Below are 57,671 nucleotides of genomic sequence, written 5' to 3' on the forward strand. Positions count from 1 at the left end.
CACGAACGTCGATATTACGGCAGAAAGAGCACCTGATCAGGCATTCTCCACGAAGAGCCGATGACGGGAATCGAACCCGCGCTGTCTGCTTGGGAAGCAGAAGTTCTACCATTGAACTACATCGGCGCGCGGCATCCGTTGGATGCAGCGTTGACCATCGTAGCAAGCGCCGCAGCCACTTCCGCTACCGGGAGCTACCCGCCACGCGCCGACCACGGGTCGCTAGGCTGACTGCGTGCTGCTCTCCGATCGCGACATCCGCGCCGAACTCGATCGCGAACGCATCCGGCTCGAGCCCTACGAGCCTGGGATGATCCAGCCGTCGTCGATCGACGTGCGCCTCGACCGCTACTTCCGGCTGTTCGACAACCACAAGTACCCGTTCATCGACCCCGCCGAGGACCAGCCCGAGCTCACGCACCTCATCGACGTGCGCCCCGACGAGCCGTTCATCCTGCATCCGGGCGAGTTCGTGCTCGCGTCGACGTTCGAAGCCGTCACCCTGCCCGACGACGTCGCCGCCCGCCTCGAGGGCAAGAGTTCGCTCGGCCGCCTCGGCCTCCTCACGCACTCCACCGCGGGCTTCATAGACCCCGGCTTCACCGGACACGTCACGCTCGAACTGTCGAACGTCGCAACGCTGCCCATCAAGCTCTGGCCGGGCATGAAGATCGGCCAGATGTGCTTCTTCCGCCTCTCGTCGCCGAGCGAGCGGCCGTACGGCTCGGCCGAGTACGCGAGCCGCTACCAGGGCCAGCGCGGGCCCACGGCGTCGCGCTCGTTCCAGAACTTCCACCGCACGGATGTCGGCGTGACCGAGGCCGGCTCGGCGGGGCGCTGAGTAGGAAGCGAGCGGATGCCCCGTGCCCGACATCGTTCTCGCCCACGACTACCTTGTGCAGATAGGCGGGGCAGAGCGCGTCGTCGCCGAATGGACGGCGGGATTCGGCGCACGCCGCATCGTGACCCTCGCGTACCGGCCCGAATCGACGTTCGACGCGTTCCGTGGGCTCGACGTGCACGCCACGATTCCCCGCTTTCTCGCTGGCCAAGTCGAGCGGATGCTTCCGCTGCTCCCGTCGATTGCGGCTCGGACCACGGTGTCCGGAGGCGATGTCGCACTCGCGTCGAGCAGTGGCTGGGCCCACCGATTCCGCTTCGAGATCCCGCACGTCGTCTACGTGCACAGCCCCGCCCGGTGGCTCTACGCCGCGGACGACTACCGGATGCGGCTCAGCGCATTCCGACGCGTGGCACTCGCGTTCAGCACGCCGCTGCTTCGCCGCGGCGATGCCGCGGCCATGGGGCGGGCGCGTGCCATCATCGCGAATTCCTCCGTCACTCAGCAGCGGATCCGAGCCGCGTACGGTCTCGACTCGATAGTGGTGCATCCGCCCGTCGAACCGGTGTCAGCGGATGCTGTGGCGCCGGCCCGCGAGCTTCCCGACGCGTTCGCCGTGGTGGTCGGCCGCGACCGTGGCTACAAGAACGTGCCGATCGCGGTCGCGGCCGCCCGCGAAGCGGGGCTGCCGATCGCGGTGGTCGGCGCCGGATCGGGGGCGCTCGACGACCCAAGTGCGGGGGTTCATGGCCTCGGGCGGGTATCCGACGCCGAACTCGCCTGGGTGTACCGGCGTGCGGCAGTGATCATCGGCGCCGGGCGTGAAGATTTCGGGCTCACGGTACTCGAGGCCGCCCTCGAAGGCACGCCCGCGGCGACGGTCGCGGCGGGCGGCTACCTCGAGACGGTGCGCGACGGTGTGAACGGCTACCAATCGGCAGCCGCCACGCCTGAGGCACTCGGCGACGCGATCCGCCGCGCGCGCGATCTCGACCCCGCCGCGTGTCGCGAATGGGGACGCGCGTTTCGCCGTGACGCGCACATCGCCCGCATCGCTACGGTGCTCGACGAAGTGGTGAACTGGGCGTGAGCGACACTCTGGGAAGGGCGTGAGCGAATCCACAGGGAGTTGTTCCTCAATCTCTATCAGACAGGGCATCCGCGCAGCCGCGGCTATCCGTCCGGTGGGACGAAGCATCCGCCCAACGACATCTTGTGCCACGGACCTTGGCCATTGATGGAACCTGCCGAGTGGGTACTGTAGCGGGATGACGACTGACGCCTACCTACACCGACCTCGCTGGCGCCGTGTTGTCGGTGGCTTCTGGGCCCAGTTGCTGCTCGCCTTCATCGTCGTCGGGCTAGTCCTGACGTTCGTCGCAAAGCCGTACGTTGTGCCGTCCGGGTCGATGACGCAGACCCTCGAGCCTGACGACCGGATCCTTGTCAATCGACTCGCGTACATGGGATCCGAGCCGACGACTGGCGACATCGTCGTGTTCGATGCGGACGATGCGTGGGAGGTGCCGAGTAGGGCACCGGTCGACCCCATCCGGGCGGCGTTGCGCTGGGTCGGCGAGGCCACCGGCTTCGGCCCGTCAGGACCCCACACGCTCGTGAAGCGGGTGATCGGATCGCCCGGCCAGACGGTTGCGTGCTGTAACCAGTCGGGCGCGGTCCTCGTCGATGGGCAGCCCATCGACGAGCCATATGTCTACAATGACTTTCCGTTCGAGGCGGGAACGCTCGACTGCAGGACGACCCCGCGCTCCTCACGATGTTTCGACGAAGTCACGGTGCCCGACCGGTCTTACCTCGTGCTGGGCGACAATCGCGCTGGTTCCCGGGACTCCGCCGTCTCCTGCCGCTCGGCCGAAGCGCGCGAGGACTGCTGGCGGTGGGCGTCGCGCGCCGCAATTGTCGGCAAGGTCGTCGCCATCCTCTGGCCGATCCCACGATCGGCGGTGCTCGGCTGAGGCGCTGAGCCGCGGTGCACTTGGCATCGGAGCGCGGCAGCGCGCCCCGGTGCCCGTGTAGTAGCTTTGACGGGATGTCGCGCGTCGAAACGGGGTCGCGAGCGGTGCCAACGCGCGAGAGGATGAATGCATGGATCTCCGCGAGTATCTTGGGCTCTATCGCTCGAACTGGCTCAGCGGGGCGCCATCATTGGTCTCGCTCCGCCAGCGCTGGGAAGCCCCGGCGCTAGCCCACAGAGGGACGATTCGTTGAACGTCGACGATCGTGCACCCGCCGAGCATTTCGATGTTGCAGCAATCGGTGCGACGGTCCGCATCCAGTTCGCGCCAGACATGCCAGAAGACTCGCGCGAACGCGTACTCGACGTGTGGACGGGCGCGATCGCGACCGCTCATGTCGCCGACGCGGTCATCCAGGTAGGCCCGCATGGCGAGATCGAGTCCATGCTCGAACATCTTTCGGTTCGCGTGACCCTCGCAGCGCTCGAACGCAAGCGGGGCCAGTTGATCATGATGCATGCCGCGGGAGTCGCGATGGACGATGGCCGCGTGGTCGCCTTCGTCGGTCCGTCCGGCCGTGGCAAGACGACGCTGAGTGCTGCGCTCGGAGCGCACTTCGGCTATGTCTCGGACGAGACCGTCGCCGTCGATCGCGACCTCACCGTCATGGCGTACCGCAAGCCGCTCTCGATGCTGCGCTCGGGCAAGCCCAAGGAACAGGTCTCCCCCCCCCGCGCCGGGTTGCTGGAGCTCCCAACCGCTCGGTTGCGACTCGCGGCGATCGTGTTGCTCGATCGTCGGCCCGGCGTCAGCGAACCGGTGCTGTCGCGCGTTCGCGTGATCGACGCCATCACGGAGCTGATTGCACAACTGAGCTACGTCACCGACCTCGATGCTCCGTTGCAGCGGCTCGCGAGTCTTTGCGACGCTGTCGGCGGTGTGTGGAGGGTGACGTACGGAGAGGCGGCGTCCCTCATCCCCCTCGTGCCCGAGCTGGTTCGCGCACCGCCGGGAGTCGTCGGCACCTGGACACCGCTCGCGTCGGCTCAGGTCGGAGCGGAGGTGGGGACGACGGAGTTCAAGTGGGGGGCCGTCTCCGACGCGATCGCAGCTGACGGATCCGTCGCGGTCATGAGTGACGGGGTCCTACGAGTGCTCGCCGGTATCGCCCCGTCAATCTGGATAGGGATCAGCAGGGGCCTCTCGTTCGAGCAGCTCGTGGCTCAGGCAATCGCCGACTTCGACCGGCCGCCGCTTGGCGACGCGTCGAAACTGGTCGCTGCGGTGATCGATGAACTCGTCCGCGAAGGGCTGGTCGTCGCTGAGGATCGCCAGACCGAACGCGGCACGCTGTGATCGGCACCGCGCGCGGCGGACGCACCGACAGGGCTCGCGGAGGTGGAAGGCACGTCTCGAAGCACGAGTGGGCCCGCTTTCGAGTGCCCGTCCCCGTGGTCGCGGCGCTGGCTTCGATCTGGAGGTTGAAATGAAGAACACCGACCCGTCAACGGGTCGGTGTTCTTCATAGTGAGGCGTTACTGGGTCATGCAGGCGGGGCCGCGCAGGTTCCGATCGAATCCTCGACCTTGTCGCAGTCGGGCGGCGCGCCCACCTCGGCGGTCAGAGTCTCGGTGGTGCCCTTGATGTGGTACTCGATCTCCAAGAAGTGGCCGCTGTTGTCCGCGAAGCCTTCGACAGTGACGCACTCGCCGGTGGCGACTTCCTCGCTTCCCTGCCAGATCACCTCGGACTGTGCCTTGGTGTACACCTTGGTGATCACGAGAACCGCAGAGCCGCTCGGGCAGGCGGTGCCGCCCGCGCAGATCTTGAGGAAGTAGTGCCATGGCAGATCCGTGCTCTGGCCCGGGCACTTGCAGCTGCCGGGACCGAGCACAGCAGTCGGGATACAGCTCGCCGCGGCGAGCGGCGCGGTTGCAGTAACGGCCACCACGGGCACTGCCCATGCCATGGCCTTCGTGACAGTACGACGGCTGATGCCGGTCTGCTCGGGTCGATCGATATCGGCCATTGCCTCTTCGCCTTTCTGGGGCTGTGTATTCGGTAATCGAAACTCTGGTGCGGACGGTGCATCTTGAGAGAACCTTAGAAGAGTACCGCATCGCCTGTCGAGAGCGATATCGGATGTTCCCCTCATTCGGGGGGTCCCAGACTCCTTCGGCGGAGGAGTTCGCGAATCCCCCGCGCGGGCCGAGCGAAGAACTCCCGAACGATATCCCAGGGGGACGGGCGCCGCCCCAGTGCATGTTCGAGATGGGCCTTGTTCACCAAGGGGGCCCGGAGGACGACAACGATGCGATCGTGGACCGTAGGCGCGGCCTGCACACGGCCCAGCCACTCCTCGACACGACCGCCGCCCTCCGTGGTCGCCTTCCACAGACGGTACTCGCGAGCCCCGCGGTGGTCATCGATTCGGCCGAAGGCGGCGTCGAACGCCAGGCCTGCCTTGAGTTCATCGATCTCGATCTCGATCTCGCGTCGGCGATCGGCGTTATTCCATGCGCCATCCGGATCGAGTGGGCGGCGCGCTCGAGCCGCGTTCAAGATCACGATCACGGACTGCGCCGGCAGGCTCGGCACGGGACAGTCCACTCCAGCGAACTCGATCGTGCGGCGCGCCGCCCACAGGCGTTCGAAGGCCGGCGAAGGCGCGATGCCGATGCCGGGAAAGGAACGGTGCATGTCGAGGAAGCCCCATGTCTCATGCAGATACGTCTGCGCGTGACCGAATGGGGACCCGCCGAGGAACGTGCTGTAGATGCGCCAGCCCACGCTGCGGAGCGCATGATCCAACACGACGGTATGCTCCGGACGCACAAGCACGTCCACATCGCTACCTGGCGATGAGAGCGGACGAACCGCGGACTCGACCGCATCGCCCTTGATGTGCAGCAGATCGATGTGACTGCGGTCGGCGAGCACCTGAACCGCTGCGCGCCCGAGGTGCAGCCGCACGACCGGTGGTACCGCTGCGAGCGCGGAATCTCCTGGACGTCTCATGCCGGCAGCCTCTCAGCGATTCCAAGCGGCTATCGGCATCGGTCAGGCCGACTCCGCTGCAGCACGGCTCGACGACCGCGTGCGGCTGCCGCCACTCGCATACTCCTGCACGTACGCCGTTGCGGCGTATGGTGAGGCGTCGCCGCCCTTCAACGGCACCTTGTTGAGCACGAGTCCGAGTGCGCGGCCGTTGACCTTTCGCAGCGCGTCGAGCGACTTCTCGACGAAGTCGTAGTTGGTCTTGCCGACGCCAACGACGAGCAGCGCCCCATCGGCCTGCTGCGTGAGCACAGCACCGTCGGTCACAGCGAGTAGCGGTGGCGCATCGATGATGAGAGTGGCGTGCTTCGCGAGGTCGTCGAGCAGTTGTCGCATGCGAGCGGATCCGAGCACTTCACTCGGGTTCGGTGGAATGGTCCCCGCCGCGAGCACCAGCAAGTGCGCGTCGTGCGGCGTGCGTTGGAGCACATCGACGACAGGCGCACGGCCAGTCAGCACATCGCTGAGACCGGCGCCCCCCGGCAAGCCCAGGTTGATTGCCACAGTGGGGCGGCGGAGGTCGCCGTCGATGAGGACGACCGCTTCGCCACTACGAGCGAGCGTCAGTGCGAGATTGCAGGCGACCGTCGACTTGCCGTCGCCAGGCAACGGACTGGTCACGACGATCTTCCGCGGCGGGTTGTCGACATCCATGAAGCGCAGATTGGTGCGAAGCGAGCGCAGGGCCTCGGCGACCGGGGAGGTGCGGTCGTCGGCAGCGCCGGTCAGCAACTTGCTCGTGCCGGTGAGTGCGGCAGAGGCGGGAATCGTGCCCACGACCGGGACATGCAGTTTCGCTTCGACGTCGTCGGTCGCCCTGACTCGCCGATCGGACGCGGTACGGATCAGGGCAAATGCGATGCCGGCACCGAGGCCGAGCACGCCGCCGACGATGAGGGCGGTGCGAGTGTCTGGAAAGACCGGCGTGCTCGGCACCGTGGCTGCGGCGGCGGAGTAGATGCTGATCTCGGTGGGGGAGTCCTTACCGTCGACGACTGCCACGGTGGTGGCCAGCGCGTCGATCCACGCTTGGGCGAGAGCCGCAGCCTCCTCGGGAGTGTTGGCTCTGGCCGTGAACCTGATGATGGCAGTGCCTTCCGGGTTCTCGACCGTGATCCGCGCGGCGACGGACCCGAGGCTGGCTGTGAGTCCAAGTTCATCGATCGCGCGCTCTGCGACCTCCTGCCACCCCGCCATGTCGAGAAGGGTCGGCACCTTCAGACGGGCTGCGCTGTCGTCGCTGAAGAGTTGACCATTCTCGTAGGCCGTCTTCGCCTGCACGACACCGCTCGCGGTCGCCTCGTAGACGGGAGTCTGCAGGAGCGACCAACCGTATGCGGTCCCGACGCCCAGCAGTGTCATCAGGGCGATCGCCAGCCAGTGGCGGCGCAATCCGCGAAGGTAATCGCGCAGCTCCATGCGCCCCCCTGGGTGTCAGTGTTGGCCGACCGGGCGGCCGACGGCTCTATCGTAGGGCAGCGGGCTTGAGAGTCCCTCGCAGATCGGCCGACGGCGCCAATCCGGCGTCTGTGGTGCCCGAGGAATCCGCCGACCGTTGCAGGGCCAGGGCACCCAGGCAGATGCCGGCGATGACGAACGGCACCGAGGTCTGGACGCCAGCCCAGAACAGGTCGAATTGCGCTTGGACGATCCGACTGAGCACCGCTGCGAGGGCCAGTGTGCCGAACGCCTTGTCGACGCGAGACAGCACGACCGTGAATCCGACCCACATGGTCGCGAACGCGGCGAGCCCGACGAGTCCGGCGGAGGCGATCACTTCGAGCTCGGCCTGGGGGGGTTGGTAGGGCAGCGTCGGGTCGACATACCAGAAGCGCAGACCGTGCCCGAAGATCGGTGCGTGCTTCCAGTAGGCATACACCTCGCGGAACCATTCGAGCCGCTGGAACGTCGAATTGTGGCGGTTCTGCGAATCGAGCTGTTCGAGCACCATCGACACCGCGAGCCAGACGGCCGGCACCGCGAGCGCAAGCAGCAGCTTCGACCGGCCGCCGCGACGCAGCGCGATCACGATCGCTGCGATGACGAGTCCCATCCACGCCTGGCGTGACTGGCTCATCACGATCGCGATGAGCAACAGCCAGAGCGCTGGGCGCGTCCAGCGGGTGGAGAGGCCCGCCCAAGGCGGGTGCACGTACGCGATCAACGCGACGAATGCCAGCGCAGTGCCGACGAAGTTCTTGTGCATCGCCCAAGGGATCTGCGGATAGACCGGGCCGAAGTTGCCGCCGGCGTATTGGATGACGCCCCAGATGACCGTGCCGGCGGCGAGCACACACCCGGTGATGAGCATCGCGCTGAACGCCCACCTCGCGTAGCCGACCCGCCCGATCGCCCAGCCGACCACGAGCGCGCCCGAGATCAGCAACCAGGCATGGAACCACTCGACGGCGTTCTGCACGAAGGGGTTGACGATCACCGTGAGGAGGGTCGCGAATTGGTAACCGAAGTTGAACCACAGCATCGCGCGCAGTTCGCGGCTGTAGGGCCGATGCCCCAGCAGTACCGCGGTCCCGAACGCAGCGGCGAGGGCCACATCCGAGGCCGAGACGTCGGCGCCGCCCATGCCTGCTCGCTGGGCGACGAAGAGCGCCGGCATCGCCATCAGCGCGATCGCGAGCGGTTTCGACATCGTGAGCACCGCACCGACGACGAGCGCCGCGAGCGCGATGCCGGTGACGAGCGCACCGTTGCCCGCGCGATCGAGCAGCAGGTAGATCGCGACCACCGTGCCGGCGGCGGTGATCGACCAGCGCCAGGCACCCGCCCACCAATCGGCGACGCGGTCACGCAGCGGCGCTCGCATCGCGTTCGCCGACATCAGGCTGCCTCCTCGACCAGCAGGCCACGGGCGACGAGGTCATGGACGAACGCGTCCACATGAAACGCGATCTCTTCGACCGGGCCGTCGACCTGGGCGACGACCCGGTCGACGAGGTGCTCGCGGTTGCCCTGTGTCGCCTCGGTGAAGATGAGCGCGGCCACGCCGTCGAGCGCGAGGATCGGCCCGTCGGGCAACGGCGCGAGATAGATCGCATCACCGGATGCCTCCAAGCCTACGTCTGCCGCGAGCGCGTACCTCATCGGCCGGGTGATCCTTCGTCTGGCAGGCGCTCGCCGTGCAGGCTCTCGTAGATGTCGGCAACGAAGGACGTGATCGCCCGTTCACCCTGCTCGGGGCCGCCCGCGAGCAGCCCGTCGACGCCGAGCAGCACCGCGGCCGGTGTGCCCCAATCGGCGATCGACGCCCGCACATTGCCATCGGGATCGTGCAGCGTGTGCGGATGTTCGAGCTCAGTGAGCTTGCTCTCCTCGGGCAGCCGCGACACCAGCATTCGCACGTCGACCTCGGGCAGGAGCGCGCGCCACGCGGGCACACGTTCGATCACCGGGGCGCACGAGCCGCAGGTCTCGGACACGGCGAGGAGCAGGATCGGTCGTGAGAGGGACAGCGTGCGAAGGTTCGCCCGGCTGCCGTCGCCCAGGGTCACCGGAACCGCCGGAGTCCTGGCGCGCACGTAGTCGAGCTGGTCGTCCACCGAGCCGGGCGTCTCGGTCATGGCCGGGCTCGCAAGGGGGTCGGGCAGCTCCGGTTCGCGCCAGACGATGATGGCGGCCGTGAACGCAGCGGCCGCGAGCGCCACCAGCCATGCCCAGTCCGCGCCGAGGGCGGCGAGCGCGCCGCCGGCGAGCGGCGCCGCCCAGATCGTGGCCGCTGCCACGAGAGCGAGGAACAACAGCCACGCATTTCGGAGCAGGGTGACCCCGGTGACGGGCGCCGATTCGCCGAAGCAGGCGCAGGTGGCATCCGCGCCGGACTCACGGGCCTTCGACCAGGCGCGGCCGATCAGCCAAGTATAGGCGGCCATCAGCGCGACGCAGGCGAGCGCGGCGAGCGAGCCGAGCAATCCACCGAGAAGCGCCAACGCGAGGCCGAGGACGAGCTCGCCCCACGGGTGCAGCCGTAGCAGCCATTCGCGGCGAAACGCGGCGGGCACGCCCAGGTCGGCCCATCCAGCGAGGTCATCGGGCCGGCGGAGCTTGGCGACGGCGCTCGCGACCATGACCGCGGCGAGGATGAGCGCGGGAGCGGCGATGAGGGCGGTCGACATGAGACGATCCTACCGAGGCGACCCGTATAAACTGCTGTCGCGAGTCCGGTCGGGCTCGGCCGCGGCGACGAGGGAACGATGGGATCACCGGCACGGGGCAACGGGCTCATCTCCCAGCTGAAGCGATTGCTCGTCGTCGCCGGCGCGCACCCGGCCGCCTGGGTCGGGACGACGGTCGTGGTCTCGCTGGTACTCGCCGGCCTCGATACGCTGGGCGTTGCTGCGATGGTCCCGCTCACGCAGCTGATCGGCGGAGCCGACACGGGCTCGGGCGCGCTCGCCGTCATCTCGGGCATCGTCGGCACGAGCGACGCCACCGTCCTCATCCCGATCGTGGCTGCCGCGATCGCCGTGCTGTTCGTGGTGAAGAGCCTCGCGTCGATCGGCTTCCGTTGGCAACTGCTGGGTCGCACGACGCGGGTCTCGGCGGACGCCGCGTCGGCCTTGCTGCGCGGATACGTGCTCGCACCCTACGCAGTGCACCGCGGACGTCGCCTGCGCGAGATCTATCGAAGCGTCAACGAGGCCGTCTCGCAGTCGACCTCGGTGCTGCTCGCGTCCGTCAGCATCTGCACCGACCTTGCCGTGCTGGCCGCGATCACTGTCGTGCTGGCGATCACGGACCCCGTGGTGACCGTCGTCACCGTGCTCGTGTTCGGCGTCTTCGTGGTCGGTCTGCAGCGCCTCCTGCGTCGCAGGCAGACCCGCCTCGGTGAAGAGGCGGCGGCCGTGAGCCTGGAGGTGTGGCAATACCTGCTGCCGAGCCTCGACGGATTCCGCGAAGCTCGGCTCAGCTCCCGCGGCGAGGACTTCGTGCGCGGCTACCGGAGCGCCCGGTTGCGCGGTGCACGTCTCGGACGAGACATGGGAATCATCAGCGACATCCCGCGCTACTCGCTCGAGATCGGGTTCGTCGTCGCGGTCGCCGCCATCTCGGCCTATCTGTTCACGGTGGGGACTCCCGCCGAGGCGCTCGTCGTGCTCGGAGTGTTCGCGGCGGCGGCGCTCCGCGCCCTGCCCACGCTGATCCGGGTGTCGTCGAACGTGGCGACGCTGCGCACGGGGCAGGCGGGGTTACGCATCTTCCTCGCGGCGGCCGACGAGCTTCGGAGCGGCGGCGAGCACGATGAGCAACCCCGCGATCAATCCCGGTACCTTGGCGATCTGGTCCTCGACGGAGTCCAGTTCCGATATCCCGACGCGGACGCGCCCGTGCTCGACGGTCTGTCGCTGCGCATTCCGCAGAACACCACGATCGCTTTCGTGGGGTCGAGCGGGGCCGGGAAGAGCACTCTCATCGATCTCGTGCTCGGGCTGTTGGAGCCTACCCGGGGCTCGATCCTGTGCGGCGGACGTCCCATCGCCGACGATCTCGCTGCGTGGTACGCAGGCCTCGGGGTCGTGCCACAGGATGTCTTCCTGTTCAACGACACGGTGGCCATGAACGTGGCGTTCGAGGTCGACCCCGATCGAGTCGACCTCGCCCGCGTGCGCGAGGCCCTCGCGATGGCGCAGCTCGATGAGCTCATCGCGGCCATGCCGGACGGTGTGCAGACGGTCGTCGGCGAACGAGGGGTGCGTCTTTCCGGCGGGCAGCGCCAGCGCCTGGGCATCGCGCGGGCGCTCTACCGACGCCCGAACGTGCTGGTGCTCGACGAGGCGACCTCCGCGCTCGACAACGAGACCGAGCACCAGATCTCCGAGACCCTCGCGACGCTGGGCGGCACGATGACGATCCTGATCGTGGCGCACCGGCTGTCGACGGTCCGCCATGCCGACACCCTGGTATTCCTCAAGGACGGACACATCGAGGCGCAGGGGGCGTTCGAGGAGGTGCGCGCCGCGAACTCCGAGTTCGCCCGGCTCGTCGAACTCGGTCGACTCGACTGAGCTCGGCCGAATCGACCGGTCGAGTGGATCAGCTTCAGATGAGCTCGTCGAGCAGACTCAGGAGTTCATCGCTGCGTTCGGGGTCGACCTTGCGACAGAACGGCGAGCGCGAGGCGCGTATCTCGTCGAAATCGGTCGCGGTCCAGACGACGCACTGGTCGACCGTCTCGTCCCACCGCATGTAGCTCACCGGTGGCAGCTGCGCGGGTGCGCTGCGCCATGCGAGCGCCGTCTGCAGGGCGGATTCATCGGGAATCATGGTGCGACGGTAGACGCGCCGCAGGGGAGAGCCAGGGGCGAAGTCCTCGTCGAGGAGCCGGTCGAGTTCGACGCGACGCACGGCGAGAGTCTGGCCGCCGAAGTAGCACGGGCGCTCCGGGCTGAAGCACGCCGGCGCACGCGCGATGCCGTAGTGGATGCCCCGGCCACGGGTGACGTCCCGCACCCCGAACGCCGGTTCGAGTCGCAGGGCCGCGGCCCAGCGGAGACGTACCCACCACCGCGGCGCCGACGTGACCCAGCCCGACCAGAACGGCCGATACCAGCGCATGGTGTATCGGGTGAGACGGTCGTCGCCGACTCCTCGCGCGCGACCCCACCGCGGCGTGTACTCCAGGGGTGACGCTGTACCGACCCAGCCCTCGGCGGAAACGGCCTCGCGCTCCCACTCGGCGAGCGAACGAGCCGGGTAGTCAGCACCAGTGATGAGCGTGACCAGGGCCGGGTCGAACAACTCGCGTGCGCGAGAGAATGCCCTGAGCGTGGCCTCCACGAGTTCCCAGGATCCCCAATCGCTGGGAAGGCCGTGCGTGTACACCACGATGCGCGGATCATCGACGAACGCCGGGAACTGCTCGGCCCGGGCGTCGTGGGCGATCAACACACGTGAACGCGGACTCGAACGCAGGATCGCAGCAGCCAGGCGCTGCACCTGCTTCCAGCCGGCGTGGGTCAGGATCACGTAGACCGCGCGCACCGGCTCGTCGTCAGTGGCGGTCATTCAGCAGCTCGCCCCAGTACGATCGGCGCAGCCAGAGCGGGCGTGCGGCGTAGACGACATCGCGGCGGCGGAGGAGGTCATCGCCGACGGCGAGCGCCTCACGGAACGTGCGGTAGTCCCGCGCACGCCAGCATGCAGCGAGCGCCCACTCCAGCACGCGTCGATAGTGCGGTCGGTACGCGTCGAGCGGTCGATGCGATGGAGTCGGCAGCGCCGACGGCTGCCAGAAGCCCTGGATCGCCCGAAGGGCGGTGAGTCCTTTCAGCGGATTGGCCGAACGCGTGACCGTCCCCGCGTGATCCCGTGAGAACGCGAGCGGTTCGCCGATGCAACGCCATTCCGCCAGTCGAGCGACATTGACGTACATCACCCAGTCTTGGGCGGTGATCATGCCTTCCGGAAACCCGCCGGCGGCGGTGATGAGTTGCCGACGCACCGCCGTCGTGCTCATCGCGCCGCGCATCCGTTCGAGCAGCAGATCGAAGCTCCGTCCCTCGATCCGCATGTACTCGCGCGGATTCTTCGGCACCACCCCGGCACTTCGCTCAAGACATTCGTCGAGCGTCGTAGCGTCGAAATCGGCGGCTGGTCCCGCCGGCGAGGCGAAGCTCCAGCACTTCGTGTTGAGTGCAGCGACCTCGGGGTCGGATTCGATCTCGAGCTCGATGCGCTGCAGGTACTCAGGATGCAACAGGTCGTCGTCGTCGAGGAAGCAGACCCAATCGGTACGGGCCAGTTCGATGCCCCGATTACGTGCGGCAGACACCCCGGCTCGATCGATGGCGATTCCTTCGACGGGCAACTCGGTCAACAGCGCCGATGCCGGATCATCGCGTCCGTCGGCGACGACGATGATCTGGTCGAACGGCCGAGTCTGTCGGAGCGCACTGTCCACCGCCTGACGCAGCAGCTCGGGCCGGCGGTGGGTGGGGATGACCAGGGCGAAGGTGGGCGGACCGTTCGGCGGTGGGGAAGCGGACGGCCGCAACGGCCGTGCGGAGAGCGTTCGGCGCAAGGCCTTGCCTCCGGCGTCGGTGCGGCGGGCAGGCGTCGGGCGCAGTCCCGCTTGTCTCAACGCGACAGCCAGCCCCCACGAGACTCCCAAGCTCGTGACGCCGAGCCGCCGGGCACGCGCGAGCATCCCGCCGGCAGATCGAATCCCATCGAACTGTCGCGCGATCCAGCGCCGCAGCATCGGCGAACCGAGGCCCTGGTCGCGCGCGAGCAGGACCACGTGGTTGCGTCGTCCGTACAGCTTGTACCGAGTGTCGAATCGCGCGCCTTGCACGTGCGGCGCCGCGCGGTGGTCGACGACCGCCTGGGGGGCGAACAGCGCAATGCCGCCGATCGCGCGCACTCGGAGGAAGATGTCCGTGTCCTCGCGCAGTGCGGTGCCGGGGTAGTCGTCGCGGAATCCCCCGAGCTCGGCGAGCACGCCGCGGCGGAAGGACATGTTCGCACCGATCCCATGATCGATTAGCACCGGTGCATCGCGGGCAGCTGCGAAGCCGTCCGTGAGTGTGCCGTCGGCACGCAATGCGCCGATCGGGAGATCGTAGTGTTCCTCGCCGGGAATGCCGTTGCACGTGCGGCCGCCGACCGCCGCGACTGCGGGATCGGCGAAGACGGCGACGATCGCCTTCGCCCAGTCGGGGCGCACCACGACGTCATCGTCGATGAACGCGATGACCTCCCCGCTGGCCCAACGCAGGGCCTCATTGCGGGAGCGTGTCATCCATCCCGCCAGGAGGGGCGCATGCACATACCGCACTCCGGGAAATGCGAGTTCCGCTCTCTCCCGCACGGCATTGCGGGATGCGTCGACGACGACCACTTCTGGCGGTTCACCCTCCAGCGCGCGCAGCCCCTCGAGACAGCGCACAAGGAACGTCGGCCGCTCGAAGGTGACGATGCACACCGTGAGGTGTTCCGTCATTCCTCGCGTCCCTCGCAGTTCGCCGAACAGTCCGATTGCATACTAACTGGCACTGATGTTGCTGGACCGGTCGCGGGCATGTTGACGCAGTCGGTCGATCTTCCTGCGCGCGAGACCCGCCGCGTGGCGGACCACCCGCCGATCGGGCGGAAAGCCGTATCGAGGAAAGCTCCGCCACGGCATCGTCGCGGCGAGTTGTTCGAGGGCGTCCCCGATGCGATCGAACATCATCTCTGGGGCGAACTTCTCCTCGAACACCCGCCTCGCCCGTCGCCCCATCTCCGCAGCGTCCTGCTCGTGGAGCTCGAGGTAGTCGATGAGACCGTCGATGTTGCGTTCCGGCCACACGATCGCGAATTCCGTGACGTCGATGCCCTGCGGGGGCACCCACTCGTCGGAGAACACGACCGGCACGCGTCCGGCGACCATCGTCTCGTAGAATCGGATCGACGATGTCGCGCGGCCGCGGGGGCAGAGCACGAACGATGAGCGCCGCAACGTCTCGGCGAAGAAGACACGACGATCGTGGAAACCCGGGGCGTCCGGCCGCCACGGAACGTGCCCGTCCACCCGTTTGACCAAACCTCGAGGATGGTCGAGCTGGAGCAGCTGCTCGCGGGACGTGTGGGAACGAGCCGTTCCGACGAACGAGAACAGCAGATCCACCGGGCGATCCGGGGCGGCCAGGTCGTCCTTGATCTTGTGATAGCTCCACGGAATCTGGTAGCTGCGACGGAGCGTGCTCCATGGCGCGCTCGTGTAAAGCCCGGGCAGAGAGCAATACGCGCGAGGTCGCTGATCGAACACGAAGCATCGATCGCGATACCGTCGGAACTCCTCGGACGCTCGAATCCGATTCAGCGTGATGGGATCGTCGAGTTGGTGGCACTCGGTGAACAGGATGACATCAGCGCCTGCAGCGTCGGTCGCAAGTTCGTGACGATGCGACTTGCTCACCCGGGCGAGCCACTCGAACTCCCTGACAGCCGAGATCTCGGGAGGAACCCCGACGGTCGGAAGGAAGATGCGCATCGCACTCCACTCATACTCGGCTGCAGATTCCGTGGGCGGCCTCGTCGATACGGCTCGCAGTTGTAGGCTCCCAGCAAGACTAGTCGCCGAATTCAGGCGCTCCGACATCGAGCACCTCGCGTAGGCGCCGCCACGTCCACGCCCAGTCATGCGCCTCCGCCCATTGCCGACCCGCCCGGCCGAGCCGACGACGCAGGTCCGGGTCCTCGAGCAGGCGTCGAAGCGTGGCTCCGAGATCGGCCGGGTCATCGGGCGTGACCAGCAGGCCAGCGGGGCCGATCGCCTCGGGGATGCCGCCTACTCGGCTCGCCACGACGGGGATGCCGGTCGCGAGGCCCTCGCCGACGGTCAGGCCGCTGGGTTCCGGCCACCGTGACGGCACGCAGAGCACGTCGGCGGTGCGGAGGAGCTCCGGGAGCCCGGTTCGATCGACGAACGGACGGAACTCCACGCGCGCACTGGACCGGGCCGCGAGAGCCCGCAGCCCGCTCTCGTAGTCGGTGAGCGGCGCTCGGGGATCGAAGCCGGCGCTGCCGACCACGATGATCTCGAGCTCCGAGCGTCCGAACGCGGCCGCGGCTCGCAACAGCGTGTCGACGCCTTTCGCCGGAACGACGCGACCGACGAACATCACCCGCATCGGGCCGTCGTGCGATCGCGCTGCACCGGGGGTGAACGCGGCCGCGTCGACGCCGTTGCCGACCACATGCACCTTGGGTTCGTTCCCGGAACCGACCAGCGCTCGCGTGCGCGCGGCGAGGTCGCGGCTGACGCACACGATGGCGTGGGCTGGAGCGAGTGTTCTCGCTGCCTCGTGACGGGCGTAGGTGCGCAACAGCTCGTTGTGCGCGTAGATCACGACTCGATGTTCGGTGTCGCGTAGCAGCCAGGCCAGTTGCGGCGCGTTGTGCGCCAGCACGATCGAGGGCGGCTGGGAGCGGAGCGCCGCGACGAGCGGCCCGAAGTACGCCGACGCTCCGAGCCGGGGAATCGCGAATCGACCGAGAGCAGGATCGAGGTACTGGCGCACCCGGGCCGACACATGACGACCCGGGTACTCGATGACGTCGGCGCTGTCGTGGCGGGGCCGATACGTCGAGCGCTCGACCACGACGGCGTGCCGCGCATCCCCGCACGCGACTGCGGCCCGTGCGAGTCCGTCCACGACTGTCGGGATCGCCGAACCGGTGCGTGGGGAGAAATGATCCCACGGAGTGATCGTGTGGATGACTCGGATCATCTTCCCCCGGCCTCGCCGGAGCGTACAGCACTGCCGCCGAGTCTGGTGTGCCTGAACATGCCGTCGACCAACCCGGTCGGCGCGACGCGAAGCGCCCAGGCGATCTCGCGCGCGGCCCCGCCGGGCTTGCCTCGACGCAGGTCGGCTCTCGCGCTGCGCAACGCTCGCCACCAGGCGAACCGGCGATTCTTGCGCAGGCTCTCGGAGAGTGCGCCGGCCAGCTCACGATCTCCTCGTTCGGCGGCAGCGGCACGATGCACGAGCAGCACCTGATCGATGGAGCGAACGAGTTCGCGGTGCCGTCGCGTGACCGATTCGGCGTGTGCGCGATAGTCCACGAGCGCGCCCTCCACGAATATGAACTCGCCGAGCTGGGCGAGGCGCAGCACCAGGTCGAGATCCTCGGCCTGCGTGAACGCGGGATGGAATCCGCCCACCTGATCGAGCGGCGCTCGACGCACAAGGAGGTTCGGCCCGATGATCCCCGTCGCACGGCGGGCAATGCCCTGTCGATCGACCTGCGCCTGGTCGGCTTCGACGAGCACCGAACCCGCCTCGTCGATGACACGCATGCCGCAATAGGACGCCACCGCCTCGGGAGCGGCATCGAGCGCGGCGGCCTGCAACGCCAGCCGGTCCCGATGCCATCGATCGTCATCATCGAGGAACGCGACGTATTCACCCTTCGCCCGGGCGATTCCCAGATTGCGGGCCGTGGAGACGTTCGCATCCGGCAGCGTCAGCACGAGCGCGGTCGGAACGATCGTGCGCACGGCGGTCGTGACCGGCTCGGCGTCGGGCATGCCGTTGACGACGACGATCAGTTCGACCGGCTGGCGATGCTGCGCGGCCATGGATTCGAGCGCCTCCACCAGATACTCGCTGATGCGGTTCGTCGCCATGACAACGCTGACCAGCGAAGGCCTGCCGTCCGTCATGCGCACATTCTACGGTCGGTCCCATCGTCGGCGGAGGAGACCAGGTCAGCCGCCCCGCCGACTCGAGTGGGTTACGGTGATGCATGTGGGTCACGGGATCGAAGCAGTCCTCCAACGCGGTATGTGCGTTGGATGCGGTGGCTGTGCGCTCGCTGCCGGGCCGGTGCGCGTCGCGCTGAACTCCCGTGGGGTGTATCAGGCTGACCTGTCCGAGCTCACCCCGGCGCAACGCGCGAACGCAAGCAGGGTCTGTCCGTTCTCCGACGACGCAGCCGACGAGGACGTCCTCGCGGGCGAGCAATTCGCCTCACTTCCGCGGCACCCGGCGCTCGGCCGTCACCTCGGTGCCTACGCCGGCCGGTCTGCGCGGCCAGGCCGGCTCGAGAGCAGCTCCGGCGGATTGACAAGCCTGCTGCTCGAGGAGCTCCTGCGGCGCGGCCTCGTCGACGGCGTCATCCACGTGGGTCGAAGCGACGGTGATGCACTCTTCGCGTACCGCGTCTCGCGCTCGGCCCAAGACGTGCGAGCGGTCAAGGGGTCCGTCTACAGCGCCACTTCATTCGCTGAAGTCCTCGCAGCCGTGCGTGGCGACGGGCGCCGGTATGCATTCGTGGGCGTGCCCTGTTTCGTCACCGCCGTCCGCCTGCTCGCTCGCGAAGACCCCGCGCTCGCTGGCCAGGTGCCGTATCTCGTCGGGCTGGTCTGCGGGCATCTCAAGAGCGGCTTCTTCGCCGAGTCGCTGTCTTGGCAGGCGGGAGTCAAGCCCGCCGCACTGACGTCCATCGACTTCCGTGTGAAGAATCCGCACCGCCGCGCATACAGCTACGACTACCGAGTCACCGGCGGGGGGAAGTCACGCGACCGCCGGATCGACTCGACGCTCGACGGGAACTGGGCATACGGAGCGTTTCAGCCCGAGGCGTGCAACTTCTGCGACGACGTCTTCGCCGAGACGGCGGACATCACGTTCGGCGATGCCTGGGTTGCACCGTACCTGGACGACTGGAGAGGGACGAACATCGTCGTCACGCGGAGTCGAGAGCTCGACGACCTCGTGCGCGAGTTGCGAGACGTCGGCCAGATCGAACTCGACGAGCTCACCCCGGAACGAGTCGCTCTGTCCCAGGCCGGCGGCCTGCGACACCGCCGCGACGGCCTCCGAGTGCGCCTCGCCGATGACCGGGCGGCGGGACTGAGCGTCCCCCGCAAACGAGTCGAGCCGGGATACGAAGCACTCACCGAACAGCGCATCGCCCTTGTGCGTCAGCGCCGCGTGCTGTCGCGGATTTCACTCGAGGCCTTCGCAGAGGCGAGGAGGCAAGGCCGGTGGGCTGCGTACGCCCGGCCGATGCGCCGCGGCATCCGGCGCTACCGCGCCATCGAAGCCGCCTCGACGCCGTGGGTGGTACGGCAGGTCTCGCGCTGGAAGGCGCGTGCGCGAAAGCTGATCGGTCGGTGAGCGCGCGCACGGTCGGCATCGCCACGATCGACGACGACGGCAACTTCGGCAATCGGCTCCAGAACTATGCCCTGCAGCGCGCTCTGCGGGATCTCGGTTGGCAGCCGGAGACCATCCGCAACAGGCCGGGTTCGTGGCCGCGATCCACGCTGCTCCCTCGGCTCGTCAGTGAGCTCGCCACCGACCCGCGGGGTCTCGCAGCGCGCTCTCAGCGGCGCTTGCTCCGGGAGACCATCGTCGGCCCTGCCTTTGCGGGTGTTCGGCGGGAGGCGATCGCCGAGTTCGCCCGTTCGTCGATCACGCGTTCCGCCGAGACGTTCGACCGCTCGGCGCCCGACCGCTGGGCAGATCGCTACGACAAGGTCATCGCCGGATCTGACCAGCTCTGGAATCCTGCCTATCGCCGCGCGGGCGGTTTCGATTTTCTCACCTTCGTCGAACCTGCCAAGCGCATCGCCTACGCGGCGAGTTTCGGCATCCAGAGCGTCCCGCGGTATCTTCGTCCTCGCTACGCCGAATGGATCGCTGCCATCCCGCACGTCTCGGTGCGCGAGCCGCGGGGGGCCGAGATCGTCGGCGCCCTCACCGGACGGACGGTGCCGGTGGTGGTCGACCCGACGCTACTGGTCGATCGAAGCGTCTGGGACGAGCTGATCACCGGCGCAGAGGTGCCCGCACGGCCGTACGGCGTGCAGTTCTTCCTCGCGCGGGCCGAGGGAGACGAGTGGCTGTCGAAGCAACACGTCGACGTGCCCCTGATCGACCTGAACAACCTCTCCGACGCCACGTCGGCACGAATGAGCCCCGGTGAATTCGTTGCGGCGATCGCGCACGCGGAGGTGGTCGTGACCGACTCATTCCATGCGGCCGTCTTCGCACTGCGCTACCGTCGCAGACTGCTGGCGCGACGTCGTCACGGGTCCGACGACCGCGTGCGCGCATTGCTGAGGTTGCACGGCCTGTCGTCGAGCGCCGATCGATCCGGGAGCATCGAGTTCGATACGGATGTCGACTGGACGAAGGCCGAGGCGAACTCGGAACGCGCGCGTGCCGCTTCGTCGGCGTTCCTCGCTCGCGCACTGGGCGGTGCCGCGCGGTAGCGTATGCGGGCGAGATGATGCGCGGCCGTCAGCTCGGCAGGAGTCTCCCGAGCACCGCTGCCATGGCCTCCACCCGTTCGCTCCAATCGGCCACCGGCCCGTCGACATGCTCGGGAAAGCGCCACTTGGCGGGTAATGCCGCAGCGACGGCATCCGCGAATTCGCCGCCGCCCGCGATCGTGATGCGCGGATCGTCGGCGTCGCGGAACCCGGCGACCGCCGTCGACACGACCGGCCTCCCCACCGCCTGGTACTCGTACAGCTTGATCGGATCGAGGCTGTCGGTGAAGGCCGTGACGACGTGCGGCACCACGAGCACGTCGGCGTGCTGCAGGTAGCCGATCACCTCGTCGCGCGGACGCGGGCCGAGCAGCCGGGCGCCAGCGAGACGCAGCAGCTCCTGGTCACCGGGAGGGAGCACGTTCGGACCGACGAGCACGAGCGAGGCATCCGCCCCGATGGCACGCGCGGTCGCAGCGCAGAGCGCGACATCGATGCGATCCCTGTGCAGCGTGCCGAGGTAGAGCGCAACCGGACCGTCCGGCAGGTCGCTCGGCCGCGGCGTGGGCCGGCGGTACGCGGCAGCGTCCACCGCATTGGGCACGAGCATCACTTCACGGACCGCCTGCTTGCGGCGCACCAGCTCGGGCGAGCACACCAAGACCACGCGGGCGAGTCGCATGAGCGCCGCCTCGTTCGCGGCGATCCGCTCCAGCTCGGCGGTAGGGCGGTCGGCGGCGAGCCAGTCGTCCGTGATGTCGTAGAGCGTGGGCCAGCCGGTGCGCTCGGCGAGGATCGCCATGCCGGGATCGTTGATCCAGAGCAGCGGATGCCGCATGCCCAGGCGTGCTGCCCCGCGAACGATGCCTCGGGCGAGCCGGTCGTCGGTGCGCGAGTCGAGCCGGCGAGGCATCCACTTGGTCAGTTGCAGCCGGTGAAGGCGACCCGACGCGATGTCGTCGATCCCGCTCAGGCCTGCGCCTATGCGCGGCCGGCGCGTCGAGCGAAGGTCGTGCGTCGGGTCGGCTGGCGGCTCGACGAACAGCACGTGTAGCGCCGGATCGCGGGCGAGGAGTCCGGCGACGAGGTGTTGGTTGCGCCGCCATACCTGATCCCAGCGCTCGAGCGAGACGACGATGAGATCGGTCATTCGGCTCCGTCCGCGAAGGAGGGTGACGATTCAGCGTAGCCGACGCCGTACGTGCGCTGAGAATCAGGCGCGTGCGTGAATTGCGGATATCGTGGTGCCGGGAGGACCGATGCGCATCGTGCAGATCGTTCCGTTCGTCGGCCCGGGGAGCGGGGTCGCGGGAGTCGCTTGGAACCTGGACCGGGAGTTTCGCGCACTCGGGGTGGAGGTGGAGAACTTCACGTTCGCATCGGCGGCGCGTGGGCTGCGCGAGGTGCGGGTTCGTGGGTGGCGCACCGCGCGCATCGCACAGGCGCAGCGCATGACGTGGTTCAGCGTCGTCGGCACCCGTCGCGCGAAGGCCTTCCTCGCCGATCGGCCTGACGCGGTCTCGATCTGCCACAACAACGCGATGGTCGGCGACGTGTACGTGAACCACGGGGTGCTGCTCGCCGCCATGCGGGCGCGCGGCAACTCGGCGCTGCGATTCCTGCGCGACCCCACGCACATCTTCACGCACGTGCGGGACCTGATCCGCTATCGCTCGGGCATCCACCGTCGCATCGTCGCGCTCAGCGACGCCGAGATCGGGGTGCTGAACCGCACCTACGGCCGGGTGCGCCCGCCGGTCGTGGTGATCCCGAACGGAGTGGACCTCGAGCGGTTCCGTCCGCCCACCGGGCTCGAGCGCCGCGGAGCGCGCGAACGGCTCCGGCTCGACGACGAGGATCGTGTCGCCGTGTTCGTGGGACACGAGTTCGACCGCAAGGGCCTGCCGATCGTGCTCGAGGCGATGGCGTCGGCGCCCACCGTGCTGCTCATGGTCGTCGGTGGCAACGCGCGGCTGCTTCAACAGGCGAAGGCGACCGCAGCTCGGCTCGGCGTCGCCGACCGGGTGCTGTTCGTGGGCCAGCAGGGCGATGTGCGTTCGTTCATCGCCGCAGCCGACATGTTCGTGCTGCCGAGCCACTACGAGTCGAGCGGGCTCGTCTTCCTCGAGGCGCTCGCGAGCGGGCTGCCCGTCGTCGCGACCCCGGTCGGTGTGGCGGCCGAGCTCGTGCGAAACGGCGAGAACGGGTTCCTCGTCGGGCGGGACGCACGCGAAATCGCCGACCGGCTGGAGCAGCTGGCGGCCGAGGATCTGGCGTCGTGGCGCGAGCGTGCCCGGGCGAGCGTCGCCGGGTGGACCTGGGCGGACGTGGCTCGCCGGTATCTGGAACTGGCCGAGCGCATCGTCGCCGAGCGGGATCGGTGACGGCGTCGTGCAACTGGCGCGCCCGGCCCGCCGGGAAGGTCGTCAGCGCAGTACGCTTCGGTACACCCGCTCCGTGCCGGCGGCCTGGGCGGCCAAAGAGAAGCGACGCTGCTGCACCGAGTGAACCACGACCCCGAGCGCCGACCGGCCGGCATCGTCGTCGGCGAGGCGGCGTAGCCGTGCAGCGGCGTGTTCGACGTCGTCGGGGTCGAACAGGCAACGATCCTCGAGTCCTTCGAACACGTCGAGATGGCCCGCAGCGCCAGCCGCGACGACGGGCAGGCCCCCCGCCATCGCCTCGAGCACGGTGAGACCAAGTCCTTCGACAGGGCATGGCGCGAGGAGCAATCCGGCGAGATCCATGATCTCGGGAAGGTCAGCCCGGTAGCCGAAGAATCGCACCGCGTGTCCGATTCCGAGCTCTTGGGTCAAGGCTTCCAAGGCGGCCTGCTCGGGGCCCTGCCCCGCGATCTCGAGTTTCCACCCGGCTTCGGCGAGCCCTGCCGCTGCGAACGCACGGATGCCGATGTGCCCGTGCTTCTCCGGCTGCAGCCGCTGGGCCATGAGCACGGTCCGCCCTCGGAGCAGGCCGTCATGCAATGGTCGCGACTCCACCCCCGAGTGCACAACTGTGCTCGGCCCGTCGATTGCCGACGCCACGGCGCGACTGATCGAGAGCTGGGCGTCGATGAACGGTCGCACGAGCAGACCTACCGGTATCGGTCCGACACGACCGTGCGGCTTGGCGAAATGCCGTGTCGCGACGACGGCCGGGCGTCGAAGACGTCCGGCTAGGCCGACCGCCGCGCCGAGCTCGGCGGCGGTCATGTGCGTGTTGATGACGTCGAATCCCGACGCGAGTCTGCGGACGGCGCGGGCGACCTCGTGCGTGCGGGCCGCAGTGATGTGTGCGACGCCGATCGGGTCGAGCGCCCGGCGCATGGGGTCGGTGGCGCCGCCGATCACCGCAACCTGATGCCCGTCCGAACGCTGCTGGCGCGCGAGGCGCACCACAAAGCGTTCGACCCCGGAGAAGCCGTCGGAGCGGATCGCGTGCAGGATGCGCAGCGACCTGGTCATCGGCGCCCCTTCAGGTCGCGCAGTTCCGCGAACAGGTCGAGATAGCGGTCGGCGATCGCCGGCCACCCGTGCTGCTCAGCGGTGCGGCGTGCCCGCTCGCCCCACCCGGAGAGGTCCTGCTGCGAGAGCTCGTGCAGGTATCTGCCGATTGCTGCGGAGTCTCGGTCGACGAGGTATCCGTTCTCGCCATGGGTGATGAGCTCGGGGGCGAATCCCACCCGAGTCGCCACGACCGGTAACCCGCACGCGAGGGCTTCGAGGAAGACCAGGCCACTCGACTCGTAATAGCTCGGCAGTACGAACACATCGGAGGCGTGATAGAACGGCACCACATCCTGGTGAGGACCGACGAACGCGACTCGGTCGCCGACTCCACCACACCGAGCCATCTCTTCGGCCTGGCGGATCATCGCCGGAGTGCCGCCGACCACGACGAGGCCCACGTCGGGAGCATGCCGCAGCGCCTCAATGGCGAGCGGGAGGCCTTTCCGCTCGAACTCGTGGCCCACGAACAGCGCGAGCATCAGGTCCTTGGGCAGGCCGATCCGCGCTCGCGCGACGGCCCGCTCCTTGGACGTGGCCGGTCTGAACACCTGGGTGTCGACCCCGTTCGGAATCACCCGGATCAGCGGACGCACACGTCCATAGGTCGACACGAGCAGTTCGGCCTCGTGTTCGGTCAGTGCGACCACGGCGCGGTGGGCTCTCCCGCGGTAGCGCACGCGGTCACGGGCCGCCGTGAAGAGGTGCACGGGATTCCGAACCATCCGCCAGAAGTAGTTGCCGCGTGCTCGCATCGCCACCTGCAGCAGGCCGTGGTTGATGTACACATCGCCGGCGAGGGCGTCGTTGTGGCAGATGCTGATCGCATCCGGCCGCTCGGCCAGGAACCGCCTGGCCCTCGCCGTGCCCACCGTGCTGAACCAGACCACGCTCCGGGCACGCTCGAGGTGCATGCCGATCGCCGACTTTCGACTTCGACGGCGAGGTCGGCCCGCCGTCGCGGCGGTGAAGCGCTCGACGGTCGCACCCCTCGCGCGGAACTCGCGTTCGAGGTTGAAGGCCACTCCCTCGACGCCGCTCCCACGGGAGATGGCCGGTGCGATCTGCACGATGTGCAGGGAGGTCGCGGGCAGGGAGGTCGGGTGCAGGGCGTCGGGCAGTTCGGAGGCATTCGACGCCTCGGATGCTGCAGCCACGACTCTCCCAGCTCTTCCCGACCTCATCGGCGGCCTCGGCCCGCCCGAACTCGGCAGCAACTCTATCCCGACCGCCTCGGAGCGGCCTGAGCACCTCGGCCAGAGCACGTAAGCTCGGATCTCGTGCAGGACAGCGCAGACGACCGATCGCGCCCCGCTCCGTCGTTGCTCACCATCGCAACCGTCGCGACCGCGGCGCCCATGGGCGCGTCCGTCTACCAGGAACGCATTGCTGAGCGCGCCGCGCAAGCGCTCGGCGATGGCTGGGGCGTCCGCAGGGCGGTGTTCCGTTCGATGTCATCCTCCCTGCCCGGAAACCGCCGTCTCCCGTTCGGAGCCGTCACAGCCGCCTCGCTCGCGATACGCCGGCAGCTCGGCCGGATGCTCTTCTCGGGCGAAACGGTCACCCACCGAATGAACCTCGAGCTCCCGCCCGCCCCCGACGGGGACGTCATCACGATCCACGACGTCGTCGCATGGAGATTCCCCGACGAGTCGCCTCCGGTCGCCGCCGCGGCCGAGGAGGCCCGTCGAGCGGATGCCGTGATCTGCGTGTCGGAGTTCAGCGCGAACGAGGCCGTCGAGCTCCTCGGCATCCGCGACCCGTACGTCGTGCACAACGGCATCGACGACGCGTTCTTCGATGCCGCGCCCTTGGCTGAGGCCGAGAGAGCGGCACTGCGGCTGCCCGAGCGCTTCGTGCTGCATGCGGGCGGGGCGTCGAGTCGCAAGAATCTGCCGGCGCTCGCGGAGGCATGGCCGCTCGTGCATCGGAATCACCCGGATCTCACGCTCGTGCTCAGCGGCCCCCCTCATCCGAGACGCACCGCACTCTTCGACGGGATGCCTGGCACACAGTTGCTCGGCCGCGTCGCCGATGGGCTCGTGCCCGGCCTCGTCGCCGGGGCGGCAGCCGTCGTCGTGCCCTCGCTCTACGAGGGGTTCGGCCTGCCTGTGCTCGAGGCGATGGCCGCGAACGTCCCCGTGGTCGCCGCCCGCACGAGCAGCCTCCCTGAGGTCGCCGGTGTCGCCGCTGTGCTCGTCGAACCCACGGGCGCCGGTATCGCCGAGGGGCTCCTCGCCGTCACCGGCGATGACTCGGCGGTCACCGCGCTCGTGGCTGCCGGGCGAGCGCGAGCTGCCGGGTTCACCTGGGACGCCTCGGCGCGAAATCACGCACGGGTGTGGCGCTCGGTCGGATGACCGGCCGCCGGGGTCATCCGAGGCTGTAGCGTGCGTGATACGCGGTGGAGACGCGGGCCCAGCTGAACTCCGACACCCGGGCGGAGCCGGCGCGCGCGAGCCGCACTCGCAGGTCGACATCGTCGTGGACCCGGCGCAACGCGCTCGCAAGGGCGTCGCGATCGACGGGATCGACGAGGAGACCGTCGATGCCGTCGCGCACGAATTCGGGACCCCCACCACGGTTGGTCATGATGAGCGCCGCCCGGGCACGCCACGCCTCGAGGGCGACGATGCCGAACGGTTCGAGGCGGCTCGGGACGGCGACGGCGATCGACCGCTCCATCACACGAGCCACCTGGCCGGCGTCAAGACGCCCGAGCAGCTCCGCCCTGCCGGTGAGGCCGAGATCAGCGATCCGCCGCTCGATGGCACCGCGCTCGGGGCCGTCGCCGCCGATCAGCAGCCGGGTGTCCTCAGGCAGCCCGGCGCTGGCGAAGGCGTCGAGCAGCAGATCGAAACCCTTGAGGGGACCGAGTCGTCCGACCGCGGCGAAGAAGCGCCGCGGGCCGTCGAGAGCGGCGAGCCGGTCGACCGGCGAGTCGGGATGGCTGACTTCTGCGACTACGCCATTCGGCACCACGCTCCCATCGCGCAGGCCGAATGAGGTGCGCAGCTCATCGAGCACCCACTCGGATGGCGCGGTGACGAATCGCGCACGGGCCAGTGCCGTTCGCAGCGAACGCCGCAGGAGGGCGGACCGTGCGAATGCGCCATGGTCGTCGGCAGAGGTCTCGCCGTGCGAGGTGACTGCGATCGGCAGTCTCCACAGCCACGCGAGCACAACCGCGTAGACGCCGTTCGGTCCGAAGCAGTGCACGTGCAGCAACTCGGGCCGGAACGATCGCCGAGCTCGCGACCACGCAACCCAGGCCAGCGGCACATCGCGCACCAGCGCGAGCATCGAACGGAGGTTGCGGGCCGGCAGGGGCGTCGGCAGGTATCGGACCGTGACGCCGTCGACGTCACGAACCCCGAGGTGCTCGCCTCGGTCGACGGTCCACACCTCGACCTCAGTGTCGGCTCGCTTCGAGAGCTCGTGCGCAACCTGACGCACGTGCTCTTCGACACCACCGAAATGCGGTGCGTACGACGATGAGACGAGCGCCACTCGCCGGACCGGCACCCGGTGACCGCTGACGGCAGCCGCCTCTCGCCGGAAGCGCGACTCCACCCGCACCGGCCCCAGCCGGTACAGCGCCGCGCGCCGCCGGGCGGCGCGAGACCGGTCCCCGGACAGCAGGATGCCACGCGCCGTCGCGCCGACCACTTGGCCGAGCCGCGCCCACTGCCAGCCGAGTGGGCCGTAGTGCTTGCGCAGGTATCGTTCCTGCGACGCGTGGAAGTGCGCCTCCCGTCGCCGCGGGTCGCCGCCGGTTCCCGCGCCGACGTGCACCGCGCGCGCCTGCGACACGGCAGCGTGGCTCCAGCCGAGCCGGTGCGCGCGGTACGCCCAGTCGGCCTCCTCGGCGTAGAGGAAGAAGCGCTCGTCGAACCCGCCGACCTGGTCGAGCGCCTCGGCGCGCAGCAGCAGCACCGAGCCGATCACGTATGACGGGTCGCGGCGCAGTCTGGCGAGCCCGAGCGCCTCGAGCCAGGTGCCGCTCGGCGACGGCAGCCACCAGTCGACGCGGGCGACATTGCCGTGCTCGTCGACCTGCGCCGGGCCGACGCTCGCGAGGTCGTCGCGTGCGCGCAGTGCCCGCTGGAGCACGCCGATGTCGTCGGGTGAGATCGTCGCGTCGGGGTTCAGGAGCAGCATGTCGGCGCCCGGCACCAGCCGGTCGGCGAGCCCGACGTTCACGCCGGCAGCGAAGCCGCCGTTGCGGCCCGGGTCGAGGTAGCGCACGCCGAGCTCGGCGCAGAGGGCGGCGATCTCGGGCAGCGACGAGTTGTCGACGACTGTGGTTGGGAGCGATGCGACGGGTTCGAGTGCGCCGCGCAGCAGTTCTGGCGCGCCGTAGGCGACCACGATCACCTCCACGCCGCGAGCGGTATCGGCGCTCCGATCGGCGACGGATGCTTCGTGCCGCACCGCTCGGTAGAGGTCGAGGTACTGGCGACCGACGGCATCCCACGAGCACGTCGCTGCGCGCTCGAGCCCGCTCGCGCGGAGCCAAGAGGCCCGTGCCCCGCCCGCCTGTACAAGCGCGTCCGCGAGCGCCGCGGTGTCGCCGGCCGGCACCACGACGCCCGCGCCGCCCACCACGTCCGGCAGCGCCCCTGCGTCGCTCGAGACGACCGGCACGCCGCACGCCATCGCCTCGACGGCGACGCGGCCGAACTGCTCGGTCCACGACGGCGTTGGCATTGATGGCACGGCGAGCACGTCGAGCGTGCGGTAGAAGTCGACGACGACGTCGGGATCGATCGGCCCCACGACCTCGACACGGTCGGCGATGCCCGCCGCGGCAGCACGCACCCCCAGTTCTGGGGCAAGGGGTCCGGAACCGGCGATCCGGAGCCGCAGTCGGGGGTCGCGGGCGATGGCGTCGAGCAGCACGAGCACGCCCTTCTCGGGCACGAGGCGACCGAGGAAGCCCACGGTGATTTCGTCGCCCACAGGGCTCGCTTCGACAGGCTCAGCGAGCGAGGCATCCGTTGGCGTGAACCGCGACGCGTCGATCCCGAGCGGGATCACCCGCGCACGCCCGGCGAACCCCTTGTTTTCGACGATGCGGGCCGCCTCGGCGTTGCAGGCCGAGATGCCGGATGCCGCGCGCAGCGCCCATCGCTCGAGCCAGCGGAACGGCACGGGGTAGCGTTTCCGCAGGTTCTGGGCGGTATAGAGCACTACGGGCGTGCGCCGCGCGTGACGCCGAAGGGCGCGCATCAGCAGGATCTCGGCGGTGGCGAGGGCGAACGGCTCCTCGTGCACGTCGATGACGTCGTAGCGCTCGCCGAGCGCTCGCCAGATCGGACGCGGGTCGTAGACGAAGAGCGCGGGGTGGTTGCAGAAGGTGCGCACTCCGATCAAGCGTTCGCCGGCGCGAGGCTCGAGGCGCACGGGCGTGCCGCCGGCGTGCCACTCCTTCGCGCAGAGCAGCGTGACGTCGACGCCGAGCGCGGTGAGCGCGCGTTCGCGACCGCGCCACTCATCGACGACCGCGCTGTGCGAGACCCTGAGTGAGCGCACCTCACCTCCCTCGTAGACTTCAATGAAACCCTATCCGTGCAGTGGGCGCGGACCAGCGGCGGGCAGGAGGGTGACGCGGTGGATCGCGACGTGTTCACGGTGCTCGTCGTCTGCGAGGGCAATGTCAATCGTTCGGCGCTGGGTGCCGTGCTGCTCGAGCGGTGGGCGGAGTGGTACCTGCCCAAGGGCGCCGCCGAGCACGTGCGCGTCACGAGCGCCGGTCTCGGTGCGCCGGTGGGCTCTCGGATGGGTCGGCGGACGAAGGTGATCGCCGAAGCGCTCGGCGCCGACGGGTCGCGTCATCGGGCCGCCAAGGTCACCGAGGCGTACGTCCGTACCGCCGACCTCGTGCTCGTCTCGTCGAGTGACCAGCGCGACAGCGTGTTGGCGCTCGTGCCCGGGGCGCTGGCGCGAACGTTCACGATCCGGGAGGCCGGCCGTGTCGCCGAGGCGCTGCCGGAGTGGCCTGCCCCCCGTTCGCTGGCCGAGCTGCGCGCGCGCGTATTCGCCATCGCCGACAACCGCATCGCCGGCGCCGGCGACGACGACATCATCGACCCCCAGGGCAAAGACGACGAGGCGTACCGCCAGATGGCCCGGGAGGAGGTGCCCGCGCTCGCCGAACTCGCGCGGGCACTGTTCGGCATGCCTCGGGCCGAGATCGCGGCCTACCGTGAGGCCGTGGAGGCCGCCGAGTACAGCTTCCCGCCGCGCTGGGGTGCCGCATCCGCAGGCACCGTGGGGCGCCGAGCGTGACGTTGCGCGTGCTGCACCTCGACCACACCACGGTCGGCGGCGGAGCGGAATACGCACTGTTCCGGATGCTCCTGGCCGAGCCGGGTTGGTGGCCGTACCTCCTGCTCGCGCGGTCGCCCGGCGGCAGCGTCGGCGTGTACGACGCGGTGCCAACCCGAATTCCGCGACGGATGTCGGGAGTGCGCCAACCTGCCGGTGCAAGTTCGGGCGGGCTGCGAGCGGCGGTCTCGGTGGGTGCACGCGTCGTGGCCCAGGCCATCGCGACGCGGTGCTCGCGGGCGTTCGCGACCGCGGACCTGATCGACGCCAACACGGCACGCGCGGCCGCCTACGGCGCGCTTGCCGCGCGCTGGTCGCGCAAGCCGTTCGTCGTGCACCTGCGCGACCTCGTCGACCCCGAGGCGCTCGGCCGGTCGGGTCACGCGCTCATGGTGCGCGTCGTGCTGCCGCGCGCCGACGGCGCGATCGCGAACTCCCGCGCCACGCTGGACTCGGCTCGCCGGTACCTGCGATCCGGTGTGATCGCCGAGGTCATTCCGAGTGCGTCGGGGCTGCGCGTCGGCGGGGCGTCGGCGGTCCGGTCCGAGGGCCCCGTCCGGCACGTCGGAATGCTCGCGCGCATCGACCCGTGGAAGGGGCAGCACCTGCTCCTGGCCGCGTTCGCTCGCGCATTCGGTGGCGACGGTGAGGTGCGCCTGCAGTTCGCCGGCGATGCGCCCTTCGGCCACGAGGAGCACCTCGAAGAGCTCCGCCGTACGGCCGAAACGCTGGGCGTGGCCGAGCAGGTCGACTTCCTCGGACACGTCGGCGACATCGACGCCCTGCTCGCCGGGTGGGATGTCGCGGTGCAGGCGTCGACCCGCCCCGAACCGCTCGGCCAGAACGTGCTGCAGTACCTCGCCGCCGGGCGCGCCGTGATCGCCGCCGACGAGGGCGGCCCCGCCGAGTGGATCACCGACGGCGTCAACGGACTGCTCGTGCCGCCTCGCGACGTCGATGCGCTCGCGTCGGCGCTGCGCCGCCTCGACGGGGATGCCGTGCTCCGCGCGCGGCTCGCAGCATCCGCCGCCGAGACGCCCGGCCTGCTCGACGACGCGGCCGTGACGCGGGCGCATCAGGACTTCTACGAGCGCGTCGTGCGGTTCGTCGCCGAGCGGCGAACGCGCTGAGCGCGCACTGGCGCTACGCCCGCACCGCCACCGCCGCCACTCTCCGGGGTGGATGTAGAGCGAGCGCTCGCCCCTCGTAGATGCAGTCGACCGGGCACTCGTCGACGCGCGCGCGGTCCTTGACGTCGACGCAGGGCAGCGCGATGACGTACGTCACGACCCCACCAGCGCGCCGGCCCGCGAGATCTCCACCTGCTCGTCGCGCGGCACGACCTTCACGCGCTCGCGTGCGACGTCGGCGTACGCGGCATCCGTCGGCTCCCACGCCTCACCCAAGCCGCGCTCGTGCGCGTCGAGCCCGAGCCATCCGGCCCAGGTCGTGAAGCGGATGCCGCGAGTCTCGAGCACCTCGAGCACCTCGCCGCCGTCTGGCCCCGCGTCGACCTGCGGCGCGGGCAGCGCGCCGGCTGCGGCATCCGCCACCAGGTTCGTGACGGTCTCGAGCGCGTCACCCTTCGTGTGGCCGATGAGGCCCACCGGGCCGCGCTTGATCCAGCCGGTCGCGTAGACGCCGGGGATCGGTGCGCCCGAGGCATCCGTCACCCGGCCGCCGTCGTTCGGGATCACCGCACGACGCTCGTCGAACGGCACGCCCGGCACAGGCGAGCTCGCGTAGCCGACGGCGCGGTACACGGCCTGCACGGGCACGTCGACGAACTCGCCTGTGCCCTCGACCGAGCCGTCGCCCACGGGGCGGGTGCGCTCGAAGCGCACGCCCTCGACGCGGTCGGCGCCGAGCACCTCGACGGGTGCGTGCAGGAAGTGCAGGTGCAGGCGACGCGACGCGGTGCGATCGGCCGCCGAGCCGGTCGACGAACTCGCCGAAGCGCGCCACCCGTTCAGCGTGCGGGAAATGACCTTCACCTGGTTGTTCGAGGCGTGCAGCTGCTCGGCGTGCGGGTCGCCGGCGGCGCGCTCGAAGTCGTCGTCGTACACGATCACGTCGACGTCGGGCACCTCGCCGAGCTCGCGCAGCTCGATGGGCGTGAACTTCACGTGGATCGGTCCGCGGCGGCCGAACACGTGCACGTCGGTCACGGGCGACGCCTCGAGGCCGGCGACCACGTTGGCCGGGACATCCGTCGAGACGAGGTCCTTCGGATGCTTCGCCAGCATGCGTGCGGTCGAGCGCGACGTTGCCGTTGCCGATGACCGCCACCTGTTCGGCCTCGAGCGGCCAGTCGCGCGGCACGTCGGGGTGGCCGTCGTACCAGGCGACGAAGTGGGCCGCGCCGAAGGAGCCGGGCAGGTCGATGCCGGGGATCTCCAGCGGGGCATCCTTGAGCGCGCCCGTTGCGAGGATGACTGCGTGGTACCGCGCGCGCAGCTCGTCGACCGTCACGTCGCGGCCCACCTCGACATTGCCGATCAGGCGGATCGTGCCCGCGTCGAGCATCTCGTGCAGCGACGTGACGATGCCCTTGATGCGCGGGTGATCGGGTGCGACGCCGTAGCGGATGAGGCCGTATGGCGCGGGCAGCGACTCGAACAGGTCGATCGCGACCTCGCCGCCGGCCTCGGCGACCTGGCGGTGCAGGATGTTGCCGGCGTAGATGCCGGCCGGGCCGGCGCCGACGATCGCGACGCGGAGGGAGAGGGTCATCGGGTGGTGGCCTTTCGGCGGGGTTCGAGCGCCTCGGGCGCATACGGGCTGAGGGAGACGACGTCGCCGACCACGACGACGGCGGGCGAGCGGATGCCGCGCCGCGCCGCCTGCAGCGCGATCGTGTCGAGCGTCCCGATGGTCACGCGCTGGCGCGGCCCGTAGCCGTCCTCGATGACGGCGACGGGGCATCCGCCGCCGCGCCCGCCGCGGGCGAGGGTGATCGCGGAGTTCGCGAGCGTGCCGATGCCCATGAGCAGCACGACCGTGTGGTCGCTTCCGCCGCCGAGGGACCGGATCTGGTCGTGGCCGGTGACCACGGTGAACGTGGTCGCGAGGCCGCGGTGCGTGAGCGGGATGCCGGCGATGGCGGGCACAGAGCTCGCGCTCGTGATGCCCGGCACCACGTCGACGTCGATGCCGTGGTCGCGGCAGAACACGAGCTCCTCGCCGCCGCGTCCGAAGATGTACGGGTCGCCGCCCTTGAGGCGCACGACGCGCCTGCCGTCGCGGGCGAGCGTCACGAGCAACTCGTTGATCGCGTCCTGCGGCACGGCGTGATGGCCGGGCAGCTTGCCGACGTCGATCACCTCGGCACGAAGCTCCACGCCCGCGGCGGCGAGCCCGTCGAGCACCGCGCGGGCACCCAGCCGGTCGGCCACGATCACGTCGGCGGCCTCGAGGGCGCGCAGTCCCCGGATGGTGAGGAGGCCCGGGTCGCCCGGTCCGGCGCCGACGAGCGCGACGGTGCCGTTCGGCGCGACGGTGCCGCTCATCGCGCACCTCCCTGCAGCAGTCCTCGCCGGCGGAGCATCCGTCGCTCGAGCGGGGCGAACACCACGAGCTCGATGAGGATGCCGATCGCGAGGATCACGAGGATGGTCGCGAGCACGCCCGCGAGGTCGGCGAGCTCTCGGCTCTGGTCGAGCATCGAGCCCAGGCCGAAGCCGATCGTGCCGCCCACGGCGATGATCTCGGCGGCCATCAGCGACCGCCACGAGAACGCCCAGCCCTGCTTGAGCCCGGCGACGTATCCGGGCAGCGCGGCGGGGAGCACCACGAGGGTCGCGAGCCGGCCGGGTCCGGCGCCGAGCACGGTGCCCACGCGGCGCAGCTGGGGCGGCACCTGGTCGACGCCCGAGATCAGCCCGTTCACGATGGACGGCACGGCGCCCATGAGCACGACGAAGTAGACCGTGGCATCCGTGAGCCCGAACCAGATGATCGCGGCCGGCACCCACGCGACCGACGGCAGCACCTGCAGGCCAGAGATGATGGGGCCGATCGCGCGGCGCAGCGGCTTCACCTCGGCGAGCAGCAGCCCCAGTGGGGTGCCGACGACGACGGCGATGAGGAAGCCGAGCACGCCCCGCTCCAGGCTCGTGGCCACCGCGAGCTGCAGGCGGCCCGACTCCCACGCCCCGCCGATCGCGGCGGCGACCTCCAGGGGACCGGGCGCGAGGTCGGGGCGGGGCTGGGTGATCACGACGTAGAGCTGCCACGCGGCGATGAGCGCGAGCACGAACACGATGGGCGGCACGACGCTCGTCGTGAACCGGCGCCACGCGTTCGGGGCCCGGTCGGCGTCGGTCTGCAGCCGGTCGAGGCCGGCCTCGAGGCTGCGCAGGTCGTCGTTCTCGGGGTGGGTTGTCGCGCCAGGCGGCTCCTCGAGCAGGGCGTCATGCGGCATTTCGGCGGATCTCCTTCCGCAGCTGGGTGGTGATCTCGATCGACAGCGCCGCGACCTCGGGCGACTCGATGCGGCGCCCCTCGGTCTCGGCGATGCGCCACTCGCCGGCGACCCGGCCCGGGCGGCTCGACATGAGCACCACGCGCTGTCCGAGCCGGGCCGCTTCGCGCACGTTGTGCGTGACGAACACGATCGTGCGGCCGGTGCGTCGCCACACACGCTCGAGCTCCTCGTGCAGGAGGTCGCGCGTGATGGCGTCGAGCGCGGCGAACGGCTCGTCCATGAGCAGCACGGGCCGGTCCTGCGCGAGCGCGCGGGCGAGTGCGACGCGCTGGCGCATGCCGCCGGAGAGCTCGTGCGGGCGCTTCTCCGCGGCATCCGCGAGATTCACCGTGTCGAGGAGCTCGAGCGCCCCGCCGCGTCGGGCTGCGCGCGGCACGCCGCGCAGGCGGAGGGCGAGCTCGACGTTCTGCCGGGCCGTGAGCCACGGCATGAGCGCGGACTCCTGGAACATCACGGCAGCGCCCTGCGTGGGCACGTCGATCGTTCCGGCCGTCGGGCGGTCGAGGCCCGCGATGAGGTTGAGCAGGGTCGACTTGCCGCAGCCGGATGCCCCGAGCAGGCAGACGAACTCGCCCGCCTCGATCGACAGGTTCACGTCGTCGAGCACCAGCGGGCCAGCGCCGAAGCGCTTGCCGAGCCGCTCGATGCGGATGGCGGTGTGGTCGGCCGTCTGCGAGCTCATGGTGGCTCCTACTCCTCGCCGAGGCCGCCCGCGGAGACCGGCTCGGTGCCGTCCTCCTCGAGCAGCTCGTTCAGCAGCCGTAGGTCGAAGAGCCCGTCGATCGAGCCGTCCTTCTGCGTGCCGGCCTCGAGCCCGTTCGCGACGAGCGTCTCGAACGTCTCGGCGTGCGGGTCGACCGAGAAGGTGACGTGCTCGAGCGCGCGGCTGATGACCTCGTTTGCGAGCGGCTTGCCCGTCTCGGCCTCGAGGGCGGCATTGATGGCGGCGGGCGCCTCGTCGGCGTGATCATCGAGCCAGGCGACGGATGCCACGTGGCCCTCGAGCAGCGCACGCACCGTCTCGGGGTGCTCGGCGAGGAACTCGGCGCGCACGAGCAGCACCGTCGTGGGGAACGCGCCGACGTGCCACAGGTCGGCCTCGTCGACGAGCACATGCGCCCCGCGCCCGCCGTCGGCGAGCAGGCGCGACACCCACGGCTCCGGCAGCCAGGCGCCGTCGAGGCCCCCCTGCTGGAAGAGCGTGAGCGTCTGCGCGTTCTCGGTGGGCGTGATGTGCACGTCGCCGCCGCCCGTCGTGTCGGTCGCGAAGCCCTCGCTGGCGAGCCACGAGCGGAGGGCGACGTCCTGCGTGTTGCCGAGCTGCGGGGTCGCAAGGGTGGTGCCCTCGAGGTCGGCGGGCGAGTCGATGCCGTCGCGCACGACGAGCGCCGCGCCGCCGATCGCTGCGCCCGCGACGATGTGCGCCGACTGGCCGGCAGACTGGATGAACGTGTTGATCGACGGGTTCGGGCCGATGTACGTGGCATCGATCGCGCCGGCCGACAGCGCCTCGATCGCGGCGGGCCCCGCGTTGAAGACCTGCGTGGTGAGCTTCGTGTCGCCGAGCGCGTCGGCGAAGAGTCCCTCCTCGAGTCCCACGAGTGCGGGCGCGTGCGTGACGTTCGCGAAGTACCCGAGCCGAAGCTCGTCGGCCGGGCCGGTCCCGGCGGATGCCTCGGCCGCCCGGCCAGCGGCCGCCTGCGGCGCGCACCCGCTCAGGGCGAGCACGGCTGCCGCGACGATCGCGGCGGCGAGCATCATGCCGCCCACCAGGCCCAGGCGGGAACGGGCGCGGGATGTGGCGTTCATGCTGCTGCTCCTTCGGTGGTGGTGGCGGTGCTGGCGGTGGTGGAGGTGGGCCCGCTCACGATGGCGGCCGCGAGGGTCGCGCCGTCCTGCGGGTGGATCACGAGGAACGCGCCCGCCCGGCGATGCTCGGCGTACGGTTCGACGGGCAGCTCGGCGGCGAGCCTCAGGGCGACCTGTCCGATGTCGTTCACGTCGAGCCGATCGGCCGGCTCCAGCGCGAGCGTGGCGAGGTCGCGGCGGCCGTGCACGGCGGTGACCAGCGCTTGCACGGTCGACGTGCCCGACTTCACGAGCACGCGCGCACCGGGCACGAGGGGTCGCGGGTCGAGCTGGAAGACGGCGGCGTCGAGCTCGCTGCGGGCAGCGGGCAGTGATCCGGATGCCGCGATCACCGCGCCGCGCGCCGCGTCGAGTTCGTCGGCGAGACGGAGGGCCACCGACTGCGGCGCCGACGCCGCCTCGAGCGCCACCGGTCCCGCGTCGATGCCGACGACGGTCGTGGTGGCGCCGCCCGGGAACACCTGCACCTCGTCGCCGACGCGCACGGTGCCCGACGTGATGCGCCCGGCGAACGCGCGGTGGTCGCGGTACGACACAGGGTCGGCGACGTCGTGCGCCAGGGCTCCCTGCGGGCGGATCACGAGTTGCACCGGCATCCGGAGCGCCTCGAGGTCGGACTCGAGCTCGTCGAGCGGGGGCAGCGTCTCGAGCAGCTCGAGGAGCGCCGGACCCTCATACCAGGGCGTGTTCGCCGACCGCTCGACGACATTGTCGCCCGCGAGCGCCGATACCGGGATGACGTGCGCCTCGGGGAGGCCGAGGTCGCGCACGAGCGCGGAGACATCCGTCGCCACCGCCGCGAAGGCGGCCTCGTCGTAGCCGAGCAGGTCGATCTTGTTCACGGCGACGACGACGTGCGGCACCCGCAGGAGCTGCACGACCGCGAGGTGCCGGCGAGTCTGCTCCAGCACGCCCTTGCGCGCGTCGACGAGCACGACGACGGCGTCGGCGGTGGCGGCGCCCGTGACCATGTTGCGTGTGTACTGCACGTGGCCGGGGCAGTCGGCGAGGATGAACGACCGGCGACCGGTGGAGAAGTAGCGGTAGGCGACGTCGATCGTGATGCCCTGCTCGCGCTCGGCGCGCAGGCCGTCGGTGAGGAGGGCGAAGTCGATGGCACCCGGCTCGCCGCCGAAGCCGCGCTCGGCGGAGGTGCGGGCGACCGACTCGAGCTGGTCGGCGAGGATCGCCTTCGAATCGTGCAGCAGGCGGCCGACGAGCGTGGACTTGCCGTCGTCGACCGAGCCGGCGGTCGCGAAGCGGAACAGCGTGCTCTCATTGCGCCGAGTGTTAACGCCAGCGCCGAGTGATACCGACCCATCGTTAACACTCGCGCCGGACGTTAACACTCGGGGGGTGGGACGGTCGTCGGGCAGTGTGGCGTGGGTCATCAGAAGTATCCGTCCTTCTTGCGGTCCTCCATGGCGGCCTCAGAGATGCGGTCGTCGGCCCTGGTGGCCCCGCGCTCGGTGAGGGTCGACGTGGCGACCTCGCGCACGACTTCGGCGACGGATGCCGCGTCCGATTCGACGGCGCCGGTGCAGCTCATGTCGCCCACGGTGCGGTACCGAACGGTGCGGCGCTCCACGTGCTCGTCGGCACGCGGCGGCGACACGGGGCTGACCGCGCGCCACATGCCGTCGCGGCGGTACACCTCGCGCTCGTGCGCGTAGTACAGCGGCGGCAGCTCGATGCCCTCGCGCTCGATGTAGCGCCACACGTCGAGCTCGGTCCAGTTCGAGATCGGGAACGCGCGCACGTGCTGGCCGACCGTGTGCCGGCCGTTGTAGAGGTCCCAGAGCTCGGGGCGTTGGTTGCGCGGGTCCCACTGGCCGAACTCGTCGCGCAGGCTCAGGATGCGCTCCTTGGCGCGCGCCTTGTCCTCGTCGCGGCGGGCGCCGCCGAAGACGGCGTCGTGCCGGCCCGCGGCGATCGCATCGAGGAGCGGCTGGGTCTGCAGCGGGTTGCGGGTGCCGTCGGCGCGCTCCTGCACGCGGCCGTCGTCGAGGTAGTCCTGCACGGATGCCACCTCGAGCCGGATGCCGAAGCGCTCCACCGTGCGGTCGCGGAAGTCGATGACCTCGGGGAAGTTGTGGCCCGTGTCGACGTGCAGCACCGGGAACGGCACGCGCGCCGGCCAGAACGCCTTCGCGGCGAGGTGCAGCACGACGACCGAGTCCTTGCCGCCCGAGAAGAGCAGCACGGGCCGCTCGAACTCGGCGACGACCTCGCGGATGATGTGGATCGCCTCGGACTCGAGGGTGTCGAGCGCCGACAGCCTCGGGCGAGCTTCCGCGACCGTGCTCGTGGTGGTCGTGATCTCGCTCACAGGTGCAACCCGCATTCCGTCTTGGCGAGGCCGGCCCAGCGACCCGACCTCGGATCCTCGCCCGCGGCGACGGGCTTCGTGCACGGCTCGCACCCGATCGAGGGGTAGCCGTGCGACATCAGGAGGTTCACGGGCACCTGGTGCGCGCCCGCGTAGTCGAGGAGCTCGTCGAAGGTCCACGCCGCGAGCGGGTTCACCTTCACGAGCCCGTTGCGCTCGTCGTAGGTCACGAGCGGCGTGTTCGTGCGGGTCGGTGCCTCCTCGCGGCGCACGCCCGTGAACCACACCTCGTAGCCGCCGAGCGCGCGCTGCAGGGGAGCGACCTTGCGGCGCGCGCAGCAGAGCCCGGGATCGCGGGCGAACAGCTCCGCGCCGAACTCGGCATCCTGCTCGGCAACCGTCTGCTCGGGCAGCACGTCGACGACGCGCACGTCCAGCGCATTGGCGACTTCGTCGCGCGTGACGTGCGTCTCGGTGAAGTGGTACCCCGTGTCGAGGAACAGCACGTCGACACCCGCCAGACGCGAGGCGACCACGTGCGGGAGCACGGCGTCGGCCATCGAGCAGGCGACGGCGGCGGCATCCGTCGCGAAGTTCTCGGCCACCCAGGCCACGACCTCGTCGGCGGATGCCTCGCGGCCGCCCTCGGGCGAGAGCAGCGCGGCGCCCGCCTGCGCGAGGGCGCGAAGCTCGTCGGCGCTTCGGGTCTCGGCGAGGGTGGTCTCGAGACGCTCGCCGGCGCTCGCTCCTCGACCACCGAGGGTGCCGCTCGCCACCTGACCACCGGATCCGAGGTTGCGGGCGCTCATCGCAGGGCCTTCTCGTCGGCGCGGTGCGCCCACTCGGCGAACGTCTCATCGGCGGCCGCGTCGCGGTTGGCGATGAATCGCCGCACGACCCGCTCGACGTAGTCGGCGAGCCCGTCGGCGGTGACCTTGAGCCCTCGAACCGTACGGCCGGTGCCGGCCTCCTCGCGCGTCGCCGAGGCGAGGCCGCCGCCGAGGTGCACCTGGAAGCCGGGCGTCTGCCCGCCGTCGCCGTCGGGGAGCAGTTGCCCCTTGAGGCCGATGTCGGCGATCTGGATGCGGGCGCACGAGTTGGGGCATCCGTTCACGTGCAGGCTGATGGGATGCGGCAGCTCGAGCCCGGCGAGCCGCGACTCGAGGGCGATGACCGCGTTCGTCGCGGTCTGCTTCGTCTCGACGATGGCGAGCTTGCAGAACTCGATGCCCGTGCACGCGATCGTGCCGCGGCGGATCAGGCTCGGCCGCGCCTGCAGGCCGAGCGCGTCGAGCTCGGCGACGACCTGCTCGACGTGCTGCGCCTCGATGTCGAGGAGCACGAGCTTCTGGTGCGGCGTCGTGCGGACGCGGCCGGAGCCGTATCGATGGAGCAGGTCGGCGATGGCCGTGAGCGTCGACCCCGAGACCCGGCCCACGAACGGGGTCACGCCGATGTAGTAGCGGCCGTCCTTCTGCCGATGCACGCCCACGTGATCGCCCTGGGTGGGCGGCTGCGGAGCCGCTGGCCCGTCGGGGAGCGGGGCGCCCAGGTACTCGGTCTCGAGCACCTCGCGGAAGCGCTCGGCGCCCCAGTCGGCGACGAGGTACTTGAGGCGGGCCTTGTTGCGCAGTCGTCGGTAGCCGTAGTCACGGAAGATCGACGTGACGCCGAGCCAGACGTCGGCCACCTGTTCGGGAGCGACCCAGGCGCCGAGGCGCACCGCGAGATGCGCGCTCGTCGAGAGGCCGCCGCCGACCCAGAGGTCGTAGCCGACACCGAGTTCGGGATGCTCGACGGCCACGAACGCGATGTCGTTGATCTCGTGCACCACGTCCTGGCTGGGGTGCCCGGTGATGGCCGACTTGAACTTGCGCGGCAGGTTCGCGAGCGACTCGTCGCCGATGAAGCGGCTCGTGATCTCGTCGATCTGGGGCGTCGGGTCGATGAGCTCGTCGGCCGCGATGCCGGCGACGGGCGAGCCGAGGATGACGCGCGGCACGTCGCCGCACGCCTCGGTCGTGCCGAGCCCGACCGCCTCGAGGCGGCGCCAGATCTCGGGCACGTCCTCGACGCGCACCCAGTGCAGCTGGATGTTCTGCCGGTCGGTGAGGTCGGCGGTGTCGCGCGCGAACTCGGTCGAGATCTCGCCGATCACGCGCAGCTGCCCGGTCGTGAGCTGTCCGCCGTCGATGCGCACGCGCAGCATGAAGAACTCGTCCTCGAGCTCGTGCGGCTCGAGCGTGGCGGTCTTGCCGCCGTCGATGCCGGGCTTGCGCTGCGTGTAGAGGCCCCACCAGCGGAAGCGCCCGTGCAGGTCGGTCGGGTCGATGCTCGCGAATCCGCCCGCGGCGTAGATGCGCTCGATGCGTTCGCGCACGGCGAGACCGCCGTCCTCCTGCTTCCACTGCTCGTTGGCGTTGAGCGGGGTCCTGCCGTCGATCTTCCACTGGCCGTGCGGACGCGTGGCTGGGCGCGCCGGGCGCGCTGCCGCGGCATCCGTCGCCCTCGGGGTGGTGATGGTCACGACGCCCTCCTTCCTCTTGCCGGTGCGGAATGTGCTCCGTGCGTGTTCGGTCGAAGCTATGCGAGGAGGGCGACCCCCGACAGGGGGCCGTGTCATGCCCGGTCACGTCGTGTCGCATTCCGTCACACGGCGTCGCGTCGTGACATGCGGCTTGCGCGCCGCCGGGCTGTCAGCGGAGGCGAGCGGATGCCGCGGCGTACCGTTCGAGCACGAGCTCGACCAGTTCCCGGGGTGGGGCCTGCTCGGCGACGAGCAACGGACGCGCGGTCACGTCGGCGCCGGCTGAGCGCGCGAGGTCGTCGAAGTATCCGGGCGCGAGCAGGTAGTTCGCGACGACGACGCGGGCGCTGGGTGTCGCACCCGTGCGCGCTGCGGCGACGGCATCGGGGAGCCGCGGCTCGGCCGACGAGAGGAAGCCGATCGAGACCTCGCGACCGGATGCCGCGGCGAGCCGTCTCGCCATGTCATGGCAGTCGTCGACCGCGCGTCGGTCGCTCGACCCCGCGACGGCGAGCACGGCACGATCGTCGTCGCGGAGCCCCGCCTCGCCGAGGCGTCGGACGAGCACCCGCGCGAGCCGGTCGTCGGGACCGAGCGCACCAGCCAGCGTCACGGGCCGAGCGGATGCCGCGGCGTCCACGTCCTCGGCGAGGTCGACGTGCACGTGATAGCCCGCTGAGAGGAGGAGCGGCACGACGACGGCCGGCTCGCCGGGTTCGAGGGATGCGAGCGTGGCGGGCACGTCGGGCTGCTCGACGTCGACGTGTCCGAGTCGCACGCTGGGCGGAGCATCCGGATGCCTCGTCGTGACCGCCGCGGCGACGGCCTTGTGCAGCCAGCGCACGGCGGTCCGACCCGCCTCGGAGGAGGTCCCGTGCGAGACGCCGACGAGGGCGGGCGGCTGTGCGGTCATCCGATCATCGTGGCAAAGGCTCGTCGCGGGCCGCAGCCGTGCGACGTCGCGTGACGATCGCGCGGCCGACGAGTCCGACCGCGGCGACCGCGACGCCGACGATGAGGAGTGGGAGCGCGAGGCTGGGAATCGTCATGGCCATGCCGAAGACGTCCACCCAGTAGTCGAGCATCTCCGAGGGGTATCGCGCCAGGACCCGGCTGCCGACGGCGTTCGAGATCGCGGTCATGAGCGCGGGTGCGATCCAGAGGGCGAGGAGGCCGAATGCGGCGGCGACGACGCGCCCGATCGTATTGATGCCGCCCCAGGCGATGGCCGCGCCGACGAGCACGGGAGTGATCCAGCGGGTGAGGTCGAGCAGCCAGCCGACCTCGATGCCGGCAACGGGGCCGGTGCCGAACGGCACGACGAGTCCGTTGATCCACGGTCCGAACGCCACGGCCGCGATGCTGAGTCCGATCACCGCGCCGGCGCGTGGGGCCCGGGCGATGAGCAGCATCACCAGCACGCCGACGAGGATCACCAGCGACGTGCCCGCGACGAGCGCGGCGAGGTAGAGGGCCGACTCACCTCGCTCCTGCAGGCCGCTGCGCACCACGATCGCGGTCTGCACGGCGGCGATGACCTGCACCGCAAGTACTCCGATGAGGATCGCGGCCGTGCCGAACCGCGCGAGCCGCGTTCTCGTCGCTCGGGCGACGATGCCGAACGCGGTCGGTCATGCCCGGGTCGAACGAGCCGTACCGGCTTGCGCGCCGCGGGCTCATGTCGCGGCTCCTCGCGGCGGGCGCCGACTCCGATGTGCTCCGGCCGCTCGCCGAGCACGTCGACTGAGACCCGACCGGCCGCTGAAGCGCAGCGGTTCAGGCCTCCAGCACGAGCGCGAGCGACGTGTCGCCACACGGCACGACCGCCTCGCCGCCCGGCAGCCACGCGGCATCCGTCACCGAGGCCGCGTCCCGCAGCGGCGTGAGGGCCTCGGCCAGACCCTCGATGCGCAGCAGCGCTCCCGTCGGCCGCCGGGCGTCGGTCGAGGCCACGATGCGGCCCGACGCATTCACGAGGGTGCAGGGATGCCCCGACTCGCGGATCACCGGGAGCAGCACTTGCTCGAGGCGCGCGACGTACAGGTCGGTGCCCACGAGGCCGACCATCTCGTCGCCGCCGACACGCACGGGCGTCGTGATCGTGACGGTGTAGTCGTCGGTGCAGAGGTAGTCGACGTAGGGCCCCGTGAGGTGCCGGGTGCCGGTGCGCGCGGGGACGCGCCACCACTCGAGCGTCGTGTAGTCGCGGAACTGCTCCGAGTCGGGGTCGTCGACGGTCGTGAGCCGGCGCAGCCCCGACCCGGGGCCGAACGTGTTCGATCCGCTGAGCCACCAGGCGAGGTGCCACGGCGCATCGGCGAGGAAGCCCGGCGCCGCGACGAAGCCGGCGCCGGTGATGAGACTGCCCTCGCGCTCGAGTTCGCCGCTCGCGAGCGCGGCGACGACGGGATCGAGCTTCTCGGCGGTCGGCTCGCCCTCGCCCGTGAGCGCGCCGGCGTACGGGCCCGCGAGCTCGCGCTCGAGCACGTCGCGCCATCCGTCGATCATGGCGAAGACGGGGTCGATGGTCGAGGCGATCTGCCTGGCGATGTGCTCGGCGGTGACGTCGACGTCGACGCTCATGGCCTCGCTCCTTCCGGTTGTCCGGCGGCGGCCGGAGCGACCGCGGCCTGCTCCGCCGCGGCCTGCTCGAGGCGCACCTTCTCGTCGATGAGCCACTCCACGGCCGAGGCGATGTGGTCGGTCGTCGCGCGACGTGCCCGCTCGGGCTGCACGTCCCGGATGGCCTGGATGACCTCGAGGCGGGCCGTGCGACTGCGGTCACGTGAATCCTGCTCCCGCAGGCACAGCCAGAGCAAGGGGCCGGCCTCGGCCTGCAGGCGCAGCTCCTCGTGCACCAGCCGGGGCGACTGGCTCACGGCGGCGATCTCGAGCTGGAACCGGCTGACCGCTCGACGTGCGCCGCCGGGGGTCGCGAGGTCGGCACGGGCGTCGACCTCGATGAGGCTCGCGAGGTCGTCCTCGCTCGCCCGATCCGCGGCGATCTCGGCCGCCATGCCCGCAATGGCGGCGTAGTGCAGCGAGAGGTCGCGCAATTCGATGCGGCTCAGCGAGCGAACGCGCTCGTCGACCATGCGCGTCGTCGCGTCGCGGTCGTGGGTCACGAAGCTGCCGCCGTCGCGTCCGCGCTTGGTGTGCACGAGTCCCTTGTCCCGCAGCGCCACGAGCGCCTCCCGGGCGGTGACGACTGCGACGCCGAGGCTCCGCGCGAGCTCCGACTCGCTCGGCAGGCGCTCGCCGTCGCGAAGTACACCGGCCACGATCGCGTCGGTCAGGCGCTGCGCGACGAGCTCGGCGCGGCCCGCACCGTCGAGCGGCGAGAAGACTACCGCGCGTGTCGCATCGGCGCGGCCGGTGGCCTGCGGCATCCGACCTCCCCGGCATCCTCCTCGGAACGTGACTCCTCGGAACTGTGACAAGACCGTAACACGGCGGACTGGATTCAGACATCTGGATCCATATGATTTTGACATCGCCCGTTTAACGGCGTGCGCGAGCAGCGCGGATGCATCGAAGGGGACGCCATGACCGACCAGCAGCCGGCCATCCGGCTCACCGGGCTCACGAAGGAGTTCGGCGCCGTCACCGCCGTCGACAACGTCGACCTCGAGATCGCCGCCGGCGAGTTCTTCTCGATGCTGGGCCCGTCGGGGTCGGGCAAGACGACGGTGCTGCGGCTCATCGCTGGCTTCGAACAGCCCACTTCCGGCACCATCGAGCTGTTCGGGCAGGATGTCACGAAGCGCGCGCCGTTCGACCGCGACGTCAACACCGTCTTCCAGGACTACGCGCTCTTCCCGCACATGAGCGTGCTCGAGAACGTCGCCTACGGCCTGCGGGTGCGCGGCATCGGCCGCAAGGAACGCAACGAGCGTGCACGCCGGGCGCTCGCCTCGGTGCGACTGGAGCAGATGGCGGCCCGCAAGCCCTCGCAGCTCTCGGGCGGCCAGCGCCAGCGCGTCGCCCTCGCCCGAGCCACGGTCGTGCAGCCGAAGGTGCTGCTTCTCGACGAGCCGCTCGGCGCCCTCGACCTGAAGCTCCGCGAACAGATGCAGGTGGAGCTGAAGGAGATCCAGCGCGACCTCGGCATCACGTTCATCTTCGTGACGCACGATCAGGAGGAGGCGCTCACGCTCTCCGATCGCATCGCCGTGTTCAACGACGGGCGCATCGAGCAGCTCGGCACGCCCGCCGAACTCTACGAGCACCCGGGCTCCCGGTTCGTCGCCGATTTCGTCGGCACGTCGAACCTCCTCGACGACGCGGCGTCGCACGAACTGCTCGGCCGCGGCGGCCTGCATTCCGTGCGTCCCGAGAAGATGACCGTCGGCGGTGGCGAGACCGGCGCCGACGTGCACAACGCGCCCGGCACGGTCGTCGAGACGATCTACCTCGGCAGCGGCATCCGCATCGTCGTCGACCTCGACGCGGGCTCACGCGTGAGCGTGCTCGAGCAGAACGACCGCCATCGCGTGCACGACGACGAGCGCGGCGACCGCGTGGTCGTGAGCTGGCACGACGCCGACGTGATCTCGCTCGCGACATCCGAGTCGGTGACGGATGCCGCAGCCGCGGCATCCGTGTGACCTGCACCACCCTGCACCACACAGAGAAACAGGAGAGAACCATGAAGCGGAATCCACTCACCGCGCGCAGCGGCGCGACGGTGGGCCTCGCGATCGCCTCGATCGCGGTGCTCACCGCCTGCGGCACCCAGTCCGGCGGCTCCGGCGGCGGCGACGCCGCCGAGGAGCTCGGCGAGATGGAGGGCCAGGTCTCGATCCTCGCGTGGCCCGGCTACGTCGAGGACGGCTCGAACGACCCCGCCGTCGACTGGGTCAGCTCCTTCGAGGAGGAGACGGGATGCGAGGTCACCTCGAAGACCTACGGCACCTCCGACGAGGCCGTCAACCTCATGAAGTCGGGCGACTACGACGTCGTGGTCGCCTCGGGAGACGCGACCCTGCGCCTCATCGCCGCCGAGGACGTCGTGCCGGTCAACACCGACCTCATCCCGAACTACGAGGGCATCTACGACTTCCTGAAGGACAAGGAGTGGAACTCCGTCGACGGGGAGTCGTATGGCGTGCCGCACGGCTACGGCGCGAACCTGCTCATGTACAACACCGAGGTCGTCACCGAGGCGCCCACCTCGTGGGACGTCGTGTTCGACCGCGCCGGTGAGTTCACCGGCAAGGTCACGGCATACGACTCGCCGATCTACATCGCGGATGCCGCGGTCTACCTCATGGCCCACCAGCCGGAGCTCGGCATCGAGAACCCGTACGCCCTCGACGAGGAGCAGTTCCAGGCCGCGGTCGACCTGCTGAAGGAGCAGCGCCAGCACGTCGGCGAGTACTGGTCGGACTACCTCAAGGAGATCCAGGCCTTCCAGACCGGCGACTCGGTCGTCGGCACCACCTGGCAGGTCATCCAGAACGTGCTGGAATCCGAGGGCGCGTCGACCGGGGTCGTGCTGCCCGAAGAGGGAGCCACCGGCTGGTCGGACACCTGGATGATCGCGGCCGGGGCCGAGAACCCGAACTGCGCGTACGCGTGGCTCGACCACATCGCGAGCCCCGAGGCGAACGCCGCGGCCACCTCATACTTCGGCGAGGCTCCGTCGAACGACGCCGCGTGCGAGTTCCGCGAGGACTGCGAGGCCTACCACGCCGGTGACGCGGACTACGCGTCGCAGATCTGGTACTGGACGACCCCGATCGCGGAGTGCGTCGACGGCCGCACCGACGTGGAGTGCGTCGACTACGCGGCGTGGACCGCGGCCTGGCAGGAGATCAAGGGCTGACCTGCTCGCCCGCTCCGTGGGTCGGGGAGACGGTCGCCGTGCCGCCTCCCCGACCCGCAGCTTCCGACACGACAGGACACGCATGACGACGAACGCCCCGACGCGGCATCCGCTGCCCGCGCGCCGCGCCGGCTTCGCGCGGAAGGGCTCCGCCTTCCTCGCGACCCACCCGAGGGCGCGCCTGGCATTCCTGCTGACCGCGCCGCTGTTCTGGCTCGTCGTCGTCTACGTCGTCGCGCTCGCGCTGCTGCTGGTCACCGCGTTCTGGTCGGTCGACAGCTTCACGGGCGAGATCACCACCGAGTGGACGATGGACAACATCATCACGGTGCTCACCGGCTCGCTGTACCAGACCGTGACCCTGCGCACCCTCGGCGTGGCGCTCGCGGTGACGATCGTCGACGTGCTGCTCGCGCTGCCGATCGCGTTCTACATGGCAAAGGTCGCGTCGCCGCGGATGCAGCGCATCCTCGTCATCCTGGTGCTCACGCCGCTGTGGGCGAGCTACCTCGTGAAGGCCTACGCGTGGCGTTCGGTGCTCTCCCAGGACGGCATCCTCGAGTGGCTCGTCTCGCCGTTCGGCGGCCACACGCCCGGGTACGGCCTGCCCGCGACGATCATCACGCTCTCCTACCTGTGGCTGCCGTACGTGATCCTCCCCATCTATGCGGGTCTCGAGCGCGTGCCGGACTCGCTGCTCGAGGCATCCGGCGACCTGGGCGGCCGCGCCTGGCCGACCATCCGCCTCGTCGTCTTCCCGCTCGTGCTGCCGGCGATCATCGCGGGCACGATCTTCAGCTTCTCGCTCTCGCTCGGTGACTACATCACGGTGAACATCGTGGGCGGCGCCAGCCAGATGCTCGGCAACCTCGTGTACACGAACGTTGGCGCGGCCAACAACCTGCCGCTCGCGTCGGCGATCGCGCTCATCCCGATCGTCATCATCTTCGGGTACCTCTTCCTCGTGCGCCGCACCGGTGCGCTCGACAACCTCTAAGGGTCACGGATGCGCCTCTCACGCCTCTCCCGGGCGACGCTCGGCATCGTCACCGCGGTCATCCTCGTGGCGGTCTACGTGCCGCTGGTCGTGGTGCTCGTGAACTCGTTCTCGACGTCGACGTCGCTCACCTGGCCGCCGCCCGGCTTCACGTTCGAGTGGTGGGTGCGGGCGTTCCAGAGCGCGGGCGCCATCGAGGCGGTGACGACGAGCGTGCAGGTCGCGATCATCGCCACGGTCATCTCGCTCGTGCTCGGCACGCTCATCTCGCTCGCCCTGCAGCGCTTCGACTTCTTCGGGCGCGACGCCATCAGCCTCCTCGTGATCCTGCCGATCGCGCTGCCCGGCATCATCACCGGCATCGCGCTCAACAACTTCTTCCGCACGATCATGGGCGTGCCGCTGTCGATCTGGACGGTCGTCATCGCGCACGCCACCTTCTGCATCGTCACGGTGTTCAACAACGTGATCGCGCGCCTGCGGCGCCAGGGCACGAACCTCGAGGAGGCATCCGCCGACCTCGGCGCCGGCGTCTGGACGACGTTCCGGCTCGTGACGTTCCCGCAGCTGCGGTCGGCCCTGCTCGCGGGCGGACTGCTCGCGTTCGCGCTGTCGTTCGACGAGATCATCGTGACCACCTTCACGGCCGGCTCGGGGGTGACGACGCTGCCGATCTTCATCCTGAACAACATGTTCCGGCCGAACCAGGCGCCGATCGTGTCGGTCATCGCGGTCGTGCTCGTGCTCGTGTCGATCATCCCGATCTACATCGCGCAGCGGCTCTCGGGGTCGGAGCAGCAGCACCGCTGAGCCGTGGCACAAGCGGCACCTGGTGCTCAGATGCGCAGCGCGGGATGCCGCGACTGCACATGTGAGCCGTTCACCGATTCTTCTCATTCGGGGGCCTTCCTCCGGCCGGATCGGCTCCCGTAGTCTGACCATCGTCTCGGGGGTCAGGTCGACACCCGCGCGTTGAGCCAGGGAGTCTCCATGAACCTCTCCGTCCGTCGTGTCGCCGTCACCCTCGTGACCGGGTCACTCCTCGCCGTCGGGCTCGCCGCAGCTCCGGCGGCCGCCGCAGAGGCGGCGCCGACCGAGCTCATCATCAGCGAGTACGTCGAGGGATCGTCGTTCAACAAGGCGATCGAACTGTACAACCCGACGGATGCCGCGATCGATCTCACCGGGTACACGCTCAGCGTGTACTTCAACGGAGCCTCGACCGCGACTGGGAACTTCGCCCTTGTGGGCGACCCCGTAGCGCCGGGTGAGACGTTCGTCTTCGCTGACGAGGACCTCGCCGCGTTCGCCGACCAGACCACTGGAGCGAGCCTTTGGAACGGCGACGACGCGATCGTGCTGACGCACGGCGGTACGGTGGTCGACTCGCTCGGCCAGGTCGGGTCGGACCCCGGTTCGCAGTGGGGCTCCGACCTCGTCTCCACCGCCGACAACACGCTGCGCCGTCTGGCGTCGGTGTGCGTCGGCGACACCGACCCGACCGACGTGTTCGATCCGACCGTGCAGTGGGAGGGCTTCGCGACCGACACCTTCGACGGGCTGGGTGCCCACTTCTGCGGCGAGGTCGGGCCGCAGGAGCCGGTGATCAACGAGTTCTCCGCCTCGACCACCGGCAACGACGTCGAGTACGTCGAGGTGCTGGTCGAGCCGGGTACCGATCTCAGCGACTACCGCGTGCTGGAGCTCGAGGGCGACAGCGGTTCGACCCTCGGATTCGTCGACGAGGTCGTCGCGTTCGGCACTCCCGATGCCGACGGGCGAGCGCTGGTCTGGCTCCCCGCCAACGCGCTCGAGAACGGCACCGTGTCGCTGCTCCTCGTCACCGGCTTCACCGGAGCGCTCGGCACCGACCTCGACGCCGACGACGACGGGGTGATCGACGACGTCGCCGGCCTCGCCATCGTCGACACGATCGCGGTCCACGACGGCGGGGCATCCGACCTCGCCTATGGCGACACCGTGCTGGGCGTCGCCTACGACGGCGCCCCGTTCGCGCCAGGCGGGGCTTCCCGCATTCCCGACGGCGCCGACACCGACACAACCGCCGACTGGGTGCGCAACGACTTCGACCTCGCCGGCATCCCCGGCCGGCCCGGCTCCCTCGTCGCCGGCGAGGCGGCGAACACTCCTGGCGTGCGCAATTCGCTCACCGTCGTCGTCGTGCCGTTGCCGCCGGCCGACTGCAACGCACCGGTCGTGACCATCGGTTCCGTGCAGGGCTCGGGCGACACCTCGCCCAAGGCCGGCACCTCGGTCCAGATCGAGGGCGTCGTCGTCGGCGACTTCCAGGTCGGCGGCTTCGAGGGCTACTACGTGCAGGACGCCGGCGACGGTGACACTGCGACATCCGACGGCATCTTCGTCTACGCGCCGACCGGCCTCGACGTCGCCCCCGGCGACGTCGTGCACGTCGCCGGCACGGTCAGCGAGTTCTTCGGCATGACGGAGGTCACCGCCACGGCCAATGCGATCTGTGCCACGGGCGCGGAGCTGCCCGCGGCGACGGAGTTCAGCCTTCCCGCGGAGCCCACCGACTACGAGTCGCTCGAGGGCATGCGCGTCACCCTGCCGCAGACGCTCTCGATCCTCGAGTTCTTCGAATACGGCCGCTACGGCCTGATCACGGTCGGCACCGACCGGCAGGCGCAGCCGACCGCCGTGTATGACGCCGTTACGCCCGAGGCGATCGAGCTCGCCGAGCAGAATGCGCGCAACCGGATCACGATCGACGACGGCCGCAGCGAGCAGAACCCCGACCCGGCGATCCACCCGAACGGCGACGAGTTCACGCTCGACAACCTGTTCCGTGGCGGCGACCTCGTGACGAATGTCACAGGCGTGCTCGACTACCGGTTCGACACGTGGGCGGTGCAGCCGACGCAGGGTGCCGACTTCGAGGTCGCGAACCCGCGGCCCGAGGCGCCCGAGGTCGACGGCTCGACCACGGTCGCGAGCTTCAACGTGCTGAACTACTTCACGACGCTCGGCTCTCGCGGCGCGAACGATCCGGTGGAGTTCCAGCGCCAGCAGGACAAGATCGTGAGCGCCATCTCCGAACTCGACGCCGACATCGTCGGCCTCATCGAGATCGAGAACAACGGCGACCTCGCGGTCGGCACGCTGGTCGATGCGCTCAACGAGCGGATGGGGGCCGACACCTATGCCTTCATCTCGACCGGGCCGCTCGGTACCGACGTCATCACGACGGCGCTCGTCTACCAGCCAGCCGAGGTGGCGCCCATCGGTGACCACGCGGTGCTGTCCGAGTCGGTCGATCCGCGGTGGATCGACGACCACAACCGACCTGCGCTCGCGCAGACGTTCATGGACCTCGAGTCCGGCGGCGACGTGACGGTGGTGGTGAACCACCTGAAGTCGAAGGGATCGGCATGCGCCGGCGAGCCCGAGGACACCAACGGCCAGGGCAACTGCAACATCGTGCGCACCGAGGCGGCTGCGGCCATGGTCGAGTGGCTGGCGACGAGCCCGACGGGGGCCGACGCCGGTCGTGAACTCATCATCGGCGACCTGAACTCGTACGACCAGGAGGACCCGATCCAGGTGCTCACGGGCGCGGGCTACACCGACCTGCTGCTGCGCGACCAGGGCGAGTTCGCGTACTCGTACGTGTTCGACGGCCAGCTCGGCTACCTCGACTACGCGCTCGCCGGCACCGACGTGGCCGACGAAGTCGTGGAGGCGACGACCTGGGCGGTGAACGCCGACGAGCCGAGCCTCATCGACTACGACATGACCTTCAAGAAGGATCCGCAGGACGCCCTGTACGCGCCCGACGCGTATCGATCGAGCGACCACGACCCGGTGCTCGTCGGTCTGAACCTGGTCGATCGGGTCGCGCCCGAGCTCGTCGTCACGGCGGAGCCCGAGTTCGTCTTCCCGCCCGACGCTCAGTGGCACTCGGTGGAGTTCGACGTCCAGGCGACCGACAACTCCAGCGGCGACATCACGGTGAGACTCCTCGGGGTGACGGCCACCGGCCACAAGGCGGACTCCAACGTGGTGTCCGACACCGAGGTGGAACTGCTCGCCCGACAGGGCGCCGTCTACACGGTGACGTTCGAGGCGACGGATGCCGCGGGCAACACCACCACCGCCGAGGTGATCGTGCGGGTCGGGCGGTAGGCCACCAGCCCGACCTGACACCAACGGCGCGCCACTCCCATCCGGGGGCGGCGCGCCGTACTCGTGGTGGGGCCGGCGGAGTCCGGATGCCGGTCGGGCGGCGCTAGAAGCTCGTCACGAGGTCGCCGAGCACGTCGCGCACCTTCGTCGGGTCCGTGGCGTCGTAGAAGTGGGCGCCCGTGGCGCTCGAGATCGACTGCAGGGTCGCGACGTCCGCGTCGGCCCCGTAGGCGAGGGTGAAGACGAGCACCGGGGTGTCGTGGTGGAGCGCCCCGAGGTTCGCGAGCATCTGCGGCGCGTCGATCGTGGGGCTGAATGTCTCGTTCTTGCCGTCGCTCAGCAGCACGACCGCGTTGATGCGATCGGGGTTCCAGTCGGCGGCACGCTGGCGTGTGAACTCGTCGACGGCCGCGTACAGGGGCGTGAACTCCACGGGCCGAAGGGCGCCGAGGGCCTTGAGGAAGTCGGGACGCGTGTCGCCGATGTCGGCGACGGGGCTCACGAGCCCGGGGCTGATGGGGCCGTCGTCGACTGCAGAGAACGCCGCCAGGCCCACTTCGTCGCCGGCCGTGAAATGGCCGAGCGCCTGCGTGATGGCATCCTTCGCCGCGGCGAGCTTCGAAGCGCCCGTCGTGATCGGCTCCTCCATCGAGCCCGACACGTCGACGAGGAACAGCACCGCCGCGCGCTTGCGAACCTCGGGGAAGGCCTCGTGCGTCGCCCGGATCACCTTGGTACCGGGGAACGGCAGTGCGCCGGAGAGGTCGTCCGCGAGGCGGCCCACCTCGGCGACCAGCGGGTCGAACGCGCGGTTGAGGTCGCGGTAGCCGGATTCGCGCACGATCTGCTGGCCCTGCTTGGTGCCGGTGAAGCGCAGGAAATCCTCGCCGGCGGCGGTCTCGGCCTCGTCGACCCACGACCCGGCGAGCACGACGGCGGGGTTGTCGGCGACGAAGAATCCGTCGCTGGGGTAGATGGGCACGAGCTGCTCCGCGGGCGGCTCGCTCGCCACCCGGGTGAGGCCGTCGCGGCTGGTGACCCCGCGGTTGTAGTCCCACACGGACTTCTCGTCGACGATCACCGCCGAGAGGAAGTCGGCGACCGACCCCTTGTCCTCCGACTGGCGGGCGTGCCAGAGGAAGTGCTCGGGCGTCGCCATGTAGTGACTGGTCGAGAGCTCGTGCTGCCTGACCTCCTCGGTCACGCCGTCGTCGCGGATCTGCTCGACCGTCAGCTCGGCAATGGAGCCCGCGGCGGAACCATAGGAGGCGAGCAGCGCCGCCTCGCCGGAGGAGGCGATGAGCGGACTCGTCTTCCCCAGCTTGAACTCGCCCCACTCGGGATGGCCGAGGTCGTTCCAGGCCTCCGAGTCCTCGGCGGCGGCGAAGACGTCGCTCCAGCTGGGGCGCTCCTCGTCCCAGCCGATGGCGGCCGCGAGCGCCGCGGGCATGGCGAGCACGATGTCGGATGACCCGATGCTGGTGCCCTCCGCGGGCACGTTCACGCCGCCGCCCAGCGTGCGCGCGGTGGCGAGCCACGAGCTGGCATCGGGGATCCAGACGACGGGACGCTGGTCGGCGGGCAGCTCGGGGAAGCCGCCGGCCGCGTCCTCGGCGGCGAGGCCCGACTTGTCCGTCGTCGCGACGACCGTCACGCAGCTGCCGTCGATGTCGCGTGGCTGGGCGTTGTACCCCTCGACCAGCCGCGAGACCATCTCGAAGTTCTCGAGCGACGAGAGCACCGTCACCGTCGTGCACGGTTGGGCGCCGGCAGCCGCGGCCGGCTCGTCCTCGGGGAAGACGACGGGCTCCGCCGCCGCGGTCGTCTCGGGCGCGTCCTGCGCGTCGACCGACGGATCCTGGCCGTTCATGATGACCGCGGCGACGGCGCCACCGGTGGCGATGAGCACGAGCGCGATACCGGCGGCGATCGCAAGGGCGGTGCGGCGCCGGCGTACCCGACGAAGCCGGCGCCGTTCGCGCCGCGGTCCGGATGCGTCGGCGCTCATGCGATCGCCCCCGGGTTCGGTCGATCGCCGTGGGCACTGCCGTGGTCACGGAATGCACCCCGCTTCGGGGCGTCGGTCACGAGAGCGTCGGACATCGAGTCGTCCTCGGGTGTGGTACGGGGGACGAAGGCGAGCATATATCGAGATTCTGGGAGGGCCCAGTGTGCCTGTGGAGAACGGTCGGCCCGTGTCACGTGGTGGAGTTCAGCATTCCGATGGTGACCGCGGTCCACCAGGCGAGCTGCGAGACCACGGCGGTCGCGATGAACCGGATGCGCGCTCGACGAGGCAGGGCACGGAAGCGCATCTTGCGCGGGAACCGGCCGAGATAGGCCGTCCACTGGGTGAGTGCGACGCCGTTGAGTGAGACGACCAGCACGGCCAAGAGCTTCACGATGGTCGTCGGCGCTTCCAGGTCGGGCTGGAGCAGGGCGCCCGAGGCGAGCAGGCCGATGAGCCCCGCCCAGATCGGCGGTTTCAGGGTGACGTCGACCTGCCGCAGGTCGCGGACCGTCCGCCACTCGGTGGCCCAGAGCAGGGCGTGCCACTCGACCATCAGGACCGCGCCGAGTCCGACGACGAGGGACGCGAGGTGGACGAAGAGCGCCGTCGTGTGGAGCCACGGCGGCGGAGCGAGGAGCGTGCTCACCCAGATGGTCGCCGCCCAGCCGCCCGTGATGAGGACATATCCGACCGCGCGCCGGCGTTGTTGCCGGCGCTGCTTCACCTTGAGGGTCATGGTCACGGAGCAGCCGTCGCCCTCCTCCTCGTGTCGTCTCCCCGGGCCTCAGACTACCCGCCCGCGTCCCCCCGTTCGAAGGCCGAGCAGCCGATGTTCGCCAGACGTGTCGCCGCGTCGACGCGTCCGACTCGCCGGCGCGTCGCGACGCGGCGTGACGGCGGGGGCAGAATGGGGCGCATGGACGCGCCGCTCGCCACCGACTTCTCCGCCTCCCTGCCCGATTGGCTGGTCGACGACCTCGACGATCTCGCCGAACGGCGACTGGGCTCGACCGAGGAGCGGATGTCGCTCGTGAACGAGCTCGCCGACCGCAACTGGCGGGCCGGCAACGGCGGCCCGTTCGCGGCCATCGTGGTGGACCGGGCGACCGGCGAGCTGGTCTCCGTCGGCGTCAACGTCGTACTCGCCACGAACCTGAGCGCGATGCATGCCGAGATGATGGCCCTGAGCCTCGCGCAGCGGCGACTCGGGCAATGGGACCTCGGCGCCGAGGGTGCGGACGTCGAGCTCGTCGTCAACTGGCGGCCCTGCGTCATGTGCTACGGCGCGACCATGTGGGGGGGCGTGCGCTCGCTCACCATCGCGGGCGAGGGTGCCGAGGTCGAGGAGCTCACGGGATTCGATGAGGGGCCCATGCCCGACGATTGGGTCGGGGAGTTCGAGCGACGGGGCATCCGGGTATCGGTTGGTGTCGGCCACGATGACGCGATCGACGTGTTCCGCGCGTTCGGGGCATCCGACGCCGTGGTGTACAACGCGCGGGGAAGCTCGGCGGCCGCGCGCGAGGCATCCACCGGCGAAGGATGAACCAGAGGCCGCGGCCCCCGGACCTGTTGGTCCGGCGGCCGCGAGCCGACGCTCATGCGCCTCTGCGGTGGTGCTCGCCTCCGTCGTGGTCATCGCCGTCGTGCAGGTGCACGTGGACGTGCACGTCCTGCTGGGCGGCGTAGTGACCGCGGTGGTGCCAAGGGCCGAAGCCATCGCGGGGGCCGAAGCCCTCGCGCATCGCGAAGCCGTGCATCGGCATGCCGTGGTGGCGATGACCGAATCGGCGGCCGCCGCGGCGCCCACGGGGGAGCGACTGGGACTCGTCCCAGCCGAGTTCGCGGGCGATGGCCTCGAGGCTCCGCAACGTCGTCGCGAAGTCCTCGGGTGAGACGGCGCCGGCGACGCGCTCGCGGAGTGCGCTCACCTGCGACTCGAGCCGGCCGCGGGCCTCGCGCCCCGCCTCGGTGATCTCCGGCGGGAAGCCGGCGACCCACCCGCGCTCCACCAGACGGTGCAGCGCGTGCGGCTTGGCGTGCAGTCGCTCGGCGAGGTGCTCGTCGCGCGCCGTTCCGGCGAGGAGGTTCAGCATCTGCCAGTCGCGGCGGGTGATGCCGTCGTCGGCGAAGAGCGCCTCGATCTCCTCGGAGATGCGGCGGTCGACGAGTTTCAGCCAGAAGCCGAGCGGTCGGTGCTCGGGCTCACCGGGGGCGGTCTGAGCGGTGTCGGTGTCGGTGTTCATGTGGTGTTCCCTTCTCGGTGCGCCGTTCGGGCGCCCGGCGCGCGGTGCGCGTCTTCATTTGTATGTCAAGTGACATGTACATGTACTATGACATATATGAATCCATCCCGTCGAGGCGGACCCGGCGAACCCACAGGTCCGGCCGGGTCCGATCGATCGCCCGCCGACCCGATCGTGGCGATCGAGGCGGCACTCGGCGCGCTGCGAGGCCGAGGGTCGAACGGCCCGTTCGGATGGGGCCCTGGCGGCGGACCCTTCGGCTGGGGGCCCGGCGGCCCGGGGGCGGGGCATCGGCACGGCGGCGCCGGCGGCCCGTTCGGTGCGCATTCCCACCGGGATCACGGGGGACCGAACCGGCACGGCGGCCCCGGTGGTCGGGGCGGTCACGCCGCGATCCGGCTGCTCATGGTGCTCGCGGATCACGGTCCGAGCTCGGTGACCGATCTCGCCGCGGCGATCGGCGTCGATCAGCCGCGGGCGAGCCGGCTCGTGCAGGCCGCGGCCGATGCCGGCCACGTGCGACGCGACGTCGATCCGAGCGACGCCAGGCGGAGCATCCTCGTCATCACCGATGCCGGTCGCACGGCGCTCTCGTCGCTGCTCGATCACCGACGCGGGGCCGTCGAGCGCGCCCTCGCCGACTTCTCGCCCGATGAGCGCCGACAGTTCGCCACCCTGCTCACCCGGTTCACGGAGGCCTGGCGGCGCGGCTGAGCCGGCCGCCGACCCGTCGGGCGTGGCCCGACCGGCTCAGGCGTGCTCGGCCGGTGCCTTGACGAA

Annotated in this window: 49 protein-coding genes, 1 tRNA gene and 2 pseudogenes (1 of these 52 running past the window's edge); 18 read left to right on the forward strand and 34 right to left on the reverse strand. The window is 70.1% G+C overall.

What is annotated here, in order from left to right:
* Nucleotides 1-55 precede the first annotated feature (55 nt).
* Nucleotides 56-126: transfer RNA gene (locus IEX31_RS15600), tRNA-Gly, on the reverse strand.
* Nucleotides 127-235: 109 nt separating this feature from the next.
* Between IEX31_RS15600 and dcd the strand changes: the two genes are divergently transcribed.
* From dcd to IEX31_RS15620, 4 genes are all read left to right on the forward strand, one after another.
* Nucleotides 236-841: a dCTP deaminase gene (dcd, locus tag IEX31_RS15605; RefSeq protein WP_188744330.1), complete on the forward strand. Its 606-nt coding sequence runs from the start codon at nt 236-238 to the stop codon at nt 839-841.
* Nucleotides 842-863: 22 nt separating this feature from the next.
* On the forward strand, nt 864-1,931 hold the full coding sequence (locus tag IEX31_RS15610) for a glycosyltransferase (RefSeq protein WP_188744331.1): 1,068 nt from the start codon (nt 864-866) through the stop codon (nt 1,929-1,931).
* 178 nt (nt 1,932-2,109) lie between these two features.
* A complete protein-coding gene (gene lepB / locus IEX31_RS15615) occupies nt 2,110-2,817 on the forward strand; it encodes a signal peptidase I (protein ID WP_188744332.1) in 708 nt (235 codons plus the stop codon).
* Nucleotides 2,818-2,943: 126 nt separating this feature from the next.
* Complete coding sequence (locus IEX31_RS15620) at nt 2,944-4,173, forward strand: DEAD/DEAH box helicase family protein (protein ID WP_188744333.1); 1,230 nt, start codon at nt 2,944-2,946, stop codon at nt 4,171-4,173.
* A 187-nt stretch (nt 4,174-4,360) separates the two neighbouring features.
* Here the strand turns inward: IEX31_RS15620 and IEX31_RS15625 are convergent, their stop codons facing one another.
* The 6 genes from IEX31_RS15625 to IEX31_RS15650 form a co-directional block, all read right to left on the reverse strand.
* Nucleotides 4,361-4,846 carry a hypothetical protein gene (locus tag IEX31_RS15625; RefSeq protein WP_188744334.1) on the reverse strand — a complete coding sequence of 162 codons (486 nt, stop codon included), beginning with the start codon at nt 4,844-4,846 and terminating at the stop codon, nt 4,361-4,363.
* 122 nt (nt 4,847-4,968) lie between these two features.
* Nucleotides 4,969-5,790: a nucleotidyltransferase family protein gene (locus IEX31_RS15630; protein ID WP_188744335.1), complete on the reverse strand. Its 822-nt coding sequence runs from the start codon at nt 5,788-5,790 to the stop codon at nt 4,969-4,971.
* 87 nt (nt 5,791-5,877) lie between these two features.
* A complete protein-coding gene (locus IEX31_RS15635) occupies nt 5,878-7,293 on the reverse strand; it encodes a tyrosine-protein kinase domain-containing protein (protein ID WP_188744336.1) in 1,416 nt (471 codons plus the stop codon).
* Nucleotides 7,294-7,339: 46 nt separating this feature from the next.
* Nucleotides 7,340-8,713 carry an O-antigen ligase family protein gene (locus IEX31_RS15640; protein ID WP_188744337.1) on the reverse strand — a complete coding sequence of 458 codons (1,374 nt, stop codon included), beginning with the start codon at nt 8,711-8,713 and terminating at the stop codon, nt 7,340-7,342.
* A complete protein-coding gene (locus tag IEX31_RS15645) occupies nt 8,713-8,976 on the reverse strand; it encodes a PqqD family peptide modification chaperone (RefSeq protein ID WP_188744338.1) in 264 nt (87 codons plus the stop codon). Before IEX31_RS15645 ends, IEX31_RS15640 begins: the two co-directional genes overlap by 1 nt.
* Complete coding sequence (locus IEX31_RS15650; RefSeq protein ID WP_188744339.1) at nt 8,973-10,004, reverse strand: MauE/DoxX family redox-associated membrane protein; 1,032 nt, start codon at nt 10,002-10,004, stop codon at nt 8,973-8,975. Before IEX31_RS15650 ends, IEX31_RS15645 begins: the two co-directional genes overlap by 4 nt.
* 78 nt (nt 10,005-10,082) lie before the next feature.
* Here IEX31_RS15650 and IEX31_RS15655 point away from each other — a divergent pair, with 78 nt between their 5' ends.
* Nucleotides 10,083-11,894 (forward strand): ABC transporter ATP-binding protein, encoded by a 1,812-nt coding sequence (locus IEX31_RS15655; protein ID WP_188744340.1) that lies wholly within the window; start codon nt 10,083-10,085, stop codon nt 11,892-11,894.
* Nucleotides 11,895-11,928: 34 nt separating this feature from the next.
* Here IEX31_RS15655 and IEX31_RS15660 read toward each other — a convergent pair whose 3' ends face one another.
* The 5 genes from IEX31_RS15660 to IEX31_RS15680 form a co-directional block, all read right to left on the reverse strand.
* Nucleotides 11,929-12,894, reverse strand: coding sequence for a hypothetical protein (locus tag IEX31_RS15660; protein ID WP_188744341.1), 966 nt, complete (start codon nt 12,892-12,894; stop codon nt 11,929-11,931).
* Nucleotides 12,881-14,830, reverse strand: a complete 1,950-nt coding sequence (locus IEX31_RS15665) for a glycosyltransferase (RefSeq protein ID WP_188744342.1) — start codon at nt 14,828-14,830, stop codon at nt 12,881-12,883. Before IEX31_RS15665 ends, IEX31_RS15660 begins: the two co-directional genes overlap by 14 nt.
* Nucleotides 14,831-14,872: 42 nt before the next feature.
* The gene (locus IEX31_RS15670) at nt 14,873-15,862 is read right to left on the reverse strand and encodes an exostosin domain-containing protein (RefSeq protein WP_188744343.1); all 990 of its coding nucleotides are present in this window, start codon (nt 15,860-15,862) and stop codon (nt 14,873-14,875) included.
* A gap of 79 nt (nt 15,863-15,941) precedes the next feature.
* The gene (locus IEX31_RS15675) at nt 15,942-17,102 is read right to left on the reverse strand and encodes a glycosyltransferase family 4 protein (protein WP_344999907.1); all 1,161 of its coding nucleotides are present in this window, start codon (nt 17,100-17,102) and stop codon (nt 15,942-15,944) included.
* The gene (locus IEX31_RS15680) at nt 17,099-18,040 is read right to left on the reverse strand and encodes a glycosyltransferase family 2 protein (protein ID WP_188744345.1); all 942 of its coding nucleotides are present in this window, start codon (nt 18,038-18,040) and stop codon (nt 17,099-17,101) included. The genes IEX31_RS15675 and IEX31_RS15680 overlap by 4 nt, the downstream gene beginning before the upstream one ends.
* A 121-nt stretch (nt 18,041-18,161) precedes the next feature.
* Between IEX31_RS15680 and IEX31_RS15685 the strand changes: the two genes are divergently transcribed.
* Entirely contained in the window at nt 18,162-19,499 is a 1,338-nt protein-coding gene (locus IEX31_RS15685) for a Coenzyme F420 hydrogenase/dehydrogenase, beta subunit C-terminal domain (RefSeq protein ID WP_268237002.1), read from the forward strand.
* Nucleotides 19,496-20,599 (forward strand): polysaccharide pyruvyl transferase family protein, encoded by a 1,104-nt coding sequence (locus tag IEX31_RS15690; protein WP_188744347.1) that lies wholly within the window; start codon nt 19,496-19,498, stop codon nt 20,597-20,599. Before IEX31_RS15685 ends, IEX31_RS15690 begins: the two co-directional genes overlap by 4 nt.
* 28 nt (nt 20,600-20,627) lie before the next feature.
* Here the strand turns inward: IEX31_RS15690 and IEX31_RS15695 are convergent, their stop codons facing one another.
* Entirely contained in the window at nt 20,628-21,749 is a 1,122-nt protein-coding gene (locus IEX31_RS15695; protein WP_188744348.1) for a glycosyltransferase, read from the reverse strand.
* A gap of 94 nt (nt 21,750-21,843) precedes the next feature.
* Between IEX31_RS15695 and IEX31_RS15700 the strand changes: the two genes are divergently transcribed.
* Nucleotides 21,844-22,983 carry a glycosyltransferase family 4 protein gene (locus IEX31_RS15700; RefSeq protein ID WP_188744349.1) on the forward strand — a complete coding sequence of 380 codons (1,140 nt, stop codon included), beginning with the start codon at nt 21,844-21,846 and terminating at the stop codon, nt 22,981-22,983.
* 42 nt (nt 22,984-23,025) lie between these two features.
* On the opposite strand, the gene IEX31_RS15705 is transcribed toward IEX31_RS15700, so the two are convergent.
* Nucleotides 23,026-24,063, reverse strand: coding sequence for a glycosyltransferase family 4 protein (locus IEX31_RS15705; protein ID WP_188744350.1), 1,038 nt, complete (start codon nt 24,061-24,063; stop codon nt 23,026-23,028).
* Complete coding sequence (locus IEX31_RS15710; protein WP_188744351.1) at nt 24,060-25,262, reverse strand: glycosyltransferase family 4 protein; 1,203 nt, start codon at nt 25,260-25,262, stop codon at nt 24,060-24,062. The genes IEX31_RS15705 and IEX31_RS15710 overlap by 4 nt, the downstream gene beginning before the upstream one ends.
* Before the next feature lie 165 nt (nt 25,263-25,427).
* On the opposite strand from IEX31_RS15710, the gene IEX31_RS15715 reads away from it, so the two are divergent.
* Entirely contained in the window at nt 25,428-26,465 is a 1,038-nt protein-coding gene (locus tag IEX31_RS15715) for a glycosyltransferase family 4 protein (RefSeq protein ID WP_229662413.1), read from the forward strand.
* 13 nt (nt 26,466-26,478) lie between these two features.
* Here IEX31_RS15715 and IEX31_RS15720 read toward each other — a convergent pair whose 3' ends face one another.
* Nucleotides 26,479-29,640, reverse strand: a complete 3,162-nt coding sequence (locus IEX31_RS15720) for a glycosyltransferase (RefSeq protein WP_188744352.1) — start codon at nt 29,638-29,640, stop codon at nt 26,479-26,481.
* A gap of 78 nt (nt 29,641-29,718) precedes the next feature.
* Between IEX31_RS15720 and IEX31_RS15725 the strand changes: the two genes are divergently transcribed.
* Together IEX31_RS15725 and IEX31_RS15730 are read left to right on the forward strand one after the other, a co-directional pair.
* Nucleotides 29,719-30,396, forward strand: coding sequence for an arsenate reductase/protein-tyrosine-phosphatase family protein (locus IEX31_RS15725; protein WP_188744353.1), 678 nt, complete (start codon nt 29,719-29,721; stop codon nt 30,394-30,396).
* Complete coding sequence (locus IEX31_RS15730) at nt 30,393-31,565, forward strand: glycosyltransferase (RefSeq protein ID WP_188744354.1); 1,173 nt, start codon at nt 30,393-30,395, stop codon at nt 31,563-31,565. Before IEX31_RS15725 ends, IEX31_RS15730 begins: the two co-directional genes overlap by 4 nt.
* A 39-nt stretch (nt 31,566-31,604) precedes the next feature.
* Here the strand turns inward: IEX31_RS15730 and IEX31_RS19065 are convergent.
* The 14 genes and pseudogenes from IEX31_RS19065 to IEX31_RS15795 all read right to left on the reverse strand — a co-directional run.
* Nucleotides 31,605-31,722: pseudogene (locus IEX31_RS19065) on the reverse strand (ferredoxin); the annotation flags it as partial.
* Nucleotides 31,719-33,168, reverse strand: a pseudogene (locus IEX31_RS15735) (FAD-dependent oxidoreductase). The pseudogenes IEX31_RS19065 and IEX31_RS15735, both read right to left, overlap by 4 nt.
* Nucleotides 33,165-33,944, reverse strand: a complete 780-nt coding sequence (cobA, locus tag IEX31_RS15740; RefSeq protein ID WP_188744355.1) for a uroporphyrinogen-III C-methyltransferase — start codon at nt 33,942-33,944, stop codon at nt 33,165-33,167. Before cobA ends, IEX31_RS15735 begins: the two are co-directional and overlap by 4 nt.
* Nucleotides 33,941-34,858, reverse strand: a complete 918-nt coding sequence (locus IEX31_RS15745) for an ABC transporter permease (protein WP_188744356.1) — start codon at nt 34,856-34,858, stop codon at nt 33,941-33,943. The genes cobA and IEX31_RS15745 overlap by 4 nt, the downstream gene beginning before the upstream one ends.
* Complete coding sequence (locus IEX31_RS15750) at nt 34,848-35,603, reverse strand: ABC transporter ATP-binding protein (RefSeq protein ID WP_188744357.1); 756 nt, start codon at nt 35,601-35,603, stop codon at nt 34,848-34,850. The genes IEX31_RS15745 and IEX31_RS15750 overlap by 11 nt, the downstream gene beginning before the upstream one ends.
* 8 nt (nt 35,604-35,611) lie before the next feature.
* Nucleotides 35,612-36,730, reverse strand: coding sequence for an ABC transporter substrate-binding protein (locus IEX31_RS15755; RefSeq protein WP_188744358.1), 1,119 nt, complete (start codon nt 36,728-36,730; stop codon nt 35,612-35,614).
* The gene (locus IEX31_RS15760) at nt 36,727-38,181 is read right to left on the reverse strand and encodes a sulfate adenylyltransferase subunit 1 (RefSeq protein WP_188744359.1); all 1,455 of its coding nucleotides are present in this window, start codon (nt 38,179-38,181) and stop codon (nt 36,727-36,729) included. The genes IEX31_RS15755 and IEX31_RS15760 overlap by 4 nt, the downstream gene beginning before the upstream one ends.
* Entirely contained in the window at nt 38,181-39,134 is a 954-nt protein-coding gene (gene cysD / locus IEX31_RS15765) for a sulfate adenylyltransferase subunit CysD (RefSeq protein WP_188744360.1), read from the reverse strand. Before cysD ends, IEX31_RS15760 begins: the two co-directional genes overlap by 1 nt.
* Nucleotides 39,116-39,928, reverse strand: a complete 813-nt coding sequence (locus IEX31_RS15770) for a phosphoadenylyl-sulfate reductase (protein WP_188744361.1) — start codon at nt 39,926-39,928, stop codon at nt 39,116-39,118. Before IEX31_RS15770 ends, cysD begins: the two co-directional genes overlap by 19 nt.
* The gene (locus IEX31_RS15775; RefSeq protein WP_308423551.1) at nt 39,925-41,646 is read right to left on the reverse strand and encodes a nitrite/sulfite reductase; all 1,722 of its coding nucleotides are present in this window, start codon (nt 41,644-41,646) and stop codon (nt 39,925-39,927) included. Before IEX31_RS15775 ends, IEX31_RS15770 begins: the two co-directional genes overlap by 4 nt.
* Nucleotides 41,647-41,815: 169 nt before the next feature.
* Nucleotides 41,816-42,559: a sirohydrochlorin chelatase gene (locus IEX31_RS15780; RefSeq protein WP_188744362.1), complete on the reverse strand. Its 744-nt coding sequence runs from the start codon at nt 42,557-42,559 to the stop codon at nt 41,816-41,818.
* Between the two features lie 4 nt (nt 42,560-42,563).
* A complete protein-coding gene (locus IEX31_RS15785; RefSeq protein WP_188744363.1) occupies nt 42,564-43,190 on the reverse strand; it encodes a hypothetical protein in 627 nt (208 codons plus the stop codon).
* A gap of 232 nt (nt 43,191-43,422) precedes the next feature.
* Nucleotides 43,423-44,229, reverse strand: a complete 807-nt coding sequence (locus IEX31_RS15790) for a PDC sensor domain-containing protein (RefSeq protein ID WP_188744364.1) — start codon at nt 44,227-44,229, stop codon at nt 43,423-43,425.
* The gene (locus tag IEX31_RS15795; RefSeq protein ID WP_188744365.1) at nt 44,226-45,035 is read right to left on the reverse strand and encodes a FadR/GntR family transcriptional regulator; all 810 of its coding nucleotides are present in this window, start codon (nt 45,033-45,035) and stop codon (nt 44,226-44,228) included. Before IEX31_RS15795 ends, IEX31_RS15790 begins: the two co-directional genes overlap by 4 nt.
* A gap of 156 nt (nt 45,036-45,191) precedes the next feature.
* On the opposite strand from IEX31_RS15795, the gene IEX31_RS15800 reads away from it, so the two are divergent.
* The 5 genes from IEX31_RS15800 (at nt 45,192) to IEX31_RS15820 (ending at nt 52,634) form a co-directional block, all read left to right on the forward strand.
* Complete coding sequence (locus IEX31_RS15800; RefSeq protein ID WP_188744366.1) at nt 45,192-46,253, forward strand: ABC transporter ATP-binding protein; 1,062 nt, start codon at nt 45,192-45,194, stop codon at nt 46,251-46,253.
* A 41-nt stretch (nt 46,254-46,294) separates the two neighbouring features.
* Nucleotides 46,295-47,473: an ABC transporter substrate-binding protein gene (locus IEX31_RS15805; protein ID WP_188744367.1), complete on the forward strand. Its 1,179-nt coding sequence runs from the start codon at nt 46,295-46,297 to the stop codon at nt 47,471-47,473.
* 82 nt (nt 47,474-47,555) lie between these two features.
* Nucleotides 47,556-48,470 (forward strand): ABC transporter permease, encoded by a 915-nt coding sequence (locus IEX31_RS15810; RefSeq protein ID WP_188744368.1) that lies wholly within the window; start codon nt 47,556-47,558, stop codon nt 48,468-48,470.
* Nucleotides 48,471-48,479: 9 nt separating this feature from the next.
* Entirely contained in the window at nt 48,480-49,280 is an 801-nt protein-coding gene (locus IEX31_RS15815) for an ABC transporter permease (protein WP_188744369.1), read from the forward strand.
* Nucleotides 49,281-49,460: 180 nt separating this feature from the next.
* Nucleotides 49,461-52,634, forward strand: a complete 3,174-nt coding sequence (locus IEX31_RS15820) for an ExeM/NucH family extracellular endonuclease (RefSeq protein WP_188744370.1) — start codon at nt 49,461-49,463, stop codon at nt 52,632-52,634.
* Nucleotides 52,635-52,737: 103 nt separating this feature from the next.
* On the opposite strand, the gene IEX31_RS15825 is transcribed toward IEX31_RS15820, so the two are convergent.
* Entirely contained in the window at nt 52,738-54,642 is a 1,905-nt protein-coding gene (locus tag IEX31_RS15825; protein ID WP_188744371.1) for a vWA domain-containing protein, read from the reverse strand.
* 190 nt (nt 54,643-54,832) lie between these two features.
* The gene (locus IEX31_RS15830) at nt 54,833-55,387 is read right to left on the reverse strand and encodes a hypothetical protein (RefSeq protein ID WP_188744372.1); all 555 of its coding nucleotides are present in this window, start codon (nt 55,385-55,387) and stop codon (nt 54,833-54,835) included.
* 174 nt (nt 55,388-55,561) lie between these two features.
* Between IEX31_RS15830 and IEX31_RS15835 the strand changes: the two genes are divergently transcribed.
* Entirely contained in the window at nt 55,562-56,191 is a 630-nt protein-coding gene (locus IEX31_RS15835; RefSeq protein WP_188744373.1) for a nucleoside deaminase, read from the forward strand.
* Between the two features lie 52 nt (nt 56,192-56,243).
* Here the strand turns inward: IEX31_RS15835 and IEX31_RS15840 are convergent, their stop codons facing one another.
* Nucleotides 56,244-56,891: a MarR family winged helix-turn-helix transcriptional regulator gene (locus IEX31_RS15840; protein ID WP_188744374.1), complete on the reverse strand. Its 648-nt coding sequence runs from the start codon at nt 56,889-56,891 to the stop codon at nt 56,244-56,246.
* A gap of 96 nt (nt 56,892-56,987) precedes the next feature.
* On the opposite strand from IEX31_RS15840, the gene IEX31_RS19330 reads away from it, so the two are divergent.
* Nucleotides 56,988-57,605 carry a MarR family winged helix-turn-helix transcriptional regulator gene (locus IEX31_RS19330; protein ID WP_188744375.1) on the forward strand — a complete coding sequence of 206 codons (618 nt, stop codon included), beginning with the start codon at nt 56,988-56,990 and terminating at the stop codon, nt 57,603-57,605.
* Nucleotides 57,606-57,641: 36 nt separating this feature from the next.
* On the opposite strand, the gene IEX31_RS15850 is transcribed toward IEX31_RS19330, so the two are convergent.
* Nucleotides 57,642-57,671, reverse strand: the final stretch of a protein-coding gene (locus tag IEX31_RS15850; protein WP_188744376.1) for an MFS transporter. Its footprint extends 1,371 nt past the window's final position; the window shows 30 of its 1,401 coding nt (coding positions 1,372-1,401); its start codon lies beyond the right edge, outside the window — the gene reads right to left on this strand; it ends in the stop codon at nt 57,642-57,644.

Origin of the sequence: Agromyces bauzanensis (genome assembly GCF_014645655.1) — a bacterium.
Lineage (GTDB): Bacteria > Actinomycetota > Actinomycetes > Actinomycetales > Microbacteriaceae > Agromyces > Agromyces bauzanensis.

Bases quoted from the DNA above. Each gene is read 5' to 3' on its own strand.
- lepB (WP_188744332.1), top strand. From the start codon at position 2,110: ATGACGACTGACGCCTACCTACACCGACCTCGCTGGCGCCGTGTTGTC.
- IEX31_RS15620 (WP_188744333.1), top strand. From the start codon at position 2,944: ATGCATGGATCTCCGCGAGTATCTTGGGCTCTATCGCTCGAACTGGCT.
- IEX31_RS15625 (WP_188744334.1), bottom strand. From the start codon at position 4,846: ATGGCCGATATCGATCGACCCGAGCAGACCGGCATCAGCCGTCGTACT.
- IEX31_RS15635 (WP_188744336.1), bottom strand. From the start codon at position 7,293: ATGGAGCTGCGCGATTACCTTCGCGGATTGCGCCGCCACTGGCTGGCG.
- IEX31_RS15640 (WP_188744337.1), bottom strand. From the start codon at position 8,713: ATGTCGGCGAACGCGATGCGAGCGCCGCTGCGTGACCGCGTCGCCGAT.
- IEX31_RS15645 (WP_188744338.1), bottom strand. From the start codon at position 8,976: ATGAGGTACGCGCTCGCGGCAGACGTAGGCTTGGAGGCATCCGGTGAT.
- IEX31_RS15650 (WP_188744339.1), bottom strand. From the start codon at position 10,004: ATGTCGACCGCCCTCATCGCCGCTCCCGCGCTCATCCTCGCCGCGGTC.
- IEX31_RS15655 (WP_188744340.1), top strand. From the start codon at position 10,083: ATGGGATCACCGGCACGGGGCAACGGGCTCATCTCCCAGCTGAAGCGA.
- IEX31_RS15660 (WP_188744341.1), bottom strand. From the start codon at position 12,894: ATGACCGCCACTGACGACGAGCCGGTGCGCGCGGTCTACGTGATCCTG.
- IEX31_RS15665 (WP_188744342.1), bottom strand. From the start codon at position 14,830: ATGACGGAACACCTCACGGTGTGCATCGTCACCTTCGAGCGGCCGACG.
- IEX31_RS15670 (WP_188744343.1), bottom strand. From the start codon at position 15,862: ATGCGCATCTTCCTTCCGACCGTCGGGGTTCCTCCCGAGATCTCGGCT.
- IEX31_RS15675 (WP_344999907.1), bottom strand. From the start codon at position 17,102: ATGATCCGAGTCATCCACACGATCACTCCGTGGGATCATTTCTCCCCA.
- IEX31_RS15680 (WP_188744345.1), bottom strand. From the start codon at position 18,040: ATGACGGACGGCAGGCCTTCGCTGGTCAGCGTTGTCATGGCGACGAAC.
- IEX31_RS15685 (WP_268237002.1), top strand. From the start codon at position 18,162: ATGTGCGTTGGATGCGGTGGCTGTGCGCTCGCTGCCGGGCCGGTGCGC.
- IEX31_RS15695 (WP_188744348.1), bottom strand. From the start codon at position 21,749: ATGACCGATCTCATCGTCGTCTCGCTCGAGCGCTGGGATCAGGTATGG.
- IEX31_RS15705 (WP_188744350.1), bottom strand. From the start codon at position 24,063: ATGACCAGGTCGCTGCGCATCCTGCACGCGATCCGCTCCGACGGCTTC.
- cobA (WP_188744355.1), bottom strand. From the start codon at position 33,944: ATGAGCGGCACCGTCGCGCCGAACGGCACCGTCGCGCTCGTCGGCGCC.
- IEX31_RS15745 (WP_188744356.1), bottom strand. From the start codon at position 34,858: ATGCCGCATGACGCCCTGCTCGAGGAGCCGCCTGGCGCGACAACCCAC.
- IEX31_RS15750 (WP_188744357.1), bottom strand. From the start codon at position 35,603: ATGAGCTCGCAGACGGCCGACCACACCGCCATCCGCATCGAGCGGCTC.
- IEX31_RS15755 (WP_188744358.1), bottom strand. From the start codon at position 36,730: ATGAACGCCACATCCCGCGCCCGTTCCCGCCTGGGCCTGGTGGGCGGC.
- IEX31_RS15760 (WP_188744359.1), bottom strand. From the start codon at position 38,181: ATGACCCACGCCACACTGCCCGACGACCGTCCCACCCCCCGAGTGTTA.
- cysD (WP_188744360.1), bottom strand. From the start codon at position 39,134: ATGCGGGTTGCACCTGTGAGCGAGATCACGACCACCACGAGCACGGTC.
- IEX31_RS15770 (WP_188744361.1), bottom strand. From the start codon at position 39,928: ATGAGCGCCCGCAACCTCGGATCCGGTGGTCAGGTGGCGAGCGGCACC.
- IEX31_RS15780 (WP_188744362.1), bottom strand. From the start codon at position 42,559: ATGACCGCACAGCCGCCCGCCCTCGTCGGCGTCTCGCACGGGACCTCC.
- IEX31_RS15790 (WP_188744364.1), bottom strand. From the start codon at position 44,229: ATGAGCGTCGACGTCGACGTCACCGCCGAGCACATCGCCAGGCAGATC.
- IEX31_RS15795 (WP_188744365.1), bottom strand. From the start codon at position 45,035: ATGCCGCAGGCCACCGGCCGCGCCGATGCGACACGCGCGGTAGTCTTC.
- IEX31_RS15800 (WP_188744366.1), top strand. From the start codon at position 45,192: ATGACCGACCAGCAGCCGGCCATCCGGCTCACCGGGCTCACGAAGGAG.
- IEX31_RS15805 (WP_188744367.1), top strand. From the start codon at position 46,295: ATGAAGCGGAATCCACTCACCGCGCGCAGCGGCGCGACGGTGGGCCTC.
- IEX31_RS15810 (WP_188744368.1), top strand. From the start codon at position 47,556: ATGACGACGAACGCCCCGACGCGGCATCCGCTGCCCGCGCGCCGCGCC.
- IEX31_RS15815 (WP_188744369.1), top strand. From the start codon at position 48,480: ATGCGCCTCTCACGCCTCTCCCGGGCGACGCTCGGCATCGTCACCGCG.
- IEX31_RS15820 (WP_188744370.1), top strand. From the start codon at position 49,461: ATGAACCTCTCCGTCCGTCGTGTCGCCGTCACCCTCGTGACCGGGTCA.
- IEX31_RS15825 (WP_188744371.1), bottom strand. From the start codon at position 54,642: ATGAGCGCCGACGCATCCGGACCGCGGCGCGAACGGCGCCGGCTTCGT.
- IEX31_RS15835 (WP_188744373.1), top strand. From the start codon at position 55,562: ATGGACGCGCCGCTCGCCACCGACTTCTCCGCCTCCCTGCCCGATTGG.
- IEX31_RS15840 (WP_188744374.1), bottom strand. From the start codon at position 56,891: ATGAACACCGACACCGACACCGCTCAGACCGCCCCCGGTGAGCCCGAG.
- IEX31_RS19330 (WP_188744375.1), top strand. From the start codon at position 56,988: ATGAATCCATCCCGTCGAGGCGGACCCGGCGAACCCACAGGTCCGGCC.